Origin of the sequence: Pseudoalteromonas nigrifaciens (genome assembly GCF_002221505.1) — a bacterium.
Taxonomy (GTDB): Bacteria; Pseudomonadota; Gammaproteobacteria; order Enterobacterales; family Alteromonadaceae; genus Pseudoalteromonas; species Pseudoalteromonas nigrifaciens.
On the sequence record NZ_CP011037.1, the window covers coordinates 519,043 to 576,713 of the forward strand.

52 protein-coding genes and 3 pseudogenes (2 of these 55 only partly in view) are annotated in these 57,671 nt (G+C 38.6%); 29 read left to right on the top strand and 26 right to left on the bottom strand.

All coding sequences use genetic code 11. The annotated features are described in order from the left end of the window. From betA to PNIG_RS18870, 5 genes are all read right to left on the bottom strand, one after another. Positions 1-1,335: the 5' portion of a choline dehydrogenase gene (gene betA, locus PNIG_RS18845; protein ID WP_086995844.1), read on the bottom strand. The gene continues 333 nt to the left of window position 1, outside the view; the window shows 1,335 of its 1,668 coding nt (coding positions 1-1,335); its start codon is at positions 1,333-1,335; the stop codon falls past the left edge of the window. A gap of 12 nt (positions 1,336-1,347) precedes the next feature. Further along, positions 1,348-2,811 carry a betaine-aldehyde dehydrogenase gene (gene betB, locus PNIG_RS18850; RefSeq protein WP_089369334.1) on the bottom strand — a complete coding sequence of 488 codons (1,464 nt, stop codon included), beginning with the start codon at positions 2,809-2,811 and terminating at the stop codon, positions 1,348-1,350. Position 2,812: 1 nt separating this feature from the next. Next, positions 2,813-3,388 carry a transcriptional regulator BetI gene (gene betI / locus PNIG_RS18855; protein ID WP_086995886.1) on the bottom strand — a complete coding sequence of 192 codons (576 nt, stop codon included), beginning with the start codon at positions 3,386-3,388 and terminating at the stop codon, positions 2,813-2,815. A 438-nt stretch (positions 3,389-3,826) separates the two neighbouring features. After that, positions 3,827-4,129, bottom strand: coding sequence for a hypothetical protein (locus tag PNIG_RS18865; RefSeq protein ID WP_086995851.1), 303 nt, complete (start codon positions 4,127-4,129; stop codon positions 3,827-3,829). Next, positions 4,129-4,386 carry a DUF3081 domain-containing protein gene (locus PNIG_RS18870; RefSeq protein WP_086995854.1) on the bottom strand — a complete coding sequence of 86 codons (258 nt, stop codon included), beginning with the start codon at positions 4,384-4,386 and terminating at the stop codon, positions 4,129-4,131. Before PNIG_RS18870 ends, PNIG_RS18865 begins: the two co-directional genes overlap by 1 nt. 146 nt (positions 4,387-4,532) lie before the next feature. Here PNIG_RS18870 and PNIG_RS18875 point away from each other — a divergent pair, with 146 nt between their 5' ends. Further along, the gene (locus tag PNIG_RS18875; RefSeq protein ID WP_089369256.1) at positions 4,533-5,813 is read left to right on the top strand and encodes a flavohemoglobin expression-modulating QEGLA motif protein; all 1,281 of its coding nucleotides are present in this window, start codon (positions 4,533-4,535) and stop codon (positions 5,811-5,813) included. A gap of 441 nt (positions 5,814-6,254) precedes the next feature. On the opposite strand, the gene PNIG_RS18880 is transcribed toward PNIG_RS18875, so the two are convergent. From PNIG_RS18880 to PNIG_RS18895, 4 genes are read right to left on the bottom strand one after another with little or no spacing between them, the layout of a single operon-like run. After that, the gene (locus PNIG_RS18880; protein ID WP_086995857.1) at positions 6,255-7,058 is read right to left on the bottom strand and encodes a DUF1338 domain-containing protein; all 804 of its coding nucleotides are present in this window, start codon (positions 7,056-7,058) and stop codon (positions 6,255-6,257) included. A 48-nt stretch (positions 7,059-7,106) separates the two neighbouring features. After that, positions 7,107-8,573: a succinylglutamate-semialdehyde dehydrogenase gene (gene astD / locus PNIG_RS18885; RefSeq protein WP_089369257.1), complete on the bottom strand. Its 1,467-nt coding sequence runs from the start codon at positions 8,571-8,573 to the stop codon at positions 7,107-7,109. Positions 8,574-8,579: 6 nt separating this feature from the next. Further along, positions 8,580-9,614, bottom strand: a complete 1,035-nt coding sequence (astA, locus tag PNIG_RS18890; RefSeq protein WP_011330052.1) for an arginine N-succinyltransferase — start codon at positions 9,612-9,614, stop codon at positions 8,580-8,582. A 49-nt stretch (positions 9,615-9,663) separates the two neighbouring features. Then, on the bottom strand, positions 9,664-10,869 hold the full coding sequence (locus PNIG_RS18895) for an aspartate aminotransferase family protein (protein WP_089369258.1): 1,206 nt from the start codon (positions 10,867-10,869) through the stop codon (positions 9,664-9,666). A gap of 191 nt (positions 10,870-11,060) precedes the next feature. Between PNIG_RS18895 and PNIG_RS18900 the strand changes: the two genes are divergently transcribed. The 3 genes from PNIG_RS18900 to PNIG_RS18910 all read left to right on the top strand — a co-directional run bounded on the left by PNIG_RS18900 (position 11,061) and on the right by PNIG_RS18910 (position 12,814). Next, positions 11,061-11,489 carry an Lrp/AsnC family transcriptional regulator gene (locus tag PNIG_RS18900; protein ID WP_058375026.1) on the top strand — a complete coding sequence of 143 codons (429 nt, stop codon included), beginning with the start codon at positions 11,061-11,063 and terminating at the stop codon, positions 11,487-11,489. Positions 11,490-11,771: 282 nt separating this feature from the next. Continuing rightward, positions 11,772-12,086, top strand: coding sequence for a hypothetical protein (locus PNIG_RS18905; protein WP_244181080.1), 315 nt, complete (start codon positions 11,772-11,774; stop codon positions 12,084-12,086). 299 nt (positions 12,087-12,385) lie between these two features. Further along, positions 12,386-12,814 carry a Replicative DNA helicase gene (locus tag PNIG_RS18910; protein ID WP_089369259.1) on the top strand — a complete coding sequence of 143 codons (429 nt, stop codon included), beginning with the start codon at positions 12,386-12,388 and terminating at the stop codon, positions 12,812-12,814. 79 nt (positions 12,815-12,893) lie between these two features. On the opposite strand, the gene PNIG_RS18915 is transcribed toward PNIG_RS18910, so the two are convergent. Then, positions 12,894-13,814 carry a hypothetical protein gene (locus tag PNIG_RS18915; protein ID WP_089369260.1) on the bottom strand — a complete coding sequence of 307 codons (921 nt, stop codon included), beginning with the start codon at positions 13,812-13,814 and terminating at the stop codon, positions 12,894-12,896. A 224-nt stretch (positions 13,815-14,038) separates the two neighbouring features. Here PNIG_RS18915 and PNIG_RS18920 point away from each other — a divergent pair, with 224 nt between their 5' ends. From PNIG_RS18920 to rluF, 3 genes are all read left to right on the top strand, one after another. Next, positions 14,039-15,253: an EAL and HDOD domain-containing protein gene (locus PNIG_RS18920; RefSeq protein ID WP_089369261.1), complete on the top strand. Its 1,215-nt coding sequence runs from the start codon at positions 14,039-14,041 to the stop codon at positions 15,251-15,253. An 11-nt stretch (positions 15,254-15,264) separates the two neighbouring features. After that, positions 15,265-16,359 (top strand): DUF418 domain-containing protein, encoded by a 1,095-nt coding sequence (locus tag PNIG_RS18925; protein ID WP_089369262.1) that lies wholly within the window; start codon positions 15,265-15,267, stop codon positions 16,357-16,359. A gap of 85 nt (positions 16,360-16,444) precedes the next feature. Beyond that, positions 16,445-17,428, top strand: a complete 984-nt coding sequence (rluF, locus tag PNIG_RS18930; RefSeq protein ID WP_086997498.1) for a 23S rRNA pseudouridine(2604) synthase RluF — start codon at positions 16,445-16,447, stop codon at positions 17,426-17,428. A gap of 71 nt (positions 17,429-17,499) precedes the next feature. Here rluF and PNIG_RS18935 read toward each other — a convergent pair whose 3' ends face one another. From PNIG_RS18935 to PNIG_RS18945, 3 genes are all read right to left on the bottom strand, one after another. Then, positions 17,500-20,034, bottom strand: a complete 2,535-nt coding sequence (locus tag PNIG_RS18935; protein WP_089369263.1) for a putative bifunctional diguanylate cyclase/phosphodiesterase — start codon at positions 20,032-20,034, stop codon at positions 17,500-17,502. 241 nt (positions 20,035-20,275) lie between these two features. After that, on the bottom strand, positions 20,276-23,356 hold the full coding sequence (locus tag PNIG_RS18940) for an efflux RND transporter permease subunit (protein ID WP_089369264.1): 3,081 nt from the start codon (positions 23,354-23,356) through the stop codon (positions 20,276-20,278). Between the two features lie 2 nt (positions 23,357-23,358). Then, entirely contained in the window at positions 23,359-24,441 is a 1,083-nt protein-coding gene (locus PNIG_RS18945) for an efflux RND transporter periplasmic adaptor subunit (RefSeq protein ID WP_089369265.1), read from the bottom strand. 124 nt (positions 24,442-24,565) lie between these two features. Between PNIG_RS18945 and PNIG_RS18950 the strand changes: the two genes are divergently transcribed. Next, complete coding sequence (locus PNIG_RS18950; RefSeq protein WP_011330065.1) at positions 24,566-25,468, top strand: LysR family transcriptional regulator; 903 nt, start codon at positions 24,566-24,568, stop codon at positions 25,466-25,468. Then, positions 25,458-25,763 (top strand): MGMT family protein, encoded by a 306-nt coding sequence (locus PNIG_RS18955; RefSeq protein WP_011330066.1) that lies wholly within the window; start codon positions 25,458-25,460, stop codon positions 25,761-25,763. The genes PNIG_RS18950 and PNIG_RS18955 overlap by 11 nt, the downstream gene beginning before the upstream one ends. A 157-nt stretch (positions 25,764-25,920) precedes the next feature. On the opposite strand, the gene PNIG_RS20230 is transcribed toward PNIG_RS18955, so the two are convergent. Together PNIG_RS20230 and PNIG_RS18960 are read right to left on the bottom strand one after the other, a co-directional pair. Continuing rightward, positions 25,921-26,052, bottom strand: a complete 132-nt coding sequence (locus tag PNIG_RS20230) for a putative transporter small subunit (protein WP_011330067.1) — start codon at positions 26,050-26,052, stop codon at positions 25,921-25,923. Positions 26,053-26,061: 9 nt separating this feature from the next. Next, positions 26,062-27,687, bottom strand: a complete 1,626-nt coding sequence (locus PNIG_RS18960; protein WP_089369266.1) for a sodium:solute symporter family transporter — start codon at positions 27,685-27,687, stop codon at positions 26,062-26,064. 488 nt (positions 27,688-28,175) lie between these two features. On the opposite strand from PNIG_RS18960, the pseudogene PNIG_RS18965 reads away from it, so the two are divergent. After that, positions 28,176-28,595: pseudogene (locus PNIG_RS18965) on the top strand (thioesterase family protein); the annotation flags it as partial. A gap of 218 nt (positions 28,596-28,813) precedes the next feature. Here PNIG_RS18965 and PNIG_RS18970 read toward each other — a convergent pair. Next, entirely contained in the window at positions 28,814-29,443 is a 630-nt protein-coding gene (locus tag PNIG_RS18970; protein ID WP_011330070.1) for a trimeric intracellular cation channel family protein, read from the bottom strand. Between the two features lie 284 nt (positions 29,444-29,727). Further along, positions 29,728-30,357, bottom strand: a complete 630-nt coding sequence (gene trhA / locus PNIG_RS18975) for a PAQR family membrane homeostasis protein TrhA (RefSeq protein WP_089369268.1) — start codon at positions 30,355-30,357, stop codon at positions 29,728-29,730. Positions 30,358-30,526: 169 nt separating this feature from the next. Here trhA and PNIG_RS18980 point away from each other — a divergent pair, with 169 nt between their 5' ends. The 16 genes from PNIG_RS18980 to PNIG_RS19055 all read left to right on the top strand — a co-directional run bounded on the left by PNIG_RS18980 (position 30,527) and on the right by PNIG_RS19055 (position 42,381). Beyond that, complete coding sequence (locus PNIG_RS18980; RefSeq protein WP_011330072.1) at positions 30,527-30,868, top strand: hypothetical protein; 342 nt, start codon at positions 30,527-30,529, stop codon at positions 30,866-30,868. A 216-nt stretch (positions 30,869-31,084) separates the two neighbouring features. Further along, positions 31,085-31,357 (top strand): hypothetical protein, encoded by a 273-nt coding sequence (locus PNIG_RS18985; protein WP_011330073.1) that lies wholly within the window; start codon positions 31,085-31,087, stop codon positions 31,355-31,357. Between the two features lie 219 nt (positions 31,358-31,576). Further along, positions 31,577-32,155, top strand: a complete 579-nt coding sequence (locus PNIG_RS18990; protein WP_011330074.1) for an LON peptidase substrate-binding domain-containing protein — start codon at positions 31,577-31,579, stop codon at positions 32,153-32,155. A 69-nt stretch (positions 32,156-32,224) separates the two neighbouring features. Then, the gene (locus tag PNIG_RS18995) at positions 32,225-32,848 is read left to right on the top strand and encodes a sigma-70 family RNA polymerase sigma factor (protein WP_011330075.1); all 624 of its coding nucleotides are present in this window, start codon (positions 32,225-32,227) and stop codon (positions 32,846-32,848) included. Beyond that, positions 32,841-33,515 carry a ChrR family anti-sigma-E factor gene (locus PNIG_RS19000; protein WP_011330076.1) on the top strand — a complete coding sequence of 225 codons (675 nt, stop codon included), beginning with the start codon at positions 32,841-32,843 and terminating at the stop codon, positions 33,513-33,515. The genes PNIG_RS18995 and PNIG_RS19000 overlap by 8 nt, the downstream gene beginning before the upstream one ends. A gap of 24 nt (positions 33,516-33,539) precedes the next feature. Beyond that, the gene (locus PNIG_RS19005) at positions 33,540-34,493 is read left to right on the top strand and encodes a YbgA family protein (protein WP_011330077.1); all 954 of its coding nucleotides are present in this window, start codon (positions 33,540-33,542) and stop codon (positions 34,491-34,493) included. Further along, positions 34,493-35,899 carry a deoxyribodipyrimidine photo-lyase gene (gene phrB / locus PNIG_RS19010; RefSeq protein ID WP_089369269.1) on the top strand — a complete coding sequence of 469 codons (1,407 nt, stop codon included), beginning with the start codon at positions 34,493-34,495 and terminating at the stop codon, positions 35,897-35,899. Before PNIG_RS19005 ends, phrB begins: the two co-directional genes overlap by 1 nt. Position 35,900: 1 nt before the next feature. Continuing rightward, the gene (locus tag PNIG_RS19015) at positions 35,901-36,329 is read left to right on the top strand and encodes a nuclear transport factor 2 family protein (protein WP_011330079.1); all 429 of its coding nucleotides are present in this window, start codon (positions 35,901-35,903) and stop codon (positions 36,327-36,329) included. Positions 36,330-36,331: 2 nt separating this feature from the next. After that, complete coding sequence (locus PNIG_RS19020; RefSeq protein WP_089369270.1) at positions 36,332-37,042, top strand: SDR family NAD(P)-dependent oxidoreductase; 711 nt, start codon at positions 36,332-36,334, stop codon at positions 37,040-37,042. Next, positions 37,039-38,295 (top strand): NAD(P)/FAD-dependent oxidoreductase, encoded by a 1,257-nt coding sequence (locus tag PNIG_RS19025; protein WP_089369271.1) that lies wholly within the window; start codon positions 37,039-37,041, stop codon positions 38,293-38,295. Before PNIG_RS19020 ends, PNIG_RS19025 begins: the two co-directional genes overlap by 4 nt. Continuing rightward, the gene (locus PNIG_RS19030; RefSeq protein ID WP_089369272.1) at positions 38,288-39,025 is read left to right on the top strand and encodes a DUF1365 domain-containing protein; all 738 of its coding nucleotides are present in this window, start codon (positions 38,288-38,290) and stop codon (positions 39,023-39,025) included. The genes PNIG_RS19025 and PNIG_RS19030 overlap by 8 nt, the downstream gene beginning before the upstream one ends. Before the next feature lie 44 nt (positions 39,026-39,069). Further along, positions 39,070-40,332 (top strand): SAM-dependent methyltransferase, encoded by a 1,263-nt coding sequence (locus PNIG_RS19035; RefSeq protein WP_089369335.1) that lies wholly within the window; start codon positions 39,070-39,072, stop codon positions 40,330-40,332. Next, positions 40,310-40,810, top strand: a complete 501-nt coding sequence (locus PNIG_RS19040; RefSeq protein WP_011330084.1) for a DUF2878 domain-containing protein — start codon at positions 40,310-40,312, stop codon at positions 40,808-40,810. The genes PNIG_RS19035 and PNIG_RS19040 overlap by 23 nt, the downstream gene beginning before the upstream one ends. 53 nt (positions 40,811-40,863) lie before the next feature. Next, a complete protein-coding gene (locus PNIG_RS19045; RefSeq protein ID WP_226898019.1) occupies positions 40,864-41,355 on the top strand; it encodes a chalcone isomerase family protein in 492 nt (163 codons plus the stop codon). A 1-nt stretch (position 41,356) separates the two neighbouring features. Continuing rightward, positions 41,357-41,896, top strand: a complete 540-nt coding sequence (locus PNIG_RS19050; RefSeq protein ID WP_011330086.1) for a DUF3833 domain-containing protein — start codon at positions 41,357-41,359, stop codon at positions 41,894-41,896. A 209-nt stretch (positions 41,897-42,105) separates the two neighbouring features. Further along, entirely contained in the window at positions 42,106-42,381 is a 276-nt protein-coding gene (locus PNIG_RS19055) for an HU family DNA-binding protein (RefSeq protein WP_008166804.1), read from the top strand. 152 nt (positions 42,382-42,533) lie between these two features. Here PNIG_RS19055 and ilvN read toward each other — a convergent pair whose 3' ends face one another. The 8 genes from ilvN to PNIG_RS19095 form a co-directional block, all read right to left on the bottom strand. Beyond that, positions 42,534-43,034 (bottom strand): acetolactate synthase small subunit, encoded by a 501-nt coding sequence (gene ilvN, locus PNIG_RS19060; protein WP_011330087.1) that lies wholly within the window; start codon positions 43,032-43,034, stop codon positions 42,534-42,536. Beyond that, positions 43,034-44,758, bottom strand: coding sequence for an acetolactate synthase 3 large subunit (locus PNIG_RS19065; protein ID WP_011330088.1), 1,725 nt, complete (start codon positions 44,756-44,758; stop codon positions 43,034-43,036). The genes ilvN and PNIG_RS19065 overlap by 1 nt, the downstream gene beginning before the upstream one ends. Before the next feature lie 438 nt (positions 44,759-45,196). Continuing rightward, positions 45,197-46,204 carry an isocitrate dehydrogenase gene (locus PNIG_RS19070; protein WP_011330089.1) on the bottom strand — a complete coding sequence of 336 codons (1,008 nt, stop codon included), beginning with the start codon at positions 46,202-46,204 and terminating at the stop codon, positions 45,197-45,199. 187 nt (positions 46,205-46,391) lie between these two features. Then, entirely contained in the window at positions 46,392-48,074 is a 1,683-nt protein-coding gene (locus PNIG_RS19075) for a hypothetical protein (RefSeq protein ID WP_089369273.1), read from the bottom strand. Between the two features lie 12 nt (positions 48,075-48,086). Then, positions 48,087-48,470 (bottom strand): DUF3192 domain-containing protein, encoded by a 384-nt coding sequence (locus tag PNIG_RS19080; RefSeq protein ID WP_089369274.1) that lies wholly within the window; start codon positions 48,468-48,470, stop codon positions 48,087-48,089. A gap of 69 nt (positions 48,471-48,539) precedes the next feature. Further along, on the bottom strand, positions 48,540-49,313 hold the full coding sequence (xni, locus tag PNIG_RS19085; protein WP_089369275.1) for a flap endonuclease Xni: 774 nt from the start codon (positions 49,311-49,313) through the stop codon (positions 48,540-48,542). An 8-nt stretch (positions 49,314-49,321) separates the two neighbouring features. Further along, positions 49,322-50,665, bottom strand: a complete 1,344-nt coding sequence (gene ppnN / locus PNIG_RS19090) for a nucleotide 5'-monophosphate nucleosidase PpnN (protein ID WP_089369276.1) — start codon at positions 50,663-50,665, stop codon at positions 49,322-49,324. 216 nt (positions 50,666-50,881) lie between these two features. Then, positions 50,882-52,396, bottom strand: coding sequence for a GGDEF domain-containing protein (locus PNIG_RS19095; RefSeq protein WP_089369277.1), 1,515 nt, complete (start codon positions 52,394-52,396; stop codon positions 50,882-50,884). A 225-nt stretch (positions 52,397-52,621) separates the two neighbouring features. Here PNIG_RS19095 and PNIG_RS19100 point away from each other — a divergent pair, with 225 nt between their 5' ends. Together PNIG_RS19100 and PNIG_RS19105 are read left to right on the top strand one after the other, a co-directional pair. Then, the gene (locus PNIG_RS19100; protein WP_089369278.1) at positions 52,622-54,409 is read left to right on the top strand and encodes a M61 family metallopeptidase; all 1,788 of its coding nucleotides are present in this window, start codon (positions 52,622-52,624) and stop codon (positions 54,407-54,409) included. A 165-nt stretch (positions 54,410-54,574) separates the two neighbouring features. Then, positions 54,575-56,234: pseudogene (locus PNIG_RS19105) on the top strand (sensor domain-containing protein); the annotation flags it as partial. Positions 56,235-56,294: 60 nt separating this feature from the next. Here the strand turns inward: PNIG_RS19105 and tnpA are convergent. Then, a pseudogene (gene tnpA, locus PNIG_RS20435) lies at positions 56,295-56,689 on the bottom strand (IS200/IS605 family transposase). A 38-nt stretch (positions 56,690-56,727) separates the two neighbouring features. On the opposite strand from tnpA, the gene PNIG_RS19115 reads away from it, so the two are divergent. Beyond that, positions 56,728-57,671 carry the 5' portion of an RNA-guided endonuclease InsQ/TnpB family protein gene (locus PNIG_RS19115; RefSeq protein WP_089369279.1) on the top strand. It continues 283 nt past the right edge of the window, so the window shows 944 of its 1,227 coding nt (coding positions 1-944); it begins with the start codon at positions 56,728-56,730; its stop codon lies off the right edge, out of view.

Genomic DNA, 57,671 nt, shown 5'->3' on the forward strand with positions numbered 1-57,671 from the left:
CTGAATTTCTTCATCGCGATAATCATCAAAGGCACTTTGCTCAATAATTTCACGAGTTAGGCGTACACAGGCTCTAAAGCCTTCAATGTCATCTTGATGTTGTAGGTAATTAAACACAATTTTAGGTGGTTGCTCAGGATCAGCCGATGCAATAGTAACGCTGCCGCGGCTTTTTGGCTTGTTATGACCTACATGTACTTGAAAGCCATGGCCGTCAAAGGCACTGCGTCCGTCGTAGCGCATTGCGGCAGGTAAAAAATGGTATTGCAAATCCGGCCATTCAACTCCAGGCTTAGAGCGAATAAAAGCACATGATTCAAAGTGATTTGTAGCGCCCAGTCCCTTGCGGGTTAATAACCAACGTGCACCAATTAAACCTTTTGAAATTAACCCTAATTTACCGTTTAAGGTAATAGGTTGTTTGCACTTATATTGAAAGTAAAACTCAAGATGATCTTGTAAGTTTTGCCCTACACCGGGTAAATGGTGTTTTACCTCAATGCCTGCTTTTTTAAGCACCTCGCTATCGCCAATACCCGATAGCTGTAAAATATGTGGCGAGCCAATAGAGCCGGCGCTTAATATCACTTCTTTTGCAGCAACAGCGGTTTTAACTTCGCCATTTACTTTGTATTCAATACCAGTGGCTTTTTTGCCCTCTAAAACAACGCGCTGGGCAAGTGCATCGGTAACAATAGTTAAATTACTACGCGATTTAACAGGGTCTAAATATTCACGCGCGGCTGAGCTACGTACACCGTCTTTTACCGTCATGTGCATTGGCCCAAAGCCTTCTTGCTGCGAGGCATTGTAGTCGTAAGTGTGTGCGTAACCCGCTTCAATGCCCGCTTTAATAAAGGTGCTGTACAAAGGGTTTTTCATTTCGTTACCGTTATTAACGCCCAGCGGGCCTTTACCGCCACGGTACTTATTTTCACCTAAGTAAAAGCTTTCTGCTTTTTGAAAATACGGTAAACAAGACTGATAATCCCAGCCGTTTGCGCCATTGTGTTGCCATTCGTCAAAGTCTTTTGCATGGCCGCGTACATACACCATGCCATTAATAGATGACGAACCACCGAGTACTTTACCGCGCGGACAATGCATTTCTCGGTTGTCTAAATGCGGCTCAGGTTGGGTATGAAACTGCCACGCGTACTTATCGCTATTCATTGGAATAGAAAGCGCGGTAGGCATTTTTATAAAAATGCTTTTATCACTGCCACCCGTTTCTAGTAGTAATACACGGGTGTTTTTATCGGCCGATAAGCGATTTGCTAACACGCAACCTGCAGAGCCTGCGCCCACAATAATATAGTCATACGAATTACTCATAATCAGTATCCTTTAAAATGGGCTTTCTATGTCGGCCATACCAACATAAACAGATTTAGTTTGGGTATAAGTATCGAGGGTTTCTATGCCGTTTTCGCGGCCAATGCCCGATTGCTTGTAACCACCCACTGGCATTTCTGCAGGCGAGTTACCATACGCGTTAATCCAACAAATACCCGCTTGTAGTTGATGAATAACACGGTGTGCACGCTTAATGTCGCTAGTAAATACACCTGCAGCTAGACCAAGGTGAGTGCCGTTTGCACGTTTAATCACATCGTCTTCGTCATCAAATACCAGCACGCTCATTACTGGGCCAAATATTTCTTCTTTGACTATGGTCATGTCATCGTTGCAATCAATAAACACAGTAGGGGCAACAAAATAGCCGTTAGGTGCAGATGCAGGTGAAAGTGTTGTACCACCTGTTAGTAGCGTTGCGCCCTCTGCAATACCTTTATTAACGTAGCTCATTACTAAGTCTTGATGCTTTTTAGAAATTAGCGCGCCAAAGTTAGTATTTAAATCTTGAGGATCGCCGGCAATAATATTTTGTTCAGTACGGGTTTTAAGCTCATCAATAAATTGTTGATATACATTTTTATGAACATAAATACGGGTACAATTAGTACACACTTCGCCTTGAGTATAAAAGTTGCCTAACATTGCAGCACTTACTGCTTGTTCAATATTGGCATCATCAAATACAATTAATGGCGACTTACCACCAAGCTCCATGGTGACATCTTTTAAAGATCCCGCAGCGCTCGCAACTACCTTTTTACCTGTACCCACTTCGCCAGTAAACGACACTTTATCTATATTAGTATGCTGTGTTAGCCATTGGCCTACATCGCCTGCGCCTTGTACTACATTAAATACACCTGCGGGTACGCCAGCTTCTACAAAAATTTCAGCTAGCTTAATTGCGCCAAGTGGTGTTTCTTCCGATGGTTTAAAAATAAACGCATTACCAGCGGCAAGAGCAGGGCCCGATTTCCAACAGGCAATTTGTAGCGGGTAGTTCCACGCACCAATACCAGCGCAAATACCTAAAGGCTCTTTACGGGTATAGTAAAAGTCGCTGCCAACCATTTGTTGTTGGCCAACTTGTGCCGGTGCTAAACCAGCAAAGAATTCAATAACATCAGCGCCTGTTTCAATATCTACACAGTTTGCTTCTTGCATTGGTTTGCCGGTATCAAGTACCTCTACCAGCGCTAGCTCATCATTGCGCTCGCGTAAAATTGCTACGGCCTTGAGTAAAATGCGACTGCGCTCAATAGGCGACATGGCCGACCACTGCGCAAAACCTTGCTTTGCACTTGCAATGGCAGCGTTTTGAATAAACTCGTCAGCAATTTCTACTGCATAAATAACTTCACCCGTAGCAGGGTTAGTTACATCAAATGTTTTGCCGCTTTTATTTGCAAGGAAGTGGCCGTTAATAAAATTTTGATAGACAGGTGTTGTCACGCTAGGCTCCATATTGCTTGATGAGTGAATGCACATAACTTTTTGCTAGCTTTTCACTGTGATTAAACTGATGTTCGTTTGATTTACTAAGTACTGCGCGTAACCATAGGCCGTCGATCATGGCGGCGCTAAGTTCGGCAGCTTGTTTTGCTTGCTCAGTGGGCATTAATTGCTTAAATGAAAATGCTAAATTACTTTGCAAGCGTTTGCTGTTTACATTTTGTAGCCGGTGTAATTCGGCATCGTGCATTGATTGTGCCCAAAAGCTCAACCAAGTTCGTGTAGTGTCTGAGCGCTGTTGCACAAGTGCAAAGTTAGCTTCAATAATAAACATTAAGCGCTGCGTCGCGTTGGTATTTGCTTCAAGCTTGCAAACAAGCTCCTGTTTTAAACTCGTAAGTAAATACCTGACCGTTGCTTCAATTAATCCCTGCTTACCACCAAAGTAATGACTAATAATGCCAGAGGATAATCCCGCATTTTTACTAATACTGTTAATAGTGGTTGCTTGTAAACCGCGCTGTGCAACCGACTCAATTGTTGCGTCAATTAGCTGCTGACGTCTTATAGGTTCCATTCCAACTTTAGGCATATTTATTATTAATTGACCGTTCAATAAACATAAGCTTAAGGTAATAGCTCTAACAATTCAAGGCGCAGGTAAATGATCGGATGCCTAAATGTAGATGAAATATTAACAAAAAAGGTAATCTAGCATACGTAAATAACAAACAATTAATTTAATTTATATTATTTAAAAACAATAGTTTACGCGTTGTTTTATAGTGAGGTAAGTGAGGGTTATTTTTACTAAGAAATAAAATGTAAATAATTTCAAATAATATGCTTAGTACGGTAATCATTAGAGCACTAACGGTATGTGTTGCTGTTTATATAGCCAAAATTGCAATGGATATAATTATAACAACAGGCTGGTTTTATAAAGTTAATGTAAATATAGCAAAGCAAGAAGGGTTAATATATATACAAAGCAGAGGTATTGTTACAGCTTTATTTAAGGCGTTAATATACCTTTGAACAAAAGAGGATAACGCCTAAGACGATTTCCAATGTAGTCATCGGCCATAATTTGTGCGCAAATTTCATCCACGTTATTACATGCTGCAAACACCCAGTCAAATCGCTCAATAGCGAGAAGAAAGCCTTTTTTTAAATGAGTTTGGGTGCGGTAGTAAGCTAGGTTGTGGCGAATAATTTCGAGCTTGTGCGGATTAGCTTCAAGCTCAATAATTACTTGCGTAATAAAGGAAGTATTGAGCTTGCTAGTGGCGCGTTTTTTAAGCCTGGGTGGCAGCATTAGGTTTCATTGGCAATATTGTGTAATTTTTTTAAAAAGTCATCTTTTTGTTTTTCATGTTCGTAATCAAGATGATACGTATTATGAAAACCAAAGCGCAGTTCTACCCCGCTGCCTTGTAAATAAATGGTATAACCGTCTGCGTCTGAATACGCGGTAACGCCTTGATAATGCTTAGCATCATCCTGCATTTCGCCGCGTTGTATTATGCGTTCATACACAGCTAAAATTTGCTTGTTGTCGATTTCATTTTTCATTAATTAATCCTTAACTTTGCAAGTGTATACGTATTAGATATGTGGCCCGATCATCTTAAAAACAATGGTTAAAAAATGATGATATTACTTTGTAATTTGGTTATTTTAAATTATGCTCACAATTCATTATTTGTTGAGCTTACACCATGATAGACAAGGCGTTACTACTTAAAACTCGTGAATTATCAGATCAATTAGTTGCCCTGCAAACACCTATAAGAATACTGGATGCGATTAATTGGGATAAACAAATTAAAGAAGAATTTTTTAGACAAAAATGTCAAAAAAATCCAGTTATCGATCGTGCATATTATCAGCAGCGCGATTTAGGATTTGTGCCCAGCGAACTACGCCAAGCGTTTTCTACTTTGCAGCGTAACATTATTAACCAGTTAGGACAGCTAAACCCAATAGCTCAATATATGGGAAAAATGTGCAGCGAGTATAAAACCGTATTAAGCATGCTGGAATATCGAGGAACGCCTGAATTTCATGACCTATCAGTAGAGCTATTTGGGCACCCTAAAGATTTGTTTCATGCTGGTGAGCCTTCACTTACTGAGCTGGCAAACATGTTAGAGCGGCCGCTTAAAAACTTATTAATTGCCGATATACTGCCAGACGATCCTAAAAATATAGCAGCAAGCGATGCTGTGCGTATTTTATCTGAGCAAGTTAATGCCAGTATGGTAGGGATCAACGTAGAGGTAATGCTAAGCGATGGCATAGTGAGCGATGCAGCAGCTGGGGCTAATAATGTTAAGCTAAATAAAGATGTGAAGTTTTCGCAGCGTGAACTCGATATTCTAGAAGTGCACGAAGGCTGGATACATGTAGGCACGACGCAAAATGGCCTAGCGCAACCTTACTTAACCTGTTTAAGTAAAGGCACGCCAAGCTCAACAGTGACCCAAGAGGGCCTTGCGGTATTAACCGAAATTATTACCTTAAAATCAACACCACGGCGCTTATCTAAATTAGTTAACCGTATTCAAGCGGTAACCAAGGTAATTGATGGTGCTGAATTTGTTGACATTTACCGCGATTATGTAGCGCAAGGATTATCGCAAGATGAAAGCTATACTTTAGCTCAGCGTGTATTTAGGGGCAGTACACCCACAGGTTTGCCGTTTACTAAAGACATTGCCTACATTAAAGGCTTTGTTTTGGTGTACAACTTGATTCGGGTTGCCATACAACTGGGCCGAATTGATCAACTGCCTTTATTATTGGTGGGAAAAATATCGATTGATGACTTTAGGCTGATTACGCAACTGCATAGTTTAGGAGTAATCGAATCGCCTAAGTTTGTACCGCCACACTTTAAAGACTTACGCGGTTTAGCAACTTGGCTCAGTTTTGGGCGCTTTATTGGTGACTTGTCGTTTGAACAATTAGAAAACGATTATAAGCCGCTGTTTTTATAATAACCACAGAGAGCTTGTCTCCCTTAAAGCAAAAAAACGCAGTTGGAATGAGCAACTGCGTTTAAGTATATAGTTACAAGCCAACGTAACTATAGTTGAGGAAAGTTTGCTAGTAATTAGCCAGGTAAAACTTGGCTGTATAGTTGCTGATTTGCCTTGCTACAAACTAGGTCTGTAATCTACTCGGATTGATTATAATCAAGAAACGGCGAAATAATAAAACGTGTTTTTAATTGGTGCAATAGTTAATTTTAAATAACGTGGAATTAATTTAAGTTAATATAAAACAGTAGTTTGGGTTGTTAATTTAAATCATCTTATCGATAAGTGAAATTAATCGAAGCGCCATTACGTTAGTAAATCTCTTCACCAGAGTTGATGTTAAATAGGCATAAAAAAAGCCCTTTACGGGCTTTTTAAAAGTAACTAAATACAGGCTAGTTAGCGCGCATTGGTACTTTCAAAAATTTTATCGGCAGAGGCTGCTACAAACCCGGTGTAAAGCTCGCCATCGGCTTTAGGATAGCGAATAGCAAACTCATAAAAACAGCTAGGAATGCTCATTTCACCATCGCTAAAGCTCACTGAGTACTCATCAGCAAGGGTTGACGATTGCTCAAGTAATACCTCTGGCGAGCCTTTTACTTCGCCGCCTGAGCTGTTAAGTGTAAAGCCTGCATCTTTTAGTGCTTGGTTAACATCTTCAATATTATCAAACTTATCAAGGGTATTAATATTTACCGTAAAGTGATTAGCTCGATAACCCCATGCCGACATCCACGCTGCATATTCGCTCTCGGCAAGAAGTTGTTTATAAGTGTCTGTGCTTACTTGCCAGTGCGTGCCTGAGTATAAAAAGTTATCGGCAGTCACTGCGCTTTCGTCAATTTGGCTTACCATATCATTTACAATTGCTTGTAACTCAGGAGAGCATTTATCGACCAACAACTCAGAAATAAATACTTTTGGCTGTGTTAAATCGCTATGCTCGTAGTGCTTTGCGTATAGTTTTTTAGCTTCAAAGTGATACTCACCGCATTCTTTATAACCTAAAGCTAAAAAGTGTGCTGCCAGCTTTTCTAAGCCCACTTTTTCAATGTTAAAGGTACGCAGAGCAATATGATCGTTAATAATGTCATCTTTTTGCGTTGAACCTAATAGATCATGAATTTTGTCTGCCGATGGCGTTACGTTTAAGTAGTTTTGCCATAGGTTATCAAATAATGTATTTACATCAGTATGCATTTTAAATCCTTAAATTTTGTTATATACCTAACGTTAGTTAAGTTGTATTTATTCAATTATTAAGCCCGGCGCGAGGGTTTGCGGTAAGGTTACTTTGTCTGATTCAACAGAAGCTACCGGGTAGGCGCAATAATCGGCAGCGTAATAGGCGCTTGCTCTGTGATTACCACTTGCGCCAATGCCACCAAATGGTGCAGCGCTAGACGCACCGGTAATGGGGCGATTCCAGTTAACAATGCCAGCACGAATACGCTTTAAAAAATGGCTATAATCGTGTTCGCTATCGGCTAGTAAGCCGGCAGATAAACCAAAGCTGGTGTTATTTGCCTCATTAATGGCGCTGTCAAAATCGCTGTAACGGTATACTTTTATTAATGGCCCAAAATGCTCTTCATCTGGCATATCGCTAACATTAGTTACATCAATAATACCTGGACTGACAAAACCAGTGCCTGGTTTTAATTGCTTAAGTTCAACTAAAACCTCAGCGCCTTTTGCGACAAGTTCATTTTGCGCAGCCACCATACCTAATGCTGCTTTTTCGCTGATCATAGCACCCATAAATGGCTGTTCTGTTGCAAAGCTGTCATCAACTACAATATTGTTAGTGGCGCTAATAAGCTTAGCTAAAATGGCATCGCCATTACTCGACTTTTCAATAAATACACGGCGTGCACACGTACAGCGTTGGCCTGAGGTAATAAAGCCTGATTGAATAATGTCGTGTACTGCGGCGCTAATATCGTTTACGTCTTTAATTATAAGCGGGTTATTGCCGCCCATTTCAAGCGCTAAAATTTTACCCGGATGGCCAGCAAACTGTTTATGTAATAAATGACCCGTATTAGAACTACCGGTAAAAAATAAGCCATCTATGTCTTGGTGAGCGGCCAATGCCTTACCTGTTTCAATTTCGCCTTGTACTAGGTTAATTACACCAGCAGGTAAACCTGCTTTTAACCACAGCGATAAAGTAAATTGTGCTACATGAGGAGTAAGCTCAGAGGGTTTAAATACCACAGTGTTACCCGCTAAAATAGCTGGCACAATATGCCCGTTAGGCAAGTGCCCCGGGAAGTTATAAGGGCCAAAAATAGCCACTACACCGTGCGGTTTATGCCTAATAAATGCTTTAGCACCAGGCATTGGGTTTTCTGTGGTGCCGGTGCGCTCATTATATGCTTTTACCGAAATAGCGACTTTACCTGTCATCGCACCTACTTCAGTACGGGTTTCCCATAAAGGTTTCCCGGTTTCTTGGGCAATAATAACGGCAAACTCTTCGCTGTGTTCTTTTAGTTGTGCAGCAAAGTTTTCTAGTATAGTAATGCGCTGCTCAAGCGGGGTATCGGCCCATTGTAACTGCGCTGCTCTTGCTGCTTTTATTGCGCTATTTACTTGCTCAGTACTGGCGCCATTACCTTGCCAAATTGTTTCGCCATTGCTTGGATTAATTGAGGCAAACGCGGGGCCTTGGCCTGCTTGCCATTGGTTATTTATAAGTTGTGTATTCATATATATTTACAGACGAAAGAATCGTGCTGCATCTCCTTGGCTTAACTTAAGTGCATCAGCCACTGCTTGGCTAATGATTAACGTATGCTTTGCATGATTATAATGCGCGTGTTTAGTAAATGTAGCTCTAAAGTCACTCACACCATGATTACAAATAGCGAGCGTGTCGGAACTGTTTTGTGTTATGTGCTCAAGTTCACCTATGGTAATAGGGCACACTTGAGACTCGCGAATACTGCGAATATTACCTAGCTTAGCTTCTACAGTGGGGCCGGCATCAAATAAGTCAACATAGCCGCGATGCTCAAAACCTTCTTTTTCGAGGAGTTTAAGCGCGGGTTTGGTTTTTTCATGAACATGACCGATCACAGCTTGGGCTTTTTTACTCAGTAAATTTACGTAAATAGGGTACTTAGGCATGAGCTCGCTAATAAACACCTTGTCGCCTAAACCGACTAAATGATCAGCTTGTGGAAACTCAATACTAAAAAAGTGCTCTTGTAGCCATTGCCAAAATGGTGAGTGGCCATGCTCGTCGCTTACACCGCGCATCTCGGCAATGACGGTATCGGCAAAGCGTTCGCTGTGCTGCGCCATAAACAAAAAGCGCGAGCGCGATAAAAAGCGTCCAGTTAAGCCTGTACGGCTGTCTTCACGTAAAAATAAAGTGCATATTTCAGAGCAACCCGTGTAGTCGTTACACATGCTCAAAATATCAACTGTATTATATACATTTAGTGTAGGCGAGTGATGCACTGTTTTACCTAAATGATAATGATATAGCGGCACAGTTAAGCCTACAGCGGCTTCTATTGCGGTTGTGCCAATCACTTTACCTGTTTCACTGTCTTCTAAAACAAATAAATAGCTCTCGTCCAATGGTTTATTAATGTTTTTAGCAAAGCTTTTTTCAGCGCGGTCAATTTTTTCTTTTAGCTGGGTGTCATCCACGGGCAAAGAGGTAAACCCATGCCCAGACTCTATTGCTATTTGCTTAAGCGCATCAAAGTCGTTGGCTGTAATAGGACGTAATACTTGCATTAATTACTTGCTCCAATAGCACGCCCAAAGGCGTGCTGGTTTACTATTATTAACCGTTAACTACATCGCTTACGGCTTTATCAAAGCGCTCTAGGCCTTCTTTAATATCTTCTAGCGGAATTACTAAAGACGGAGTAAAACGAATAACATCCGCACCGGCTACTAAGTTCATTAAACCATTGTTAGCACTGGCTATTAAAAAGTCGCGCGCACGCCCAGCAAACTTGTCGTTTAGTGCTGCACCAATTAATAAACCTTTACCGCGAATTTTACTAAATACATTATATTTTTCGTTAATTGCATTTAAGCCATCACGAAACAGCTGTTCGCGCTCTTTTACGCCGCTAAGTACTTCAGGGGTATTTACTGTATCAAAAGCTGCTTCGGCTACGGCGCAGGCTAATGGATTTCCACCGTATGTAGAGCCATGTGTGCCTACTTTTAAATGCGCTGCGATTGCCGTAGTGGTGATCATGGCACCAATAGGAAAACCGCCACCTAACGCTTTTGCTGTAGTTAAAATATCAGGTACTACGTTTAAGCCCTGATACGCGTATAAATCGCCAGTACGGCCTACACCCGTTTGCACTTCATCAAAAATAAGTAGCGCGTTGTGCTTAGTACATAGCTCGCGTACTTTATGTGCAAAATCGTCAGTAGGTGAAATAATACCGCCTTCACCTTGTAGTGGCTCCATCATTACCGCACAGGTTTTATCGCTAATAAGCGCTTCAAACGCGCTAATGTCGTTAAAATCGCAATGCACAATATCGGCAGGCTTAGGGCCAAAACCATCTGAATAAGCTGCTTGACCACCAACCGTTACGGTAAAAAAGGTACGACCGTGGAAACCTTTATTAAAAGCAATAATTTGCGTTTTTTCAGCGCCGTGTACGTCAAGAGCAAAACGACGCGCTAATTTTAGCGCTGCTTCATTAGCTTCGGCACCTGAGTTGGCAAAGTACACTTTCTCAGCAAATGTAGCATCAACCATTTTTTTAGCTAAACGCAAAGCAGGCTCGTTGGTCATTACGTTTGATAAGTGCCAAATTTTTTCACCTTGCTCTTTTAGTGCACTAACTAAAGCCGGATGACAATGGCCTAAACAGTTAACCGCGATCCCGCCGGCAAAATCAATAAACTCGTTATTATCTTGATCCCATACACGAGAACCTACGCCGCGCACCGGAATAACTGCTGAAGGATTGTAGTTTGGCACCATTACATCGTTAAATAAGTCTCTAGTTACTTGCATTTTCACACCTAAATTATGTGGCTACTTAAAAAAGTGTTGCTAAAACAAAGAAGAACTTAGCCTGTATTCTTCAGTAAACACTGTGTTTTTTGTTATAAGTGTCATTATCGAAGGTTGCGAATGAAATTTGCAGTGCTATTTTGTGAAAAATGATTAGAATAAAAGTCAAATTAACGAAGGGTTTGTGCATTATGATAACTACACAAGACGAAAAGCTATTATCTATTTTAAAAACTAATGCCAGAGCGAGTATTTCAGATTTAGCTAGGCACCTTAATTTATCACGCTCAACTGTACAAAGCCGCATGTTAAAGCTAGAGGAAAGTGGCGTAATTAAAGGTTACAGCGTTGATTACGGCGATGACTTTTTAAATAGTATGGTAGCCGCTCATGTGTCTATTAAAGTAAGGCAAAAACTGACGACAAAAACCAATTTAGAGCTAAAGCAAATTAATGCTATATCGCAGCTTTATGCTATTAGTGGCGAGTTTGACTTAATTGCAGTTGTGCAAGCACAAAACTTAGAACAACTTAGCCACTTACTCGATGATATTGGCAACTTAGATGGTGTAGAACGCACTACTTCATCTGTTATTTTAGAAACCAAATTTAAACGCTAGGTTTGTTGTATAAAAATGTAAACAGGTAGCGATTACGCATTGATATAGCAAGCAATTTATAATAAAGTTATTGCATAGAGTACAAGCTCTAATGTCATGAAAGTGCATACTATTAGCTTGTACTTTGTAAACAAGGACTGTTTAAATAAACTTAGGAAAGTTGAATATTACTCTCCCTTTTTAATTCAATTAATAGCAATCAATTTACAGTACATTGGGTAGTTTATTTCATTAGCCGCACTGCCAAGGAATCAGCAATCTGCTGACATGATAAGGACAATTGTGAAAGTTATTATAACCATCATTGTTTTATTAATAATAACGAGTGGCTATTACCTTAGTGTTCATGCCGCCATTTTTAATGCGAACAAAACTATTGAAGTTAAAGAGTATAGCGATTTATTTTATAAACTAGGCTCAGATTCGACCCCAGACTCAGTGAGCATAGATGAAATTATTGCTGGAGCTTCACAATTTGCACTTTCAATGTGCGATGATGCAGTTTATCAGCAGGTTTTAGGGAAAACGGTTGACTCTTGTAAACTTAAGTTTCATCAATCAAAAGCAAAATGCGCACAGTTTTTTAACGGCGCATAACGCAGCATTTTACGATAAAAAAACACCGGTTAGCTTAGTCGCAGAAAAGTTTATTGACTGTGTAAGCTTGTAATATTTTAATTACTTATCTTTTGCTCGGGTAAATGCGTTAAACTTGTCGCTAATAATTTAGTGACTTTATCGTCATTTAAATAGCTCTCTTAATCAATGGTATTGGTATTAATCTTGATAAAGTGCACTTCATTGCAGCTTATATTTATTAATTTGCTAAAATAAGTTTATTAAAGAGAGAATGATTAATTTACCCACTATTTAGTGGCCGCAAAAGGTAATTAGAAATGATGAACACCAAAGTATACAAAGCAGTACACGACTTAGCTGAAGAGCTAATGGCGGCTGCAAATAAAAACGATACAAAAAAGTTCGAGTCACTTTACGCGCAGCTTAAAGCAATTTGTATTGAAAACGAAAATACCAGCAAAGATCACCCTGTACAATGGGAAACGCTGGCTGATTTTACCGAAGAATTAGAGGAAGCAATTGAAGGCTACGAAAAAGCATTAAAAAAATCGATAGCCATTAACTCTAAAGATCATATGTCGTCGGTTGCATTTTCTATGGCAACTTTGCAGTTAGAATTAGGCCAAAAAGAGGCTGCCATTAAAAACCTTCAAGATGCTAAAATCAGCGCTAATAAAATTTCGGATAAAGAGCTTAAAGCAGAAATACTTGACCTTCTAGAGTCGCTGGTTGAAGAAGAAGGCTAGAGCCTTTTTTATTGATATTTATTTTGCTGAGCTACCTAAGCTCAGCACTTTAAAGTAATACATTAAGCACCATTAACTATTATGGTTTTAAAGGTGCTTTTCTAATGATTTGCTTTTTGGCTTCGTCGAGTTTTATAACGTAAGCATTACCGCCAATACCTTTAAACTCTTCATCGGTAAATACTATGGTGTTGTCGTCGTAAAAAGTAACCGCTTCTTTTTGGGTAACAATGCCTAGGTCTATTCGCGACACGTCACCCGAGAAAAACTTATCCCTTTTAAAATTCTCAAATAACCAAAGGCTAGTTGAGTCTAATAGCACTAGTTTTTTCCGATCAGGGCTCAGTGCAGCAGAGGTTATCCAGCAGAGCTTTTCCATGGTGGTGCAGGTTTTAAATGAGTCGATTAGTTCTGCGTTAAAATTAGCCGCATGATCACCCACTTTATATACATTTGTAATGCCATCAAAGGGTTCAGTACGATTTTTGGTAAATAAATATAAGTGCCTACCTAATGCTACAAACGCCTCTAAGTCATAATTGCGGTTATCTGGAGCAACCGGTGTACCGTCTAACTCGGGGTAGGTAAACTTAATTATTTCAGCTTCGGTGGTATCGGTTTTAATATCAATGGGGTTTTCTATTTTATAAATAGTAAGCCAGCGGCGCTCATTGGTGTTATTACCAAAATCACCTAAAAAAAAGTGACCAAATTTATTTTGGGTCATATCTTCCCAATCTATATTTTTAGCGTTCGTCACTAATATTTCTTTAGCAATTGAGCCATCATCATTGAGTCGGTAAAGTTTAGGCTCGTCGCCGCTATCGTTAATAGCCCATAAGCGTTTATGCTTATCATACTCAATACCAGATACTTCTTTGAGCCTAGGGTCAACAGAAATCATTTTTTTGCTATACAAGGTATAAATAGCAGAGCCTATATATGTGGCACTAAAAATAAACAGAGCAGCAATAGAAAGTAGAATACTTTTTTTCAACATCAAATTAATATATTTCAGAATGTTAATTAATATATCGTTATTATCGCTGATGGTAGAAGAGAACTAAAGACTTATCTCGTAGCGTTTATTAACAGTTGCTTAAAATTGCATATATTTTAAACCAAATAGGTTAATTAACATGATTTTGTCGAAGAAAAGTGACAATTATTGCTGATTACGCTATTAATAGCTAAGTACTGTATAAAAACTAAGAAGTAGGTAATGTGTCTGTATTTGTTGCAAGGCAAGCAATACTAAATCGTCGCCAGAATGTGGTTGCTTATGAGCTATTATTTCGTGATAGTGATAAAAACTATTTCCCGGGAATATCTGATGGTCAAGCAACCGCAAGGTTGATCATGGAAAATCAGCTTAATTTAGGAACCCGCCATATTACATCAGGTAAAAAAGCGCTGATTAATATAGGCCCAGAGTCGTTAAAACTCGATTTATGTGCATTTTTGCCCTGTAAAGATGTGGTAATTGAGTTACTCGAAACCATAGAACCCACAGACGATAACTATGAGCTATGCCGTGATTTATTTCATAGCAATTATAAATTAGCGTTAGATGACTTTGTGTACACCCCACAGTGGGAGCGCTTTTTAAAGCTGGTAAATTTGATTAAGTTTGATATACGCCAAACCCCATTACCGGAAATTGCCCAGATTGTTAAAAGACTAAAAAAACATAAAAGAATAAAAATACTTGCTGAAAAAATAGAAACGCCCGAGGAGTTTGAGCTTGCCTTTAAAATGGGCTTCGATTACTTTCAAGGTTATTTTTTTGCAAAGCCAACCATGCTTAAACAAAACGACATAGACTATAATTACGCGCTGGTAATTGCAATTTATGCAGAAGTTATGAAACCTAATCCAGATATAACTGTAATTTCTGGGTTATTTGAGCTTGATGCTGCGCTGGCATATAAACTATTACGTTTAATTAATAGTGGTGTGTTTCCAATTCAAAGCCAAATATCATCCCTTAAACAAGCATTAGTATACTTAGGTCAGGAGCGGTTAAAAAAGTTTGTAAGTCTGATTGTGACCGCTCATACCGCTAAGTCTAAGCCTGCCGAATTAATGCAAATATGCGTAGTTCGTGCTCGCTTTTGTGAACTAATTGCCGCGCAAATAAGTAAACAGCAAAAAGGTGAAGCTTTTTTAACCGGGCTGTTTTCGTTACTCGATGCCATATTAGATCAACCTATGAGTTTATTAGTTAATAAACTTCCATTTCCAGATGACATTAAAGCAGCGTTACAAGGCGAAAAAAATACCTTACATTATATTCTTGAAACCGTAAAAGCATACGAATCAGGAAGCTGGTGGGCATTAGAGCAGGCAGTTTTATTAATAAATATAGATAGCACATTACTACCAAATATTTATAAACAAGCTGTAAACTGGGCTGATAGCTATAAAAACACCACGTAATCGAATAGGTAATGCGTAATTATAATTTAGACTTCATTCGTGGTATTGCCGTACTTGGCTTGGTGTTTATGAATATATACACCTTTGGAGTATTTGAGCTCGGTTATACGCCACTAACAACCCCACCAAGCAGCGATAGCCTGATTCAAACATTAAACCTAATATTTGTTGAAGGGCGTTTTAGGAGCATATTTAGCATACTGTTTGGGGCTGGGTTGTACATACAATGGCAACGCTACAACTTGGTTTTACCACTTAAAAGCCGCCTATATTGGTTACTAGTTTTTGGTTTATTGCATGGTTTTTTACTTTGGGCCGGTGATATTCTGTTTTTGTATGGGGTGTCGGGGTTGCTTGCTATAAGGTACTTAAGCAGTACCAATGAGCAACTTTTAAAGCACGCTTATGGGTTTATTTTACTCTCGGGTTTGGCTACCGCTTTAGTTATGTATAGCGTACCAGAGACATTAATATACCGTGACTCGCCAGAGTTTAATGCTTTGTATAGCCAATACTTTCAATCATATGGCGATCACTTGTTATCTAACATAACTATGAACGCCTTAATGGTGTTTATGGTGCCTATACTTACCATGTGGGTAACGACAGCGCTAATGTTATTAGGTATATATCTGTATAAGCAACAGGTGTTTGCTAGCGGCTTATCGGCAAAGCAACTCATTTTAGTAATTAGTAGTGCGCTACTATTTACCAGTTTACGGCTAACTACAGAGCAATATAGCAGTGGTGTATTTTATGCGCTGCAAGAATTAATTAACAGTGTGGCAGCATTATGTATGGCGGTTATTTATATTCACATTGCAGTTAAGTTGTGTAGTAACAATGCCAACATAGGAAAATTAATTCAACAAGTAGGGCGTTTAGCATTTAGTTTATATATAAGCCAAACGTTAATGCAACTTGTGTTGTTTAAAGTGTTTTTTAAGCAGTGGGCGCTCAGTTTTAATCGTATTGATTATTGTTTAGTTGCTACCTTACTAATCGTTATTCAGCTTATTATTACCGCCATTTATAGCCGTTATTTTCAACAAGGCCCTTTAGAATACATATGGCGAAAATTAACCTACGCAAAAATCACTGCTTAAACGGCTACAAAGGTTAAATTAAGGGCGAAAAATTATTGTGGGTGGTTTAAACTAGCAGCCTTTAAAATTAAGGTGAATTGCTTCCATGACAGACTTAAAACGATTAAATAAATTTATTAGCGATACTGGCTTTTGTTCGCGACGCGAGGCTGATAAATATATTGAAGACGGTCGTGTTACTGTTAATGGTATTCGCCCGGAAATGGGCGTAAAAGTTTCATCTACTGATGTTGTATTGGTAGATGGCAAAACACTTAAAGCAATCCCTAAACGCGTTTATATTGCCTATAACAAACCCGTTGGTATTACCTGTACTACAGAGCGAAAAATTCAAAGTAATATTGTTAAAGCAGTTAATTACCCCGATAGAATCTTTCCAATAGGGCGCTTAGATCGCCCATCTGAAGGGCTAATATTTTTAACTAACGAAGGCGACATTGTTAATAAAATTTTGCGCGCTGGCAATAATCACGAAAAAGAATATGTAGTTACTGTAGATAAACCATTAAATCGTCAGTTTGTAGCTAAAATGGGTAATGGTGTGCCCATACTCGATACCATCACTAAAAAATGTAAAGTAACCCAAACCGGTGCGCAGCAGTTTACTATTATTTTAACCCAAGGGTTAAATCGTCAAATACGTAGAATGTGTGAATATTTAGGTTACGAAGTGGTCACACTCAAACGCGTACGTATTATGAATGTGACGCTTAAAGGTTTAAAAGTAGGGCAATGGCGTCACTTAACTGAACAAGAAATGGCGATTATAAACAACTCTATCTCTGACTCAGGAAAAACCCAAGAGCATTCAGTATACGATGAAGCAAACGCTTTACAGCAACAAAGCCTGCAAGCTGTAGCTAAGCCGCAAAAAACAAGTGATAAAAAACGTGATTTTCAGGGCGAAAACCCTAAACGTTTTAATCAAGGTGAGCGCACTGAAGAACGTAAAAAAGAGCGTAGTAAAACGCCTTATCAAAAGCGCTCAACCACTTATGTTGGTAAACCTAAAAGTATAAAAGCAAATAAATCATCCGACTCAAAAGGAATATTGAGCCTTAAAAAATAAAGCGATATAATATTAGGTACAGTACAACAACTTAATTAACCAGCGATTTTAATAATTTATTATCAAAATCGCTATTTGTTGCTATGTATATATTCTATAAGTTTATCCAGAGGCATAGGTTTACAGTAATAAAAGCCTTGTATTCTAATGTTGTTAAACTTAGATAAATAACCGATCAGCTCAGGACTTTCTACACCCTCTACTACCACTGTTTTATTTAACTGCGTGCAAATATTAATAATGCCTTCTAGCAATGCTCTTTTTTGCCCAGCTAATTCGGCGCCAATGGTAAATTCACGATCTATTTTTATTATATTTGCCGGCTGACGCGATAAATAAGACAAGCTTGAGTAACCCGTCCCAAAGTCATCAATTGCTACATTAAAACCTTTATTCATTAGCGCTTTAAGCACTTCTTCAATAGCGCCTTTTTCCGACATAATCATTTCGGTCACTTCGATGGTGAGCAACTTAGGCAGTATATTTTTTTCAGAAGTTAACTTATAAAGCTTTTCGGTAAAGTTTCGCTGTTGTATTTGTTGCGGTGAAAAATTAACCGCAACACAAATATTTTGTAATTCAGCTATGGTACTTATATCGTTTAGTACTTGAGTAAGGACTTGTTCGCCCACTTGTAGTATTTGCCCTGTTTGTTCTGCAATAGGAATAAAAACAGCAGGAGAAATGTAACTGCCATTATTTTTCCAGCGAACTAGAGCTTCTACAGCAACAATACACTGAGTAGTTAAGTTATAAATGGGTTGATAATAAACCTCTAATGCCTCATTTTTAATCGCTTTTTGTAGCTCACTTCTAATTGTAACCATAAAATTATGGCTCTCATCCATAAGCTTATGGTAAAAGCAAAATTGATTGCCGCCTAAAGCTTTAGCGTTATCCATTGCTATATCAGCTTGTTGTAGTAGTAATGCAGGGCTAATGACCTCTCCATCAGACATAGCTATGCCAACACTCACAGTAAGGTGGATATCAACCTCACCTAAGTTATATATATCGGCTAGCGATTTTATTACGAGTGTAATTTCATCCGATAGCTGCTGCTTAGATATATTACAGTAATGCAATACAAACTCATCATTGCCAAAACGCGATATGGCGCCTGCCCCAACAGCATTTTTCTTAAGCCTTTTAGCGACTAATTGCAAAACCATGTCACCTAATTTATGGCCTAAACTATTGTTTACTGCGCTAAAGCCATCTAAATTAAAAAACACCATCGCACAATTTACATCGACACAGTTAACTTGCTTAGCCTCTATTTCTGCATTTAATGCATCACGGCGCAGCAGGCCGGTTAACTCGTCGTATTTAGCCATTTTATGTAACACAATAGACTGTTGTCTGAGCAAAAAAGTAGAGTCAGTGGCTAATATCAAAATATAAATAAACGCAAAAGTAAGCCATATGATCATTTGCTCAATTTGTGCCGCTTCTTTAAGCTTTGAATAGTCTTTAATAAAGCTATAAACGTTGTGCTTAATTAATCCTCTTACAACAATTTCGTTAACTATATAGTGCTTACTATAACGGCTTAATAAGCTATTTAAGTCTTGAACATTTTTTTGGTTTTTGTCGATTGCGAAATAAATTTTAGGTGTTAACTCAATAAAAGTATCAAACGAGCTGAGATAATCTATGTATCTGTTTTCAATTAACAAGTTTAAATTTAACAGTGCCAGCACTTGGTATTTTTTACCATTGCTTGCCGTTATTGGAATTGAGAACATAATTATGGGCGTGTCTGTGTCTAATGTTGCTGAGTTAGCCGCAAATCTAACTTCATTTTTAGCGGCTTTTAACCAGTTAGTAATAGGAGTGGTTGAAATTAATCCGTCATTAGTAAATTGCTTAGAATACGTTGTGCCGCTTATGTAATTCAAATCTTCATCGAGAAGAAGCATACTGCTAATAATTTCAAAGTCTTGGGTATAAATTTTTAAGTCTATATTAGCCATTTTTATAAAGTCGTCGGCATTCACTGCTTCTAAACGTGTTTTTATGCGAGTAAGTGATGTGATATGACTTTCGAGGTTTTTATTGAGTATAGTTTCAACAAACTTAATTTTATTTTGTGCATCTACAGCTACATTAGTTACCGTTTTAACCGCGGTAACTTGCCAAAGTGTTATGCCAATAAAAATAGCAAAAAACGTAATTACTTTAGCGGTTATAGAACCTTTAACGGTAGTAATTGGGTTTTTAATTTTTATAATTAAAGCTAAAAAAAACACAAATACCATTACAGCACTAAAAGATGAGATAAAAGGGTTATGGCTGTCCCAAAACCAGCTACTGCTATCGTGTCGCCACAAACTTAGCTCAAAGTTAATAAACAATATAGCGCCGGTAATGAGTAATATAGGTATGAGATATTTAATTTTTTTTGTAGGTAAAACCTTAGGTAAAAAAGCCAATAAAATAGCTAAGCCTAACGCAGTCAAAGAAAGTTGCAGAGAAATAACCGGCATTAAGCTTTGCGTAACAACAACACTTTCTAAAGCCCCCAAAAATGCAACAACAAGAAAAAATTGGATAAAACCTAAATACAATATACTTGCTGCTGATTGAGTTAGGGATAGTCTCATTATTTTCTCATGTCCTTAAAATGATTAACCTTAAAGTTACATTAGCATTATTAAAACAAAATACCAGATATTTAAAATGTTTGTATGTATATAAAATATAAGAAAAACGATGTTTTTGAGCGGCATAATCACAATGGTACTTTATTACTAAGAGTAGGCAGTTATAAGGCAGGTATAAAGTGGTATATAAAATAAACGCAGCTTTAGCTGCGTTTATTAATATACTAAAAGCTTATTTGCTTTATTTAATTCGAGTTTTAAGTGGCTGATATTCAATTTTATATATAATGGTATAAAGCACAGGCACTACAATTAAAGTTAATATGGTAGCAAAACCTAAGCCAAACATAATGGTAACCGCCATTGATTGAAAAAACACATCAAATAATAGTGGGATCATCCCCAATATAGTGGTTATTGCTGCCATAGCAACAGGGCGTACACGGCTTACTCCTGAATCAAATACCGCCTGGTATGGCGCTTTACCTTCAGATAACTCAAGATTTATTTGATCCACTAATACTATGCCATTTTTTATTAACATACCGCTTAAGCTTAGTAATCCTAATAATGCCATAAAGCTAAACGGCGCATTCATGACCAATAGCCCAGCGCTTACCCCAATAATTGCCAGTGGTACAGTAGCCCAAATAACTAAAGGCTGCTTAACAGAATTAAACAGCAATACTGTAATTGCAAACATAGCTAAGTAACCAATCGGCAATGAGCCAAAGATAGCTTTTTTAGCTTTACTCGATGACTCGTATTCGCCACCCCATTGCATTTCGTAACCGCGTGGCAGCTCAATGTTTTCGATATCGGTGCGAATGCGTGCAAATAGTTTAGCCGGCGTTTCGTCACTTAGTACATCATGGTCAGCCATAACGGTAATAGTGCGCTTACGATCGCGGCGCATAATCAAGCTGTCTTCCCATTCAACTACAAACTCATCAACAACTTGAGTAACCGGTATAAACACCCCCAATACTGGGCTGAAAATTTGTAGGTCGTGTACACTTTCTACGTTTAAGCGCTCGTTAGCAGGAGAGCGCGCAATAATAGGCAGTAATTGGGTGCCATCACGATATACACCTACTTGCTTACCCGACAAGTTAGTAAGCAATACTTGATCAAGGTCTGATTTACTAATACCTAAACGACGCGCTTTTTGTTCGTTAAACTGTGGGCGGATCATTTTGGTACGTGCCCGCCAATCATCACGAATATTATGCGAACCTGTATCTTGCGCTATGATATGTTTGGCTTGAGCAGATAGTTTTCTAAGTACAACTGGATCTGGGCCTGAAAAACGCGCTTCTATTTTTGCATCAGTTGAAGGGCCTATTTCCATAGGTTTAACTTTAAGCTGTGCGGCAACCGGATTGTTCTGTGCGAAATCTCGTACTTTTTGCATAACAGTGGCAACTGCTTCACGGTCAGTTACACGAATAATTAATTGCCCGTACGCGGGGTATGATTTTTCAGGAGCATAGGTAAGCATAAAGCGCGGAGCACCTTGGCCTACAGTACTGGTTATTTCAGTAACGAGCGGGTTTTGCTGTAAAAATGCTTCTAACTTTTTAATCCCCTCAAGCGTTGAGCGAATATCAGCGCCTTGTTCTTGCCAATAATCGACATAAAACATTGGCGTATTAGATGCCGGAAAAAATGATTGCTTTACAGCGCCAAAACCAACAACAGCACTACATAACAGTACTAACATTAAAACTAAAGTGCTTTTTCTAAAGCGCATAGCAAGGTTTAAGCTGGCTTTGTAACTGGTGAATATAAAACCTTGATATGGGTCGTCATACTGTTGCTCGCCATCAGCGTTTAATTGCGTTTCTTTAAACATTAGGTTGGCAAAAAATGGTGTGAGGGTAATGGCAGTGATCCAGCTTAATAAAAGCGAAATAAGTAATACCCAAAATAAACTACCGGCAAACTCACCGCTGGCGTCGGAGCTTAAACCAATCGGCGCAAATGCAGTAATCGCAATCACAGTTGCCCCAAGTAATGGCCACTTAGTTTGTTCAACAATATTAATAGAGGCTCTTAGCTTAGTTTGCCCACGTTTGAGGTTAATTAAAATACCTTCGGTAACAACAATGGCATTATCAACAAGCATACCAAGTGCGATTATTAGCGCACCTAACGAAATTCTTTGCAAATCTATAGCAAATAACTTCATAAAAATAAAAGTACCTAAAACGGTAAGCAGTAAAATACCGCCAATTAATAGCCCGCTTTTAACCCCCATAAACAGCAGTAACACTATAATTACAATAGCAATCGCTTCAACTAAGCTAACAATAAAACCGTTTACCGATTTTTCTACTTCGTTTGGTTGGTTATAAACAGCATTAATTTTAATCCCATGTGGCCGCTGGTACTCAAGCGACGCAAGGTGCGCGTCAATGTCGTTACCTATATCAACCACATTAACGCCCGACATAAACGACACGCCAATTAACAATGCTTGTTGTTGGTTGTAACGAATAATATTGTTGGGCACTTCGGCGTACTCGCGATATACCTTAGCTACATCACCTAAATAAATTAGCTCGCTGGCACCCGATTTAGAAATAAGCAGGGTTTCTAACTCTTTTACATCTTTAAACTCGCCAGTAGGATGTAAACGAATAGACTCACTGCCGACCCTAATTTTACCTGCGTTAGAAACCGTATTTTGCGATTGTAATAATTGAAAAATATGACTAGGCGCTATGCCTAATTGAGCAAGTTTTTGCGTAGAAATTTCAACCATTACTTGCGCTTGTTGCTCTCCTGCAATAGTTACTTTACTTACGCCTTTAACCAGTACTAGTTCGCGTTTAAGGTAGTCTACGTAGTCTTTAAGCTCGTCATACGAATAGCCGTCGCCGGTTACTGAATACATTACGCCGTAAACATCAGCAAAGTCATCAATAATTTTACTAGCGTATACACCACTGGGCAAAGATGGGTTGAGGTCGTTAATTTTACGCCGCATTTCATCCCAAATTTGTCTTAACTCTTGTTTTCGGTAGTTACTTTTCATTTCTACGGTAATTTGCGACTTACCATTTGACGAAATAGAGGTAACGTAATCAACGTAAGGTAATTGCTGAATCGCATTTTCGATAGGAAAGGTAACTTCTTCCTCTACTTGCTGTGGCGACGCGCCGGGATACATGGTGATAACCATGGCTTTTTTTAACGTAAATTCAGGGTCTTCTAATTGCCCTAAGTCAAAATAAGAAACACCACCGCCAATAAGTAGCAGTAGGGTAAACATCCAACTAATAACTTTTTTCTCTATAGATAGTTGTGCAAAGCTCATAATTATAGGCCTCGCTCTTTATTCCATGGGCGTACCTGCATGCCTTCTTTTAATGAATGTACACCGGCAGAAACAATTTGCTGTCCTTCTGTAATCCCACTGAGTACTTCAATGCCATCGCGGTGTAATTGGCCCACTTTTACTGCTTGTTTATGTATTTGGCCGGTTTGCTCGTTATATAACCATACATAAGCGTTGTTACTAATAGATTGCTGCGGATCAGAAAACACTGCCTCGTTGGGCAAAATAGTGTAAGCGGTTTGTGATTGCGTTACTTTACTTAAATCGATAAGTACGCGGCCAGTCATACCGGCAAGTAAGTTAAAATCTTCTGGCACTGGCAGCGAGAACACAACTTTATACGTTAATGTGGCGGGATCTGCTTGAGTGTCCCACTCCTTAAGTGTGAGTGTGTATTTTTTATCGTGATAGCCGTCAAAAATAACCGTTGGTTGGTATTGAGTTCCTTTAATAAAGCGCGCCACAATTCTTTCAGGTACTTGAATTTCAACATCCATTAAATCGCGGGTTTCTAAACGCAGTATATTTTGCTTTGCTTGTACACTTTCAAAGTTTTTTACAAACACTTTTGCAACAGTACCCGCAAATGGCGCTCTAAGTTGGCTATATTCCACATTCGTTTGTGCAATTTTAAAGGCCGATTCGGCAACTTGCTTGTTAGCAATAGCCTGATCAAGCTCTGATTGGCTGGTAATGCGTTTTTCGAATAGTTGTTCAATGCGCCCTAATTGTGATTTAGCCAGCTCGTAGCGGGCTTTACGCTCATTATATTGCAGCTGAAAATCTTCAGGGTCTAACTTAGCTAATAGTTGTCCTTTTTTTACATGCTGACCCGCTAATACCGGAAACTCAACCAGCTCACCACTTACTCTAAATGCAAGGTAAGAGCCTTGATTTGCAACTACTTCACCAGGAAAACTGCGAATGTTAACTTGCGAATCGTGACCAATATTAAATAACTTTACCGGGCGTATTGGCTCTTCTTTTACTTGCGGCTCAGGCTCAGAGCAGGCTATTAAACCAAGTAAAGTCGTCGTTACTACACATAGACGTAAGAGGTGCATATTTTCTCCATGAAAATTAAAAGCTAAATAAAGTCAGTGCAGCATACTCCGCAAACATATAAAATAAAATTCATTAAATTTTAAAAACTCAATAAGTTTTACTTATGTTGTTATTGGCAGTGCTATGAAACTCAACCAGCTACAAATATTAGACGCCATTGTACAAAGCGCAAGCTTAAGTGCAGCGGCACTTAAGCTACACAAAACGCAGCCAGCGCTTACGTTAGCAATTAAAAGTTTAGAGACAAAAATAGGCTTTGCGCTACTCGACCGTTCGCAATACCGTTTACAATTAACCGAAAAAGGGCGGATTTTTCATCGCCAAGCTAAGCAACTACTCAATAACAACGAAGAGCTTGCACAACTTGCAAAAGAGCTAGCACTGGGCAATGAAGCGCAATTTAGAATTTGTTATGAACAAATATGCCATGTGCAAAGCTACAATGAGATCATAAGTAATACTTTTAGAGTATTTAATAGCACTGAGTTTAGTTTAACCAGTGGTAAACGTTTTATTTCGTTGGAGCAAGTTAATAATGGCCAAGCAGAGCTTGGCATAGGCCCTTGGTTTGACTTGTTTCATGCTACCGGCGATTTAGAAAGCTTGCCCATAGGCAAGCTCGACATTGGTATTGTTAGCGCAAAAAATATTATACCCAACACACTTAGCTACAGTGAATTACAGTCGTACCCGTGTTTAGCCATGTTTGAAAGCGGCCTGAGTATAGACAGTGATAGGCTGTCTTATTCTAAAGGCCCAGCAATGATGAAAATTGACGATATATCGAGCTTAAAATCGTTTTTATTATCGGGCGCTGGTTGGGCTATGATCAGCTTAGAGCATTGCGCTGAAGAAATTAAATCGGGGTTATTACAAAAAGTCAGCATAACTGATCGCGAGCATGAATTTAGCACGCAAATTCGCGTTTTTAGGCAGCACTCTAGCCATCATGGGCCAGTAGCACGTACTATTTGGCAGCAGTTTACTCAACTTAGCCAGGCGTATTTGAAAAAACATGGAAATTGATAAAGAAACGCTTATTTATACCGTTATTGGTAGTATTCCTAAAGGGCAAGTTGCAAGTTATGGGCAAGTAGCCGCTATTGCGGGGTATCCGCAAAATGCGCGTTTAGTGGGGCGGTTATTAAAGCTAATGCCCAACGACTCAACAATTCCTTGGCATAGAGTAGTAAACAGCCAAGGTAAAATATCGTTTCCTATAGGCAGTAATAAATACCAAGAGCAGCGACAAAAGCTGTTATTAGAAGGCATTGCATTTAAAAATGAGCGAGTGAATATGCGTGTGTACCAATGGCAGTAATATAACAAGTTTAATCTGCCTGCTGTTTACTTAGCCACTTGCTTAATGAGTGCGCTGTTAAAATAGTGCTAGCGTTAAAGTGTTTATAACTAAGTGCTTAACGCAATAAAAAGGGCAAGTTAAATGCTTGCCCTAGTTTGCGTGTAAAGTGCATGCTTTACACTAAGTTTTTGCCTTTTTGTTTCGCATTTTTAAGATCTTTTATAAGTGAGCAAAGTAAAATAACAAATACACCAAAGGCAATCACAGGCCAAATTAATACATAAATAGTAAGTAATGTTGTAGACATAATTTTTCCTTATTTATTGTCACTAAATTCAACAACACGTTGCTTAATTAAAGCAAAATCAAACGCGCTTTTGTTGCTGGTTAAGGTAAGCACTACACAAATAATAGCGCTGGCACCGTAAGCGGTCAGTGAGCTTAGCAATACAATATAGTCGCGTAAAAAACCTAAAGTAAAAAACAGTAGTATTACGGCTGTTATTGCGCCCAAAATTAACCCCGCAGTGCGGCCAAAAAAACCAAAACACATTAAGCCAATAACAACACCGCCGCCTACGCTTGCTATTACCTCAAAAAACAACGCGACAGCGCCAGTTAATTCCAGCCACTCAAAGCGTGCGATAATAAAGAGTAAAAACGCGCCGGTTACCGCGGCAGTAAACGCCAGATTTGTCACCTTATTCCAATATAAGCTAGAAATAACCGGAAACACAATTGCGCCCCACAGTGCGCCAACAAAAATTAGCATTGAGAGAATATCGAGTTTAAGGCTTGCAAATATAACGCCTAACATGGTGGCAACAACCATGGTAAAGCGGCCAACCCAAAGCATTTTTTTAGGATTAGGGTTGTTTTTACTTAAATGTTTACCGTATACGTCGGTCATTATAATTGCCGATAAGGCTGACAAGTCAGAATCGGCGGTGGATGAAAGCGAGCCAATAATCATCACAAATAATACTAATACCATTACAGGTGACAGGTAGGTGGCGGCCATCTGTGGAATGAGGTTATTTAAATCACCGTCTATAGGTTGCACGCCGGCTAGTAACGCCAGTAAACCCAGCATACCTAAGCCTATAACAATAGAGCCATAACCTATGGTTGCTGTAATAAAGCTCGGTTTTATTAAGTCTTCGCGTACAGCAAATAAGCGTTGGGCAATAGTTTGATTACCAATAGCGTATGCAAGAACTGCAACAAAAAAAGGCGCGCCTTGCTCTAAAATGGCAGTAGTAGAGAAAAAGTCAGCTTGTTCTATTGTTAAATTACTCATGCCTTGAGTAAATAAGTCGGGGCCATCGAGCTCAAAAAATAGCATAGGAATAATAACCACAGCGGCGAGCATCATAGCCATTAACTGGCCAAAATCGGTAAAAACCGAGGAGCGAAACCCCGACCAAAAAGTGTATATAAGCACGCCAGAGCCTGCAATTAATACCCCTTCGGTAAAGTTCAGTGGTGATAAAATATCTACCAGCGCACCGGCTGCAGTAAAGTTAACCATTAAACTAATTATACTGCCGACTATGTTTGAGGAGGCTAAAATCATTTGGCTAGCACTGCCATGCCGCGCATGCATAATTTCGGCTAAGGTACGCGCATTTGGCGTAAGCTCTCTAAAGCGCTTACCAAAGGGGTAAATAAATAAAATCATCAGTGCGCCCCAAAAACCGTAATGGATTGCCCCCGATAAACCATATTTGTACCCTGAGCTTGCAGCAGCATAAAACGATGCTGCCCATATCCATGTGGCTGTCATACTCGCTGCAGACATGCTAAATCCAACGGATCCGTTGGAAACCATATAGCCATCGGCATTTTCTTGTTTTTTGCCAATACTTAGCGTGAATAAAAAGGTTAAACCATAAAAAGCAAATAAAACCAGCAGTATAGTGCTGGTACTAAACTGAAACATTTTGACTCCTTCGCCGCGTCACTCGTCATTACAATAGAGGTAATAAGGTGACGGTTATTATTTATTTTACGCAGTTAAAAACGCACGTAAATAATTAGAGGGCTACTAAAAACTTTATAAAATAGCTTAATAAAACTAGTAGCAAAAAATAGCTGATACGATCATCAGTAAAGAATAATGTAAGCAAAAACGCCCACATAAGAAATTAATGTTAACACAAATGGAGGATGTTATGTGATTTAGCTTGGTTTACAGTATTAAATGCTGAAATTGGTGCTGCTCAATATTTAATATAAATCAATTTTCCGCTAACGAATAACAACCAACAGGACAGCTATTTAATGTAATTACACAGCCAGTTTTCAGTGTTTGGTTAATACAGCAATAGCAGCTTAAGCCTTATCGTTACCCTAAAAGGAAGTAAAATGTCGCTCTACCCATTTAAAAAATATTCAGCCACAGTGCCCACCCAGTGAGTTGATTTTAACGGCCATATGAATACAAAATATTATGGTTTAGTTATTTACGATGCGCATATAGATTTTACCGAACATCTGGATTTAGGTGAGCGATACCGTTATGCAAATAACTGCAGCAAAGCATTAGTCGAAAGCCATTGTATTTTTGAAAGGGAGTTGTGCGAAGGCGATGAAATTGAGGTTGTGTCTTGGCTGTTGTACGTTGATGAAAAACGTATTCATACATTTCATGAAATATATTGCACCAATAAAGGGTATCGCGCCGCTGCGGGCGAGCACTTAGATTTGCATATTGATTTAGCAACCAGGCGAGTATCTCCATTTCCAAGTGAGGTGCTAGAGCGTTTAAAGGTAATAGAGCAGCAATTTTGCCAACTACCCAAGCCCGTTAAAGTGGGCAGTACAATTAAAATACCCAGCATAACTTGAACTATGGATAACAAATCTATTTCAAGCAGCTATTTTCGGCGCTAACTACGTTAAAATTACTTGCAATAGGCTAGCTATTGGCGCGTTAATTCGCCTTGTTTTCACTGAAAATCTCTTAATCAGAGTTCATGTTATATATTTCACGTTGATTTTATTTTAGCGGCAGGTAGAGCATAAGCTGCCGCTAAAGCGAAACACAAAGCGGTTAATTTTTAGCGTTATTTATTTTTAACTGTTCTTTTTCTAAATATGTTTGGCTGCCAACCCCAATGCAGCGCGCCCAAACGTAAAAATACGGTAATAAACAAGGAGCCTAAAATACACCATATATAAGACACTCCGAGTAAAAACAACGCTGCATAAGTTAAACCGCCCGACAGACACGCAGTAGAATACAGCTCTTCGCGCATTACTAGCGGAATTTCTCTGCAAATTACATCGCGCATTAGCCCGCCAAATATACCGGTAGTCATACCCATGGTAATGGCAACTATCATGGTAGTGCCTTCAATTAACGACTTTTCAATGCCGACAATGTTAAATATAGCCATGCCTAATACATCAACTAGCAGCATGTAATAATTAGATACGTGCGGTAAATGGCGAATAAACACCACCGCAATAAATATTGCGCCATAGGTGGCGTATAAATAATCGGGCTCTGCAATCCAAAACACTGGCTGATTTAATAATATATCACGCAGTGTACCGCCGCCAAGCGCAGTAACTGAGCCTACAACTACAACACCAAAACCCCCAATGTTTTTTTCGTGGCCTAATAAAGTGCCCGATATAGCAAAAAAGGCCACCCCAATTAAACTCATAAAATGAAAGTATTCAAACGCCATGGTGTGGTTTCCTTACCATAATTAGGAGAGGTAGAATTAATAAACAGTGTAGCGTATTTAAAATTTATTTTTGCTGAACACTCCCCCCACAACAATAGCTTTAATATGAAATTACGTAGGTTGGTTTAGGCGCAGTGAACCCAACGAAAAAAGGCAGCATCAATTAATCTAGGCGTTTTGCATTATAGATTGGCTTAAATAATTGGCTAAACTAAGCATCAATTTAATAAATAAAATAAACCTTATTCACGATTTTATCGGCTTTATCAGAGGACGCTTTCCTTTCAATACACATAACGACTAATACCTACATAGTGACAAACGCAGCCGGCAATAACAAATAAGTGCCAAATGGCGTGGCTAAATTGGGTGTTTTTGGCGCTGTAAAATACTGTGCCTAGGCTGTAAAAAATGCCGCCGGCAAGTAACCAATATAATGCGTTTACATTAATAACTAAGTAAAGCGGATAAATAATGGCGAGTGCAAACCATCCCATAAGTAAGTAGGTGGCAAGGGAGACTTTTTTATTACCATTGTGAACTAAAACTTTATACGCTACGCCAGCAAGTGCCACTGACCAAATAAAGGTGAGGGTTGCCCAAGACCAAATACCTGTTAACGACAGGTGTAAAAAGGGAGTGTAAGTACCGGCAATAAGAATATAAATAGCGCAGTGGTCGCACTTTTTATAAAATGCTCTGAGCCTAGGTTGTACACTGGCGTGATATAAAGTAGATGATAAAAACAAAATAAAGATGCTGGCGCTATAAATCGTTGCACTTATATAGGCTTTAGTGCTACTTGATTGATTAAACAGATCCCACATTACCCAGAAAGCAAATAACACACCTATTGCATGGCTAATTACATTGAGCTGTTCTTCTTTACGCGAATAGGGCGCATTCAATGACATAACTGATCCTACCACTTTTAATTGTTTTCAGTGTACGTGTGTACGCTGAATCTTTCAATTATTATAAGCAAACATAAGGGCAAACTTTCGCTTGCTTTAAAGGCTCATTAATTCAATATGTTTTACTACAAAATAGGCTGAACACTCAACTGTTACTTAAAGGAAAATTATGCAAAAAAGCTTTAAAGCAGCATTACTTAGCGCTTTAATTTACCCAGGTGCTGGGCACTTTGCGTTAAAAAAGCATTTAATAGGCGCTATTTTTGCGGGAGTATTTTCGGTTTTACTACTGTTAACTTTACAAGAGGTGTATGCAATGGCGCAATGCATAGCTAATGACATAGTAAACACAAGGGGCGGTGCTAGCTTTGATGATATTTTGGCTGCAGTAAAGCACCCATCAGCGCACTGTGCAGCATTAGGGCAATACCAGTATATTTACTTAATGTTGGTTATTTGGTTTTTGAGCATAGTAGATGCTTACAGGTTAGGTAGAAAGGCGGTTAAATAAACAGCGGTATTGGCGCATAAATAAAGCGTGTTATATTAACTAAAATTTAGCTGAAAAGTTAAATTAATTAGTTATATTAACCAACGCTGAATTTCATTTTCGGCTACTACTATTTAAATATATTTTATAAACAATGGGTTATATTTTTAATTTAGTGTGGCACATCCCTTGAATATGTAATTGAGTCGAAACAATACACAAACAAGGAAATCCATTATGAAACATTCAATTAAAATCGCTATGGCAAGTTTATTAGTATTAGGTTCGTTGCAAGCAAACGCAACCGAAGTTGACCTTGATGTAACTGATATGCTCACACAAACAATTACCAGCTATATATCGCAAACCACCATAGAGCTTGAAAACTCAATAAAAGACACGCTTACTTTTAATACCGAAACTATGCTTAATAGCTGGTTAAGTGAGCCATTAATTACCGATATTCAAGCTGAAATTAAAACCGAAAATACCGTTAAACCAGTGCAATAATATACGTCAATTATAAGGAATAACCCTATGAGCAGTGAATTTGGATTATTTGCTTTAATGCTGGCGCCGGTTGTAAGTATGATCAGCGCTTATTATTCGGTGCAATTACTTAAAAGTATGGGAGCGTGGTTTAATATTTAACATTGGTTTAATAAAAGCTGATCGACTTAGTTAAAGCGCACGTAAATGAAGGCAGAATGTTTTAAACAAGTAGACTTTATGAAACGTGCGATTTTTCCATTACCCTTATTTATCCTCCCTGACGGTTATACGCGTTTACGCATATTTGAACCTCGCTATTTAAATATGGTTAAAAGCGCATTAAAAGAAAACATTGGATTTGTGCTTTGTAGTTTTGAGCACGACACGCCATTTAATATCAGCGCCCAAGGTTGCCTAATGAACATTATTGACTTTGATCAAGATGATAATGGCATGCTACTTATAGATGTATGTGCTACTCAAAGTGTGCAAATAAACGATGTGTTTCAAGACGAGCAAGAACTGCGCTACGGTTTAATGTCGAACTGTAATACGCCTTATTGGTACACAGAGGCAAACAATAATATTGGCGAGCATAAACGCCTACAAGATACGCTGCGTGAAGTGTTCACTAATAACCCAGAGCTTAGTTCGTTATATAAACAAACCTATTTTGACAAGCTTACTTGGGTTGCTGCTCGATGGCTTGAGCTGTTACCTATATCTATTGAGAAAAAACAGCAACTTGCGTTTGAAACTAACTTTGATAACTTACTAAGTTTCCTCCATACTGTGATTAATAACGAATTTGCCTAATTTAATTTGATCCTTATTTAATTATTGCCCGTATTTACATGTACTAAAGCAATAACGGGATAAATTACTATGGTAAGTCAACAACAATCATTACGTTGTGAACCTAATACAGGTAAGTACACTGCCATGCCAGAAACGCCAAGTAAGGAATTGATGCAAGCATTAATTGATGTTGCACAAAGCCGCGATAAAAAAGCATTTGCTTATTTATTTGAATATTTTTCGCCAAAAATTAAACGTTTTGGTATCAAGCAATTTGGTATTGAAGCTCAAGCAATGGAGTTAGTGCAAGAAACACTAACATCGGTTTGGCGTAAAGCACATTTGTACAATAGTGACAAAGGGGCTGCGACTACTTGGGTTTACACGGTAATGCGAAATGCTTCGTTTGATATGCTGCGCAAAATGAAAAGCAATAAAGAAGAAAACATCAGCGAAGATATTTGGCCGTTATTGAACGAATCGCAAAATACGCATCACGAATACACAGATCATTTAGAAGATAAACAAATTAAACGCTACCTTGAAAAGCTACCAGTAGCTCAGCGGGAAGTAGTAAGAGGTGTTTATTTTCAAGATATGTCGCAAGAACAACTTGCACAACAACTTAATATTCCAGTAGGCACGGTAAAATCACGGTTACGTTTAGCCTTGCAAAAATTACGTAATGAAATGGGAGATCAGCATGATTAAACATCACCCGAGTGATACTTTACTGACACAATATTGCAGTGCATCACTTAGCGCATCGTTAAGTTTAGCTGTGTCTATACACGTAGATATGTGCCCAGTATGCCAAGAAAAAGTAACAAAGCTTGAAGCTGATAATGCAGCTGAAGTGTTTAACGATGCATTACCTTCAGAGGCTAAGGATGATACTAGTGGTTATTTTGAGCAAGAAAGCTCAAGCTTATTTGATTTAATAACCAGCGATACCAGTATTGATGAAGTATACGAAGTTGAACCAATTGCTGTTGAAATAAACCAGCAAAACTATCAACTGCCGCGTGCTTTAACACGTATTTCGCACAGCAAATTTACTCAAGTTGGCAAACTAGCCCGCTCGCGCGTTGCCCTAGATGATGGCCCATTACGTACCAGCTTATTGCACATTGCTGCGGGTGGAGAAATACCAGAGCATACTCATACCGGATTTGAGATTACTTTGTTACTAAACGGCGAGTTTAGCGACGAAGAGGGTAGCTACGTACCGGGTGATTTTATTTGGCAAGATGGCAGCCATCTGCACACACCGGTAACAAAAGAAGGCTGTTTATGCTTTACAGTAGTCAGTAGTGCGCTACATTTTAATAAAGGGCTGAGTAAGTTACTTAACCCAATTGGTAATTTAATTTACTAATATAAACAGTTTATTAGGGATATTATGCAAGCTGATACAATTAAAATAGGCATTAGTGCATGCCTAGCAGGCGAAAAAGTGCGTTTTGACACAGGCCATAAACGCTCAAACTTTTGTATGGATGAGTTTGCAAAGCATGTTGAATATACGCGCTTTTGCCCAGAGGTGGCGGTGGGTTTACCTATTCCAAGGCCAACTATTCGCCAAGTACGAGTAGGCGATACAATAAAAGTGTGTCGCCCTGATGGTTCTGGCGACGTTGGACCACAACTTACTGCTTACGGTATTAAAGTAGCTACCGAACAAGCGAAAGAGTTAAGCGGCTTTGTGTTTTGTGCTAAAAGCCCAAGCTGTGGCATGGAGCGCATTAAAATATACAACGAAGCGGGCACTGGTAACACATCAGAAGGTGTTGGTTTTTTTGCAGAGCAAATAATGAAGCACAATCCATTATTACCGTGCGAAGAAAATGGCCGTTTAAACGACATGCACTTGCGTGAAAACTTTGTAATGCGAGTGTATACGTTTAAAAATTGGCAAAAATTAATACAACAGCCATTGAACGTTCATCGCTTAACCCAGTTTCATGCGCAATATAAATACTTGTTAATGGCGCATAATTACCAAGCTTACCGCGATCTAGGTCATCTGTTAGGTACGTTTTTAGGTGATGACGTAACCGAGCTTGCTGATAAGTACATTTTAGGTTTGATGAATGGACTTAAAAAGCCAGCCTCACGCAAAAATAATTGTAATACCTTAATGCACTTACAGGGCTACTTTAAAAAAGATTTATCGTCAGTCGAAAAACAAGAAATGCGAGAAGCAATTGATGAATACAGCGATGGTTTAGTGCCTCTTTACGTGCCACTTACTTTGCTAAAGCATCATTTAAAAGTGCACCCAAACGAGTATCTTGAAAAACAAGTATTTTTTAATCCTTATCCTAATGAATTAAAACTACGCTACGGTATTTAATGAACACATTATTTTGGTTTAGGCGCGATTTGCGCCTTTTTTCTAATGAGGCGCTAATTCAAGCGCTTAATAATGGCGCTAACCACGCTATTTTTTTTATCTGCGAAAAACAATGGCAGCAGCATCAAGCAGCGCCAATACAAATTGACTTACTTAAACGTCGCATTACTTACCTGCACCAGCAACTTGCTGATCACGGCATTACCTTACACATTATTGATGCGCCAGACTTTGCTGATTGCGAAACTCAACTCATTGATTTTTGTAAGGCTAATAATGTTAAGCATGTAATTGCCAATACCGAGTATGAACTAAACGAAGTAAACCGCGATAAAGCCATTTTAGCAAAGTGCGATGAGCTTTCTATTACGTTTACCTTGTACGAAGGCGATTTAATTGCCCCGGTAGGCAGCGTTAAAAACCAAAGCAACGAAATGTACAAAGTATTTACGCCATTTAAGCGCGCTTGGTTAAAACAGTACATTGAGGTGCATTTTTCTTTGCCGCAGTGGCCTGTAGAGCACGTTAGCGGCGGTGCGCAGTTAAGCAAAAACGAAACAAATTTACTCAAAGGCGATAGCAGCTCTGAAAAATGGCCCGTTGATGATAAAACATTGGCCACTGTGGTCGATAACTTTATTTGCGATAAACTAACAAGTTACGACGATCACCGTGATATTCCCAGTATTAAAGGCACCTCAGGCCTTAGCCCTTATTTAGCGCTAGGTATTATTAGTACTAAGCAATTATTAATAAATATACAGCAGCGCTACCCGGATATTTTAAGCACTTCAAAAAGCAAAACCTTTACTTGGGTTAATGAGCTTATTTGGCGTGAATTTTATCGGCATTTAATTGCGCAATTTCCAAAGCTTTCGCGTGGCGATAATTTTAACGAAAAGTATAACGCGGTAGTTTGGCGTAGCAGCGATGACGAATTTAAAGCATGGTGCGAAGGCCGCACAGGTTACCCGCTTGTTGACGCTGCGATGAGGCAACTCTTGCAAACCGGGTGGATGCATAACCGTTTACGCATGGTGGTTGCTAGCTTTTTAACTAAACACCTACTTATAGATTGGCGCAAAGGCGAGCGTTTTTTTATGCAACATCTTATAGATGGCGATTTGGCCTCTAATAATGGTGGTTGGCAGTGGGCGGCCAGTACCGGGTGTGATGCACAGCCTTACTTTAGAGTTTTTAATCCTATAAGACAAAGTGAACGCTTTGATCCAAACGGCGAATTTATTCGTAAATACATACCAGAGCTTGAAAACGTGCCAGATAAACACATTCACTTTCCACATAGTTATTTAGCTTCATTGGGGCAAAGTGATTCGTGTTATTGGCCAGCAATTGTTGATCATAAAGCGGCGCGAGAGCGTGCCCTAGCAGCATTTAAGGTATGATATGGATAACCAGTTACCAGTAGATAAGTTTGTAGATATATATCAAAAACTTAATAATAGTAACCTCGATTTATTAAGTGAAATTTACTGCGACGATATACAATTTACCGACCCAATGCACAACATTAATGGCATTGTTGAGCTGCGCAAATACTTTGCTAATTTGTATAGCAATGTTACGCATTGCCAGTTTGATATAACTGATTCCTTCAGTGTTGCCAATAATGCCTTTGTGTATTGGAGTATGCATTATGTGCATCCTAAATTAGCCTCAGGAAACACCATTACTGTGCAGGGGCACAGTAAGCTTACATTTAACGGTGACAAAATAATTGAGCACCGCGACTATTTTAACGTAGGCGAGCTACTGTATAAGCATATTCCTTTATTAGGCCGTATTATTAAGCTTATAGATAAAAGGGCGGGCTAATTATGATCACACTTATTACCGGTGCTACCTCAGGTATTGGCGAACAATTAGCAATAAAATATGCCGAGCAAGGCGATACTGTTATTGCTTGCGGTCGTAACAGCGAAAAGTTAGCTGAGCTTGCTAAGCATAACAACATTCAAACCTGCCAATTTGATGCCACAAATTTACAACAAATAAAATCTGCTACCATTGGCTTTGCTCATTTTGATCGGGTCATACTCAATGCTGGTAACTGCGAATACGTTGACGATGCACGAAATTTTGACAGCGCCTTATTTGAGCGAGTCATTAGCGTTAATTTACTGGCTATGGGGTATTGCTTAGAAGCTTTATTACCTAAAATAAATAGTGGTGGCCAGCTGGTGTTAGTCAGCTCAAGTGTAACCTATTTAGCACTACCGCGCTCAGAGGCGTATGGCGCTTCTAAAGCGGGTGTAAGCTACTTGGCTAAAAGCTTAGCAATTGATTTAAATGACGTTGATGTAACCTTAGTGCATCCTGGTTTTGTTAAAACCCCTCTAACTAATAAAAATGACTTTCCTATGCCTATGGCCGTTACAGCGCAAAAAGCGGCAGACTACATGATAAAAGGCATACACAAGCGTCGTAAAGAAGTGCATTTTCCGTATCGTTTTACACTACTATTAAAAGCACTGCGCATATTACCATTGCCGCTGTGGCTCAAAATTGCAAAAGGACTAGCGCGTTGAAAAAAATAGCTATAATTGGCACTGGCGTTTCAGGTTTAACCTGTGGGCATTTATTGCATAAGCACTATGATGTAACGCTATTTGAAAAAAACAATTACATTGGTGGCCACACGGCTACGGTTGATGTGCAAGTTGATGGTATTGAACACGCTATTGATACTGGTTTTATTGTATTTAATAACAGAACCTACCCTTATTTTGAAAAGCTATTAGCGCGTATTGGCGTTGATAAGCAAGAAACAGAAATGAGTTTTAGTGTACATAACGATGCCACAGGTTTTGAATACAACGGCCATACCTTTACGAGTTTATTTGCACAGCGTCGTAATATTTTTAGACCAAAATTTTGGCGTTTACTGTACGACATAGTTAGGTTTAATAAATTATGTAAAACAATACACGAGCAAGGCAGCTATAAAGCCGATCACTCATTAGGTGAGCTACTAAGTGAGCATAATTTTAACGACTTTTTTAAATATCATTATATTTTACCTATGGGCGCTGCTATTTGGTCTACCAGCATTAAAGAAATGCAAAATGTAGGCGTTGAATTTTTTGTTAAATTCTTTTTTAATCATGGCTTATTAGATGTAGTAAACAGGCCGCAATGGTATGTAATACCCGGTGGTTCTCGTCAATATATTAACCCGCTAATTAGAGGCTTTGCCGACAAAATTAAACTCAATACAGATATTAAATCAGTAACTAGAGCTGCCGATAAAGTAACCATAGTGTTTGCTAATGGTGAGCAAAGCGAGTTTGATAAAGTGATATTTGCTTGTCATTCAAATCAGGCGTTAGCGTTATTGGATGATGCCAGCGAGCAAGAAAAGTCAGTGTTGGGCGCTATTCCTTATACCGAAAATTCAGTGGTACTACATACCGATACTAATTTATTACCCGACAGAAAAGCAGCCTGGGCTAGTTGGAATTATTTACTCAATAATAATACCGATAAAGCGGCTGTTGTTACGTATCAAATGAATATACTTCAAGGGTTACAGTCAGATACGCAGTTTTGTGTAACATTGAACCATCTACAAGGAATAGAAAAGAGTAAAATATTACGTGAATTTACTTACCATCACCCAGTATTTAACCAAGAATCGATAGCCGCGCAGCAACAAAAGCACAGCATTGACGGGAAAAATAATAGCTATTTTTGTGGTGCGTATTGGTATAACGGTTTTCACGAAGATGGGGTGCATAGTGGCGTAGACGTTGCCAAACAGCTTGGGGTTGAATTTGACTAGCGCTGTATATTTAGGCGATGTAAAACATCGCCGTTTTGCGGTTAAAAGCCATAGCTTTAGTTACCCTTTGTACATGATGTGGGTTGATTTAAATAACCCACAGCAATTAAACGGTGTGCATAGCCAATTGGGCAGTTCAGGTTTTAAAGCTCTTAAATTTAACCAAGCAGACTATCTAAATAAAGACCCGCAATTAAATACCTTTTCGTTAGTAGCGCGCGCGCGCAAACACCTTGCAAAGCTAGGTGTTAAACAAACCTTTAGCCATGTTTATATGCTGGGGCAATTACGCTGTTTAGGTATTTACTTTAGCCCAGTAAATTTTTATTTTTTTGGCCATAACGATACAAAATTTAGTTACATGATCGCAGAGGTTAGCAACACACCTTGGAATGAACGCCACTATTATTTAGTTCCGTTAGAAAAAAAAGTGAACTTTAAGAAAACCTTTTCCGTATCACCTTTTATGGACTTGGACATGAACTACCACTGGCATATTCGACAAACGCAGGATAAAGCATTAATACAGATTAAAAATATACGCGACGAGCAGGTATTATTCGACGCTACACTAAGGTTAAAACGCCACGAATTAACTGAGCAACAAGTAAGTAGGTTGCTTAAACGTTTTCCGGCGATGACTTGGTCAATTTTTAAGGGTATTTATTATCAAGCATTAAAGTTGTTTATTAAAAGAGTGCCTTTTTTAGGCCACTCAGGTAAGCCATAAAGCAAGTTGTTATGTTGTTTAAGAGTAATAATATAGGTGATTTTATGGAAAAAGCGACGCATTTACGTTGTCAAAATAATCGAAGCTGGCTTACTAATTTATATAAAAAAATAGTATTTAAAGCCTTTTCATCGATTCAAACAGGGCAAATAACGTTAGTTGATAATAACGAACGCATTACTTTTGGCGATTTATCGTCAGCTGCAAAAGTAACGATTACTGTTAATAATAAAGCAATGTACAAAGCATTTTGTTTGTCGGGTAGTGTGGGCGCAGGCGAGTCTTATATTTTAGGACAATGGTCTTGCGATAACTTAACTCAGCTGATCGAAATATTTGCAATTAATCAAAATCAATTAGATGCTTTTGAAAAAAAGTTTTCTTTTTTCAGTAATATTGTCAATCGCTTAAATCACTTAAAAAACAAAAACTCAGAATCGGGTTCGAAAAAAAATATTATTGCTCATTATGATTTAGGGAATGATTTATACGAATCGTTTTTAAGCAAAGAAATGCTCTATTCGTGTGCAGTCTATCCCGAAAAAGAAGCAACCTTAGAGCAAGCTCAACAGTATAAGTTACAACGAATTTGTGAACAAGTTGAACTACAAAAAGGCGACTCGGTAATAGAGATAGGCACCGGATGGGGGGCATTCGCAATTTATGCAGCTACTCATTACGACTGCTATGTTACTACCACGACTATATCTGATGAGCAGCACGACTATGTTGAACAAAAAGTGAAGCAACTTGGGCTTGAACATAAAATAACTTTGCTTAAATTAGACTACCGTTCACTTAAAGGGCAATACGATAAACTGGTTTCAATTGAGATGATTGAAGCGGTAGGGCACGATTACCTACCAAGCTTTTTTACTCAATGTAGTGCGTTATTAAAAGATGATGGCGCTATGCTTATTCAGGCGATTACTATTGGCGATCAGCGTTATAAACATTATTTAAAAAACTCAGATTTTATTCAGCAATATATTTTTCCTGGTGGTTGTTTGCCATCGTTAAATGAAATGAGTGAACAAATTAAAAATAATACCGATATGGTTATTCATACCGTAAACGATATTGGTGCCCATTATGCACGTACACTTGCCGATTGGCGTACGCGCTTTATACAAAGCTGGCCAGACTTAGACAGCTCTAAATTTGATGAGCGCTTTTATCGTTTGTGGTTATTTTACTTTGCTTACTGCGAAGGTGCATTTAGAGCACGTGCAACTAGTACCGTGCATTTAATGGCGCGTAAACCACGTTTTATCAGTACTGATGATGAAATTGCACTCGGTTATTAATTTTGTGTTATTTCAAGCAGTGTGGTTTTTATCCTTACTGCTTGAATCAAGCTCTGTTGTGTTTAGTAGCGCTATTATTGCGTTGATGTTTTATTTATCAAAACAAAAGAAGCACGACGCATTACTGGTTTTAGTGGCTTTGCCCTTGGCTTTATTGAGCGAGTTTATTGCCGTTAAAAGTGGCTTATTAGAGTTTAAAGTATCCCCATTTCCTGTTTGGCTTGCCTTATTGTGGTTTGCATTACTGCTTAGCATAAACACCTCAATGCGCTTTTTAATCTCACTAAAACTTTGGCAAGTATTTATTATTTGCCTTGTGTTTTCCCCTGCAAGTTACTGGGCCGGCGCGCGCTTTGAAGTGCTAAATTTAGGCCTGCCACTATTGGAGTTTTGGCTGGTATACGGTGCTCTTTGGGCTGCTGTATTTACTTTAATTATTTTAGCTAATTTAAAACTTAAATTACTTATTACTCGCTGATCCTCGCCCTTGCCGCTCCCGTATGATTATTCACTTACCTGAAGGGATTTACCATGAACGCTATATTTAAAGTACTGTGTATTTGTTTACTCACAACGAGTTGTGTTGCTGCGGCACAAATTAGCTTAACGAAGGTAGGGGATGCGCGGATGGAGTATTTATTTTGGGATGTATACGACGCTACGTTATTTACTACAACGGGAGAGTATAAGTTAGGCGATAATCCGATTAAATTTAAGCTGACTTATTTGCGTGACTTTGCTGCTAAAGACATAGTAAAAGCGACCAACGAGCAGTGGCAACATTTAGGTAAAAAACAGCTAACAACGCAATATAGCGATAAATTATTAGCGATGTGGCCAAATATAAAAAAAGGCGAGTCGTTAACGCTCGTAACAGACAAGCAAGGGCTTAGTGTTTTTTATCATAATGATAAACACATTGGTGAAATTAATGAGCCTGGCTTTGCCGCTGACTTTTTGGCGATTTGGCTGAGCGAAAATACCTCTGAGCCCGCACTTCGAAAGCAATTATTAGGAAATTAATATGACAATTTTAAATTATGCAAAAGTAACCTTTGCCGCTATATGTGCGCTGTTATTGGTAAGTTGCTCTGCCCCCAATGTCGAACATTACAATAACACCTCTCCAGAATTTGACTTTAAAACGTTTTTTAGCGGAAATTTAAAAGCCTATGGCGTTGTACAAGACTATAAAGGTGAATTAACCCGCAAGCTCGTGGTTGACATGCATGCAAGCTGGGAGGGCAACCAAGGCGTTATAGAAGAAGATTTTATTTATGATGATGGTGAAACTCAAAAACGTATTTGGAAAGTAACACTCAATGATGACAAGAGTTTAACCGGCACTGCAGATGATGTTTTAGGCACAGCTAAAGGGAAAAGTGATGGCAGTGTATTTCATTGGAATTACGATGTTGAACTGCCTTACGATGGCAGCACTTTAACGGTAAACTTTGATGATTGGATGTACTTGGTAACACAAACTCGCTTGATAAACCGTACGTCTATTGTTAAGTTTGGTATCGAAGTTGGGGAAGTTACCTTGGTTATCGAAAAAATATAGCTTATGACTTTGTGGCTTAACTTGCGTTAAAATTGCACTTAAATTAAGTCTTTGTTAACTCAACACGCTGTATTTTACCGATAATTATTTTAATTTTACGCATTTTATAAGATTTTAAGCAAAAAATGCAATTTGCTGTTGCTAACTCTTCAAAAATGCATAAAGATAGGTTTTGCGAAGGCAAAATAATAACGAATAGGAATCAAATAATGAATAAAGCTCAATTAGTTGAAAAAATTGCTACTGATGCAGAAATCTCTAAAGCCGCTGCTACACGCGCTCTTGACGCGTTTACTGGCGCTGTAACTTCTTCTTTAAAAGAAGGTGATTCAGTAGCGTTAGTTGGTTTTGGTACTTTTTCAGTTAAAGAACGTGCAGCACGTACTGGCCGTAACCCACAAACGGGTGCTGAGATCCAAATCGCAGCGGCAACTATCCCAAGCTTTAAAGCAGGTAAAGGTCTTAAAGATCAAGTAAACCTTTAATTGTAGGTTTATCTAATTAAATGAAAAGAGGGCCTTTTAGCCCTTTTTTTTATGCCTAAAATATTTGCCAACCTTGATAACATTATAATTACATTTAATAATTGTAATAAAGTTAATCCACCTTTATTAAGGTGGATTAACTTTTTAGTTATTTATTTGGCTTTTAGGGCTTTATCGCCACGGCCAATGCCAACTGCACCAGAGCGCACTACCTCAATAATGTCGGTTTCGTGGCGTAGCGTATCTAAAAATGATTCAATTTTATCTGTGCTACTCACTAACTGTAGGCTATAACTTAGCCGGCCCATATCTAAAATAGTCCCTTGGAATACATCTGCTACGCGGGTAACCGCTGCGCGTGTTGTTTCGTCTTGGGCAAATACTTTAACCAATAATAGTTCACGCTCAATATGACTCATTTCGGTTAAATCAATAATTTTTAGTACATCAACAAGCTTGTTTACCTGTTTGGTAATTTGCTCTACTACACGGTCATCACCCATAGTGGTAATAGTAATGCGCGATAAAGACTGATCATCCGTTGTGCCAACTGTTAGGCTGTCGATGTTATAAGCACGCTGCGAAAATAATCCTACAATACGCGACAGTGCTCCTGGTTCGTTTTCTAATAATATAGATAAAATACGACGCATTATGCTTTTACTCCTTTACGTAGCCACATCTCATCAATGCCACCAAACTTAATTTGCATTGGGTATACATGTTCTTTTTCGTCTACAAGAATGTCTAAAAATACTAAACGATCGTTAATCGACATGGCTTTGTCGATAGCCGGTTGTAACTCATCTAGGGTGTTTACTTTAATACCTACATGGCCGTAGCTTTCTACTAATTTAACAAAATCAGGCAAAGATTCCATGTAAGATGATGAATGACGCCCGCCATACACCATATCTTGCCATTGGCGTACCATGCCTAAAGAGCGGTTATTTAATGACACGACTTTTACCGCTAAGTTATATTGTAAACACGTAGCTAGCTCTTGAATATTCATTTGAATAGAGCCGTCGCCAGTAATACATACCGATTCTTTATCCGGAAAAGCAAGTTTTACACCCATGGCTGCAGGTAAGCCAAAGCCCATAGTGCCAAGGCCGCCTGAGTTGATCCACTGACGCGGATGTTTAAACGGGTAATACTGGGCTGCAAACATTTGATGTTGGCCAACATCAGAGCTTACATAAGCGTCGCCATTGGTGGCTTTATAAACCGCTTCAATTACGGCTTGCGGTTTAATTGCATCGCCATCGGTGTTATAGCTTAAGCACTTTTGTTCGCGCCAACTGATAATTTGACGCCACCAATCTTCTTGGGCGCTGCGATCAATTTGAATAGGGCTCTTATCAATACCAGCTTGTAGCTGCTCTAGTACGGTTGCAAGACAGCCAACTACCGGAATGTGAGCTTTAATTGTTTTAGAAATAGACGTTGGATCAACATCTACATGCACTATAGTGGCGTTGGGACAAAATTTTTGCACATTATTGGTGACCCGATCATCAAAACGCGCCCCTAATGCTAATATTACATCGGCATTAGCCATGGCTTTATTGGCTTCAAGGGTGCCATGCATACCTAGCATGCCTACAAAGTTTGGATGCACACCTGAAATGCCACCTAGCCCCATAAGGGTATTGGTAATTGGCGCATTTAGTGACTCTACCAAGTGAGTTAATTGCTCAGAAGTGTTTGAAATTACAATTCCGCCGCCAGAGTACACTACCAGTTTTTTTGCTTCTAGTATGGCGGTAACGGCTTTTCGTATTTGTTTTGAGTGGCCTTTAGTGTTTGGGTTGTAAGTTCTTAAATCGGTAGATTTAGGAAATTCATAATCAAACTTTATCTCAGGGTTTAGCATGTCTTTTGGCAGCTCTACTACCACTGGGCCTGGGCGGCCTGTGCTGGCAATATAAAAAGCTTTAGCTAAAATAGTTGGGATATCTTTTGCGCTTCTGCAGTTAAAACTGTGCTTTACTATAGGGCGCGAGCAACCAACGATATCGGTTTCTTGAAAAGCATCATCACCAATCAAGTTGGTAGGTACTTGCCCTGATAGCACGACCATTGGAATGGAGTCCATATAGGCTGTAGCAATGCCGGTAATACAGTTTGTAGCACCAGGGCCTGATGTTGCCAATACTACGCCTACATCGCCAGTAGCACGCGCATAACCATCGGCCATATGTGTGGCGGCTTGCTCATGACGAACTAAAATATGTTCAATGTCGTCTTGCTGGAAAAGCGCATCGTATAAATCTAATACTGACCCCCCGGGGTAGCCAAATATGTATTTAACCTTTAATTCTTTTAATGCCTGAACAACTAGTTCAGAACCATTATATTGTTGTTTGCTCATCCTCATTCCTCTGCCGTTATTTTTATGCATAAAAAAACCCCCGCATGGGGCGGGGGTTTTTAAAAAGCAGTATCACCTTTCAATACATCCCCGCTGGGCTTATAACTAAGACCAGTACGAGCACGACTAATAGGCGAATTGTAGTATTCATAATTAATTACTCTATTACAAAGCGTTAATACTGCTTTAAACTAAAATTGTGTATGTGGTTATTTTTAAGGGTTTTGAGGGAGTATGTCAACTGTGAAATGGCTTTTCTGCATTATTTTTTCTCATCATGCTATTTTTGTGCTGGAGTTAGTTGTTTTTTGAGGTTTTAAAGTAAGTGGGGGGAGGTTTTATGCAGGTTTGCAATTTTGAATATTAAAAAGCCAGCAATTGCTGGCTTTTTATATCAGTACGCTTACAAGTACTTATGTATGTACTTTATACTTTATATTACAAACGGTCGATAACAGCTTGAGTAAAGTCTGTTGTACCGTGGCTGCCGCCTAAATCGCGAGTAGTACGATCGCCTGACTTAATCACATCAGCAACTGCACTTCTAATGCGCTCTGCGGTGTCGCCCATATTTAAATGCTCAAGCATTTGAATAGACGCTAAAATTACAGAAGTAGGGTTAGCTAGGTTTTTACCTGCAATATCAGGCGCACTGCCGTGTACTGCTTCAAAAATTGCAGTATCTTCGCCAATGTTAGCACCTGGTGCCATGCCTAAGCCGCCAACTAAACCAGCACATAGGTCTGATAAAATATCACCAAATAAGTTTGTGGTTACTATTACGTCAAACTCTTCTGGCGTCATTACTAGTTTCATACAGGTTGCATCAACAATCATTTCGGTTGATTCAATTTCTGGGAAACGTTCTGCAACTTCACGCGCTACTTTTAAAAACAGGCCTGAAGTAGATTTTAAAATATTTGCTTTATGTACCGCTGTTACTTTTTTACGGCCTTCACGTACTGCTAGCTCGTAAGCAAACGTTACGATTTTTTCTGCGCCTTCGCGAGTAATAACAGATTTTGCTTCTGCTTCGTTACCATCTTCACTTACAATTTGACCAGCGCCAGAGTACATACCTTGGGTGTTTTCACGAATAGTGATGATATCAATATCATCATAACGTGCTTTTGTGCCTACAAACGATTTAACAGGACGTACGTTTGCGTACAAACCAAATTGCTTACGTAGTGTTACGTTTATAGAAGTAAAGCCTTCACCAACTGGCGTTGTTAAAGGACCTTTTAAGGTGATTTTGTTTTTAGCGATAGTATCGATTGTGTCTTGCGGAAGTAACTCACCTGTTTTTTCAAGTGCAGCTAGGCCAGCATCAACAAATTCATAATCAAAATCGCATCCTGCGGCTTTTAGTATTTCAAGTGCTGAGTCGATAATGCTAGGGCCGATGCCGTCGCCTTTGATCACTGTTATGGTTTGTTTGGCCATTAACTTATCCTTTAAAGAGTTTGATTTGCACATAAATTGTGGCTCCGAGGGAGCAACTGCTTGTTAGAAAATTTATGTGAACGAGCTTGAGAGTTCAAGGGCGCATTTATACCAATTATTAAGTCATTTTGCCAGTTTATACTATTAATACTGGGTATAACCGCTGTTTATAGTTAAAATAAGTAGCTTAAATACTATCAAACAAAGCTAATGTTTGAAGTTTGTCATAAAAATCGGCTTGATTGTCCCAGCCCTGGGCTATTAATTGCTGCTTAAGTGTTTGCTGTTGCCAAGGTGTTAATGCTGTTTTTGGCTTAAACACGCTTTGCGCCACGACTTTAAATGCTACCCATAACTTACTTTGCTCAGTGAGTTCGTTTTTAGCTACTTGTTCGGCATCTAATAATGCAAAGGTCCATGGGTTATCACTTAAAAGCGCTGATAACTGCTGATTTAAATGCTTACTATCCATGTTTTCTATGCCAAAAAATGCGCACATAGGTGTATCGGATGATTTATTGGGGGCGTGCGCTATAGGCGTCTTTCTTGAAAGTTGCGTACTACAATGTATTAATAAGTAATGCGCGTAAGCATATAAAGGTAAACAAATATGCTCAAACTGATATTGCTTATTGTTATAGACCAATAGCCTCATTATATCGACCATACATTTGAGTCGATTAACTAAAAAAGCATGTAAAGGATGCGGAATAGCAAAAACTAGTTGCTCAAACACCACGCGCTGTATAATAGCAGGGGCATTATTGTAGCCAACCATAGACAAACTATGCGTTAAATTTTTAGCGGCTTGATGCTCTTTGTTATATGGTTTAACTGCTTGGCATAAGCTTTTAATAACATTAGGGTGTGGGGCTAATAAAGTATTTATATTGTTAAAGCTATACTCTTGTTGCAGTTTAATAAGCCCAATTAGATCATATAATGTGCTTTGGGTACTGGGAGTTGCGGCTTTTATATTTACATATTCAGTATCCCACACTTTATAAAGTATACGTTTATCAGCGCATAGCCATTGTACTGCGTTATCGTTAAGCGTTGCTTTTACCCTGTACCAAACTATTTTGTTCTTTAAGCTTTTAATAAGTATGTGGCGCTGCTCGGCGTCGGTTGCTAAATAAATCATTGCTTGTTCGGCATATAAAACTCGGCTCCCGGGGAGCAAAGGACCAATATGCGCAATTAATGATTTTAAGAGCCGCTGAGCAAATAAATTTGGGGTTCGCAAATATAAGTCGCCTATCGCTTTATAAAAATTTATTTGCTGATTTGCTGCATTACACGTGAGGTTAACTGCCAAAATATTAGCTAACGCCACAATTATTGTGCCGCCATCGTATAACATTATTTTAGGGGTGCTTACTAAAGCGTGTTTATATTTACTCAGTTTAGCTAATACTTGAGTAATACTATGGGCAGGTTGCTTTGCGGTTAGTAATACGCGCGCTGCAAGTTTGTGGCGTAATTGCCATATTTGGCTTTCGGTACTGGTAAACGCTATTTGTTTGGACAGTTTATTAAGTTGAGCGCCTACGCACAAGTGCTCAATTAATGACGCACTAATATACAGCTCACTTAGTTCGTCATCGTAATTTTGGCTTACGCACAGTGCGGTTGTTAAAATACATTGGTTAATTACAAGGTTGGTAGCAAAGTCGTACTGAGTTTTATAAAGCATAAGTTGCGCTTGTAGAGCACTCGGATTTTGCTTATAAAGGGTTCGGTATTGCTCTGCAAGTTTGCACACTAGCGGATAAAAGGTAGGCCATTGTTTTTTATTATTGTATGAAGCTAAAAATAGCTGCGTATGCTCAAGCAACCTTTTTAGCTTTATTGATACAGGCTCATCCATTATGCCGTTTCCCTAACCTGGTTTTAGATATTGATCGTAAGCACTGGGACCCCATAAAATGAGCTGCCCGTTTTTAAATAATAAGCCGGTACATTCATCTATAGTAGTAATGCCGTCAGATGTTTTATGCTGGGTACGATAAAAAACAATTTGCCATACTTGCTCCTCATCACGCTTAGCAAAGGTAAGATCTGGGCTACCTAAATATTCGAGTACACTATTGAGGGTTGCAGTGTCTTCTATTTTTAGCTTTTCGATATAGCGTTTATTATAGGCTTCTCTGTCTTGCCAAATCATAGCTTGTGGATCATCTTTATAAAAAACGATCACTAACGTGGCTATTAGCGCATACAGCCCTAAACCTAAAATTAAATATCTAAAAAACTTTTTGAACATTACTTACTCTACTAACCATCACTACTAATAGTATACGTATTGTCGTACGGCAGTGCTATTAACTTGCGACTAATTAAGCCTTAACTGCTTTAAACTAAAGCCTAAGTTTATATCGGTGCGTAAACTAACCAGTTGCTTTGAAATAACATACATATCCATATTTTCAGTTAGCTTTTTACGTAAGCTGGCATTAAGAGCATCGTCATTGAGTGCATCCTCGACAGAGCTATAGTTATTAACTAGTAGCTGCGCCGATTTAGTGCCTATGCCTTTTACGCCCGGAATATCATTGGTTTTATCGCCAGCAAATGCCCAAAACTCTACTAGTTTTTTTTGCTCAACGCCAAAGCGTTGCTTAATACTATCTTGATCTAAATAATGTTTTTTAAAATAATCATACACAGCTATATGCTCATTTAAAAAAGGTAAAAAGCCTTTATCAGTTGAGACAATCACACTGCTGATGTTGTTATGTGATGCCTTATTTGCAAGGGTTGCAATAATATCATCAGCTTCATCGTTTATTGGTTCAAACACTACAATACCGGTTTCTTCAATGGCGGCTTTAAATTGCACTAATGCATCTTTAAGTATTTGTGGCATAGGAGCACGGGAGTGTTTGTAATCTTTATAAAAATGATAGCGCCAACTTTTATCGCCATCAAATACGGCAATGGCATGGGTTGCTTTAGTGCTGCTTAAAAGTTTTGAGCAGGCATGCGCTACACGTGAGCAGCTTGCTTTAAGCATTTGCTCATCACTGTGATGTTTTTGATTCGCGTCTACCGCGTAAATGCGCCTAATTAAATTAAGCGCATCAATAAGTAATAAATGGGGTTTCAATACAGAACTCACGCCTTGATTGTGTAGCAGGGGACATATTTACTGCCGGGCAGTTTCATTCTTCCCTCGTCAACATAAGCTTGTAATAACTTATCCATTGCTTTCATTAAACTAGGCTCGCCACTTAGAATATAAGGCCCATGTTGTTTAATTGCTTTTACGCCTTCTTCTTTAACATTACCGGCAACAATGCCCGAAAATGCGCGGCGTAAATTTGCAGCTAATAACTGTTTTGGTTGTTCTAGGTGCAAGTCTAGGTTCGCCATTTGTTCATGTGATGGTATAAACGGCTGTTGAAATTCATTTTCTATTTTTAATGTCCAGTTAAAATAGTATGCATCGCCTTGGCTTTTACGATAGTCGCGAACATTAGCCATGGTCGACTTTAATTTTTGCGCCACTAATTGTGGGTTATCTATAATAACTTCAAATTTGCTGAGTGCTTCTACACCCAGTGTCATTTCAATAAAGTGGCACAGCTCTTTAAAGTAGGCTTCACTTTGTTTGGGTCCTGTTAAAATAACCGGTAGGCACTGCTTGTCATTTTCTGGGTGTAATAATATCCCTAATAAATAAAGAAACTCTTCAGCAGTACCAGCGCCACCAGGAAAAATAATAATAGCGTGAGCTGTGCGTATAAAGGCTTCTAAACGTTTTTCTATGTCGGGTAAAATGACTAATTCATTTACAATTGGGTTAGGCGGCTCTGCTGCAATAATGCTGGGCTCGGTTAATCCTAAATAACGATTGTTTTTAATGCGCTGCTTAGCGTGGCCAATAGTAGCGCCTTTCATTGGGCCTTTCATAGCGCCAGGGCCACAGCCGGTACAAATGTTTAAGCCGCGCAGGCCCAGCTCATAGCCTACTTGTTTGGTATATTTATACTCAACTTCACTAATCGAATGCCCACCCCAACATACAATCATGCTTGGTTCGCTGTTTACTTTTAGTGCATCGGCATTTCTGAGCATATCAAAAACCATGTGGGTAATGGCTTTTTGTTCTTTAAGATCTTTTTCGTATTTTTGACATATAAATAAAATATCGCGGATCACAGAAAATATATGTTCGTGAATACCGGTAATAATTTCACCATCAACAAATGCGGTATCAGGTGCGTTAATTAGTTCTATTTTTATGCCGCGCTCACGGCTAACTAAACGAATATCAAAGTCTTGGTATTTATCGTAGATGTCGCTACTTTCATCTGTATGGCTGCCTACGTTGAGGACGGCAAGCGCGCAGTTTCTAAATAATCGATAGCGTTCACTAGCAGAAGATTGCTCTAATAAATCAACTTCTAATTGCGACAGTAAATCTAAAACCCCAGTTGGGTTTAACTGTATTAACATCGGCATTCTCCTTGCTGTTTAATACCAATTGGGTGCAAGTGTTGATTGTTCTAGCAGGTTAAGCTCATTAAGGGCACTTGAACTTATATAAGTAATATATAAGGCGCCGTACTTTTTTAGAGCGGTTGCTATAATTAACGACTCATTTAATACAATTGGCATAAAATGTAAAAAACTAGCTAGTTATAAAACTCAAAAAAATTGAGCTAAATAACATTATTTACGTATACACAGACGATCCCGACCTGCGTTTTTGGCTTCATATAAAGCATCGTCTGCTCTATCAAATGCCTTTAATAATGTGTCACCTTGTTTAAACTGAGTTGCACCAAGTGACACTGTAATTTCTATTTGCTTATCTTTAAACTTAAACGGGATCTTTTTTATATTCTTTTTAAGTTTTTCGAGTTGTGGAATGGCATGCTCTAAAGAGGTGCCTGGCATTAAGAGTACAAATTCTTCGCCGCCATAACGCGCTATAAAGTCTGTTTTTTCTATCGATTTTTGCAAGGCTTTAGCAATAACTTGTAGCGTAATATCTCCAGCCGTATGACCAAACCTGTCGTTTATTGACTTAAAATAATCTACGTCTATTACCGCTAGAGTAACATCGGATGCTTGCACATTAAATAAGTGCATTTCGTGATTATAGCGCTCATCGAAGGCGGCTCTATTTGGCAGTTTAGTTAGGCTATCGAGCAGGCTTTTAAAACGTTGATCGTTAAGGCGCTTTTTATATTTAGTGAGTTTATTTTCTAAGCTGCCAATACGATTATTTATTTCATCAAAGCTGGTTATAAGTATTTTTCGATCTTTGCGTTCAAGTTCTTCTTTGGCAATAAAATCTTCACCGAGGGACTTTAATTCATGATCAACTAATTTTCTTAACGATGAAATTGAGGTGGTACTCTTGGTTTGCTCATTAAGATTATTAATTTTAGTTTTAATACGTTTATTTAATGCGTCAAACTCAATCCCCATAGATTCGGAATGTTTACTAGTCGAAAAAATCGAATGGTGTAACTCTTCTAAGGTTTTATTTAAAGACACTAAAAAACTTTGCGCAGATTGGCGCTCGTTATTAATATTTTTTACAATAATACTAATAATTTCAATTGCGGCAGCGAGTAAGTCATCTACTGTATTACTTTGTAAAATGGCAGTTATTATTGATTGAATTTGCTCTGCAGCTTCATCTTCAAGTACCAGCTGGTGGGCAAGTTCTAATAACTTTTTAGCAATTACTGGAGTGTCGGTATGTTGCTCTGCGGGTATTGCATTAAATTTAGTCTGTAACGCTTGGTTATAAATAGTAATTAATTGATTTAATAGCGGTATAAAACCATGGGTTGACTGAACGTTATTAAGCTCATTATCTAACAAGTTACGCAGCGCTCTGCGTGTGTCGTCAGGTAAGCCATTGGTTTTTTGTAATTGCTTGCCAGCATTTTTTACACTTGTGCGTAAATCTCGCTGATGGGCGAGTTGGGTGGCTTCTTGGCTTTTTAAAAGTACTAAAATATCATTAATTAACGGCGATAAGTGCTCAAAGCTAACCCCTTTATTAAGCGCGCTTCTAAATTTAGCTAGACGATTATCTAATTCAATATCAAGACCCTTACAGCTTAAAGACAATTTAGCTGCAAAATTTGACAGAGTGTCTACTTGAGTTTTCCTTGCGCTCTCAATTACTATTCGTTGCTCAATAGCTTGTTTGAGTTTTTTGTCCATAGAATTAGATTTATCAGGCACCTAAACATACCGCCATTGTGTTAATTAGTATCAGTTAAGTTTACAACAAATTTATATTAAGTGTAGTTATCTCATTAAAAACTTTGCATTTTAATAAGATATTGTCAATAAACGTATCTAAAAGTCTATTTATCGCTTTTAATTCACTTTTAAATAGCGCCTTGTTAGTCTTCTTTACACACTAAGTTATCTTTATGAGCCATTATGAAAAAGCTATTAGCGCTGTCTATTTTAGCCGCATGTTCTGCCCCTACGTTTGCTGATGTAAATTATTCATTAAACATTTCTCAGCCACAGCATCACTTAGGTAATGTTACGGTAGAGTTTCCTAAAACGGCACAAGCGCATTTAGACATTAAATTACCTGCATGGCGCACTGGGCGTTACGAAATATTAAATTTAGCCAATGGGGTGCGTTACTTTGATGCAAAAGACAGTGCGGGTAACACCCTAAAGTGGGAAAAAATTGATCACAGCACTTGGCGTGTACACTTAAATAAGCCAACTAAAGTGAACTTAGAATATCAAGTATACGCAAATGAGCTTGGCAAACGTGCGCGTCATATTGATGACAGCCATGCATTTATTGATGCATCAGGCTTTTTTATGTTTAGTGACTCATTTCGACAAGAGCCCGTTACGGTTAATTTAGAGATGCCTAAACAGTGGCGATCTGTTTCTGGAATGAAAAATAACAAAGGTAAAAATACATTTAAGGCGGCAGATTATGACGTACTTGTAGATTCACCAATCGAGACAGGTATTAACCAATTACACACCTTTAAAGTTGATGGCCGTGAATACGATTTAGTTATATGGGGCGATGGTAATTATGATGTAGAGCTCATGCTAACGGATCTAAAAAAGTTAGTGGCTACTGGCAATGTTATTTGGGATGGCTACCCGTATGAACGTTATGTATTTATGGTGCATGCAACATCGGGAGCGGGTGGTGCTACTGAGCATTTAAATTCGACTATTATTCAGCGTCCGCGAGACCGATTTGCTAAACGCGAAGATTACTTAGCCTTTATAAGCACTGCGGCGCATGAATTTATTCATACTTGGAACGTTAAAGCATACCGCCCAGCGGGCCTTACACCTTACGATTACACCAATATGAATTACTCTAAATTACTTTGGATAGCAGAGGGCTCAACCAGCTATTTCGAAGATCATTTATTAGTGCGTTCAGGCATTCAAAGCACTGATGAGTTTTTTAACCTACTGAGTAAAACAATTAATCGTCATTTACAAACACCTGGTCGCGAAGTACAAAGCGCCAGCGAAACCAGCTTTGATAAGTGGATAAACCAAGGCGGGGACCACGCGCGTAATTACTCTACTAACATTTATTCAGAAGGCTCATTGTTATCACTTGCTTTAGATATTGATTTACTAGAAAAAAGCCAAGGTAAAATAAGTTATCGCGATGTACACAAGGCACTTTATAAGCAACATAAATTACCTGCAGGTTTTACTTCTTTAGATGTACTCAATATTTTAAAAGACCTAACCGGGCGTGATTACAACACTTGGTGGCAAACTAATGTCGACTCGCCAGTTTCACTAAATTTTGACGAGTTACTCAATAAAGTAGGTTTAACATTTGAGCGTCCAGAAAAAGCGAAAGCCTTAGCTAGTATAGATGCTGTGGCAAAAAATACCGGCCAACTCCTTACGCTTTCGCATGTTAAACGCGGTGGCAGTGCATGGCAGGCAGGCTTAACAACAGATGATAAAATTGTTGCTATTAATAAGCATCACGTTGGTAAGGATTTAACCAGCAGCCTAGAAATGTATAAAGTAGGGGATAAAATTACAATTGATTATATTCGCCGCGATGCACTTGCTAGCACCAGTTTAGTTTTATCAGAAGATTTTGATAAACCTAAAAAGGTGATTGCTAATAAGCAAGCATCGAGTGAACAAAAGGCGTTGTTTAAAGCATGGATAGGTGTTGAGCATCCTAATAACGCTAAAAAAGATTAACATTAATGAGTTAAAAACTAATAACTAAAAGGAGCAACGGCTCCTTTTTATTTTTACACTCTTATATTGCCGCATTACCTAAAAGCATTTATTCGCTCCTTTAAGTGTTAATTTAATTATTTCGTTCTATTATAAATATTAAGTATTATTTATTAATTGATCAGAATGAAATCTAAAAATAATATACATACTTTAGCTCACCAATATGTTGTTAATGACCCATTACATCAATTATTTGATGCTGTGAATGCTATTTCTGTACAGGGGTATGATGAACAACGCCGTGTTATTTATTGGAATAAAGGCAGCGAAGTGCTTTATGGTTATACGAATGTTGAAGCAACAGGTAAAAAGCTTGAAGATTTAATTATACCAAGTGATTTACGAGAGGCCGTGGTTGCTGGCCACGGAAATTGGATTAATAATGGCATAGAAATTCCTGCAGCAGAGCTAACTCTTCGTGATAAAAATAATAATGATGTTTCGGTGTTTTCAAGCCATGTAATGTTTATAAATCAATATGGCATTAAACAAATGTATTGATATTGACTTAACCGATGTTAAACAGGCGCAAGAACAGGCTATGTTCAGAGAGAAAATGTTGGAAACAATATTTGAGGCTATTCCTGATCTATTTTTTGTAATGCAAGAAGATGGCAAAATCCTTGATTATCAAGCCAGTAGCAGTAGTAGCAGTAATCTTTATGCTTTACCTCAGCAATTTATTGGTAGCAGTATGTTTGATTTATTACCAGACGATGTTAGCAGTAAGTTTAGAAAGAATATTTCCCAAGCCTTAAGCCAAAAACAGATGGTGAGCTTTCAATATGAATTAACCATGCCATTGGGAGTTGTGTACTTTGAGGCAAGAATTAACCATGTTTCTCAATATCAGCAAGTTATGGTTATTATTCGAGATATTACCGAGCAGCACAAGGCAGAAGAGCTGATCCGTAAACAAGCTTATTATGATAATTTAACCTCATTACCTAACCGCTTTTTAGCACTTGACCGACTATCGCATATGCTTTTTGAAGCACAAAGAAACAAGGGGCATGTGGCTGTACTTTTTATTGATTTAGATAACTTTAAAAAAGTAAATGACTCGTTTGGCCATGAACTAGGCGATAAGCTACTGGTTAAATCAGCTGCAAGATTACAGCAAGTCATTCGCAAAGAAGACACCATAGGGCGTTTAGGAGGAGATGAATTTATTGTACTATTGCGGGGTATTAATAGTCATTATAACGCAATATGTATTGCAGAAAAGCTACTGAAAAGTTTTACCTCGCCATTTAAAATTGAAGGGAGAGAACTTGTACTCACTATGAGTATTGGGGTTGCTATGTACCCCGAAAATGGCGATACAGCGTCTGATCTTTTACGCAATGCAGATACGGCAATGTATCAAGCAAAAGCCTTGGGACGTAACAGTTACTCGTTTTTTACTCCACAAATGAACGTAGTAATTCAGCGTCGCCTTGCGATAGAGGAGCAGATGCAAGGTGCGTTACAGCGTAATGAATTTGAACTATATTACCAACCGCAGTTAGATGTTAAAAATAAACATGTTACCGGCGCGGAAGCTTTGCTACGTTGGTATAACCCAGTGCTGGGGAATATACCGCCCGATGAATTTATTCCAATAGCCGAGCATAATGGGTTGATTATCCCCATTGGGAAGTTTGTTATTAAGCAAGCCTTACAGCTTTTAAAAAAATGGCAAAATCAGTGCCTTAATAAAGGGCAACACCATAAATATACTATGGCTGTTAATTTATCCCCAAGTCAATTTAGAGACACAGCGCTACTTAGTTTTATCGAAATTTTCCGAGAAAACCCATTGATCGACGCGAAGCGGTTTCGATGGGATGAATCGGAATAGTTAGCCCTGCTCTTGAATGTATTTTTGAATTGTATCAGCAGCCGCATTCCCAACAGAGCAAACAAAATATCCGTCAGACCAAAATGTTTTTTAACCCAGAATTGCTTTTTAAACCATTTAAATCTCGACCATAGACTTTGCGTTGTAGATTGTTTAATTTTCCTAACGTAACTCGCAACGCTGATATTGGGAGAGATCGTTAGCAATATGTGTATATGATCTTTGTCCACCTCGATCTCTTCGATATTAAATTCTGAGCGCTCTGCAATTTCAGTGATTTTTTGTTTTACAAAATCACCTACATCACCTTTTAACAATTGTTTTCTATATTTAACCACAAGTATTAAATGTAGCGCTATTAAATATTTACATTGAGATTTAGTGTCATATTCCATCTTGACAACTCATTTCCATACAGTAGTCTATACAGTATATGAAAAAGACGCTTAGATACAACTACAGGCTAAATCCTACGCCAGAGCAAGAAGCTAAACTCGTTGAGTTTGGCGCGACAGCGCGTGGCATTTGGAACTTATTGTTGTCTGAGAACATGCGTCGATACGAGCACGATAAAACGTTTTTGTTTTACAAAGACATGGCCTCACTACTTAAAGATATCAAGACGTTCGAAGAGTTTAACTGGATCAAAGCATTCGATTCTGCGGCAGCTCAACAAGTTGCCCGCGACCTGGAATTAGCGCTCAAGAATGTTTTTACTAAAGGTCGCTTGCAACGCTTTCCAAAGCACAAGATCTCATATAAAAAGAAAAAACGTCACAACGATAGTTTTCGAGCGGTCAATAACTCGCACTGTATCCGCATTGAAAATGGCGCTATCAGTATCCCAAAGGTAGGCAAGATACCCATTATCTTGCATCGCAAACTAGCAAGTAAAATCAAGACTGTAACTATCCAGTATCACCACGGAAAATGGGGATGCAGCATCACTCAGGAAGTTGAGTGCAAAACAGCTAAACAAGTTTTAAAAACAATCACAGGTTTTGACATTAACTCAAAGCAAACTGTTGTTGGCTCAGATGGTTTTGTGGTCGATAACCCCAAGTTTTTAAAGCAGTCAAAAACAAAGTTAAATCAATTGCAACGCCAGCTTGCACGCCGAACTAAAGGTTCAAATCGCTGGCAAAAAACCAAACAACGCATCAACAAATTACACGGCAAAATCTCACGGCAAAGGCTCGACTTTGCACACAAAATTTCACGCCAGATAACCAATGAAAATGACATTTTAGTGTTCGAAGATTTAAACGTAAAAGGGATGCAAAAGTTCAATGGCAGCATGGTTGCCGACAATGTGATGGGCTTAATTACTCAGCTTTCAAAATACAAAACTGAGCTTGAAGGTAAACTCTATCACGA

Excerpts from the sequence above, each read along its gene's own strand:
- PNIG_RS19020 (WP_089369270.1), top strand. The coding sequence starts at position 36,332 with ATGATCACACTTATTACCGGTGCTACCTCAGGTATTGGCGAACAATTA.
- PNIG_RS18865 (WP_086995851.1), bottom strand. The coding sequence starts at position 4,129 with ATGCTGCCACCCAGGCTTAAAAAACGCGCCACTAGCAAGCTCAATACT.
- PNIG_RS19065 (WP_011330088.1), bottom strand. The coding sequence starts at position 44,758 with ATGAGCAAACAACAATATAATGGTTCTGAACTAGTTGTTCAGGCATTA.
- PNIG_RS19015 (WP_011330079.1), top strand. The coding sequence starts at position 35,901 with ATGGATAACCAGTTACCAGTAGATAAGTTTGTAGATATATATCAAAAA.
- astA (WP_011330052.1), bottom strand. The coding sequence starts at position 9,614 with ATGCAAGTATTACGTCCTATTACAGCCAACGACTTTGATGCGCTTAAG.
- PNIG_RS18875 (WP_089369256.1), top strand. The coding sequence starts at position 4,533 with ATGATAGACAAGGCGTTACTACTTAAAACTCGTGAATTATCAGATCAA.
- PNIG_RS19040 (WP_011330084.1), top strand. The coding sequence starts at position 40,310 with ATGAAATTGCACTCGGTTATTAATTTTGTGTTATTTCAAGCAGTGTGG.
- PNIG_RS18935 (WP_089369263.1), bottom strand. The coding sequence starts at position 20,034 with ATGAGACTATCCCTAACTCAATCAGCAGCAAGTATATTGTATTTAGGT.
- PNIG_RS18915 (WP_089369260.1), bottom strand. The coding sequence starts at position 13,814 with ATGTTGAAAAAAAGTATTCTACTTTCTATTGCTGCTCTGTTTATTTTT.
- PNIG_RS19035 (WP_089369335.1), top strand. The coding sequence starts at position 39,070 with ATGGAAAAAGCGACGCATTTACGTTGTCAAAATAATCGAAGCTGGCTT.
- PNIG_RS18880 (WP_086995857.1), bottom strand. The coding sequence starts at position 7,058 with ATGCATACTGATGTAAATACATTATTTGATAACCTATGGCAAAACTAC.
- ppnN (WP_089369276.1), bottom strand. The coding sequence starts at position 50,665 with ATGTTAATACAGTTAAACCCAACTGGGGTTTTAGATTTACTGTCGCAA.
- PNIG_RS19050 (WP_011330086.1), top strand. The coding sequence starts at position 41,357 with ATGACAATTTTAAATTATGCAAAAGTAACCTTTGCCGCTATATGTGCG.
- PNIG_RS19005 (WP_011330077.1), top strand. The coding sequence starts at position 33,540 with ATGCAAGCTGATACAATTAAAATAGGCATTAGTGCATGCCTAGCAGGC.
- trhA (WP_089369268.1), bottom strand. The coding sequence starts at position 30,357 with ATGTCATTGAATGCGCCCTATTCGCGTAAAGAAGAACAGCTCAATGTA.
- PNIG_RS18910 (WP_089369259.1), top strand. The coding sequence starts at position 12,386 with ATGATGAACACCAAAGTATACAAAGCAGTACACGACTTAGCTGAAGAG.
- PNIG_RS19055 (WP_008166804.1), top strand. The coding sequence starts at position 42,106 with ATGAATAAAGCTCAATTAGTTGAAAAAATTGCTACTGATGCAGAAATC.
- PNIG_RS18950 (WP_011330065.1), top strand. The coding sequence starts at position 24,566 with ATGAAACTCAACCAGCTACAAATATTAGACGCCATTGTACAAAGCGCA.
- PNIG_RS18870 (WP_086995854.1), bottom strand. The coding sequence starts at position 4,386 with ATGAAAAATGAAATCGACAACAAGCAAATTTTAGCTGTGTATGAACGC.
- PNIG_RS18970 (WP_011330070.1), bottom strand. The coding sequence starts at position 29,443 with ATGGCGTTTGAATACTTTCATTTTATGAGTTTAATTGGGGTGGCCTTT.
- PNIG_RS19075 (WP_089369273.1), bottom strand. The coding sequence starts at position 48,074 with ATGGATGAGCCTGTATCAATAAAGCTAAAAAGGTTGCTTGAGCATACG.
- PNIG_RS18960 (WP_089369266.1), bottom strand. The coding sequence starts at position 27,687 with ATGTTTCAGTTTAGTACCAGCACTATACTGCTGGTTTTATTTGCTTTT.
- PNIG_RS19070 (WP_011330089.1), bottom strand. The coding sequence starts at position 46,204 with ATGGCCAAACAAACCATAACAGTGATCAAAGGCGACGGCATCGGCCCT.
- PNIG_RS18955 (WP_011330066.1), top strand. The coding sequence starts at position 25,458 with ATGGAAATTGATAAAGAAACGCTTATTTATACCGTTATTGGTAGTATT.
- PNIG_RS19045 (WP_226898019.1), top strand. The coding sequence starts at position 40,864 with ATGAACGCTATATTTAAAGTACTGTGTATTTGTTTACTCACAACGAGT.
- PNIG_RS18990 (WP_011330074.1), top strand. The coding sequence starts at position 31,577 with ATGAAACGTGCGATTTTTCCATTACCCTTATTTATCCTCCCTGACGGT.
- PNIG_RS18985 (WP_011330073.1), top strand. The coding sequence starts at position 31,085 with ATGAAACATTCAATTAAAATCGCTATGGCAAGTTTATTAGTATTAGGT.
- PNIG_RS19080 (WP_089369274.1), bottom strand. The coding sequence starts at position 48,470 with ATGTTCAAAAAGTTTTTTAGATATTTAATTTTAGGTTTAGGGCTGTAT.
- PNIG_RS18980 (WP_011330072.1), top strand. The coding sequence starts at position 30,527 with ATGCAAAAAAGCTTTAAAGCAGCATTACTTAGCGCTTTAATTTACCCA.
- PNIG_RS19095 (WP_089369277.1), bottom strand. The coding sequence starts at position 52,396 with ATGGACAAAAAACTCAAACAAGCTATTGAGCAACGAATAGTAATTGAG.
- phrB (WP_089369269.1), top strand. The coding sequence starts at position 34,493 with ATGAACACATTATTTTGGTTTAGGCGCGATTTGCGCCTTTTTTCTAAT.
- PNIG_RS18995 (WP_011330075.1), top strand. The coding sequence starts at position 32,225 with ATGGTAAGTCAACAACAATCATTACGTTGTGAACCTAATACAGGTAAG.
- rluF (WP_086997498.1), top strand. The coding sequence starts at position 16,445 with ATGACAGACTTAAAACGATTAAATAAATTTATTAGCGATACTGGCTTT.
- PNIG_RS18940 (WP_089369264.1), bottom strand. The coding sequence starts at position 23,356 with ATGAGCTTTGCACAACTATCTATAGAGAAAAAAGTTATTAGTTGGATG.
- PNIG_RS19100 (WP_089369278.1), top strand. The coding sequence starts at position 52,622 with ATGAAAAAGCTATTAGCGCTGTCTATTTTAGCCGCATGTTCTGCCCCT.
- astD (WP_089369257.1), bottom strand. The coding sequence starts at position 8,573 with ATGAATACACAACTTATAAATAACCAATGGCAAGCAGGCCAAGGCCCC.
- PNIG_RS18925 (WP_089369262.1), top strand. The coding sequence starts at position 15,265 with ATGCGTAATTATAATTTAGACTTCATTCGTGGTATTGCCGTACTTGGC.
- ilvN (WP_011330087.1), bottom strand. The coding sequence starts at position 43,034 with ATGCGTCGTATTTTATCTATATTATTAGAAAACGAACCAGGAGCACTG.
- PNIG_RS18945 (WP_089369265.1), bottom strand. The coding sequence starts at position 24,441 with ATGCACCTCTTACGTCTATGTGTAGTAACGACGACTTTACTTGGTTTA.
- PNIG_RS18900 (WP_058375026.1), top strand. The coding sequence starts at position 11,061 with ATGATAACTACACAAGACGAAAAGCTATTATCTATTTTAAAAACTAAT.
- betI (WP_086995886.1), bottom strand. The coding sequence starts at position 3,388 with ATGGAACCTATAAGACGTCAGCAGCTAATTGACGCAACAATTGAGTCG.
- PNIG_RS20230 (WP_011330067.1), bottom strand. The coding sequence starts at position 26,052 with ATGTCTACAACATTACTTACTATTTATGTATTAATTTGGCCTGTGATT.
- PNIG_RS19000 (WP_011330076.1), top strand. The coding sequence starts at position 32,841 with ATGATTAAACATCACCCGAGTGATACTTTACTGACACAATATTGCAGT.
- PNIG_RS18895 (WP_089369258.1), bottom strand. The coding sequence starts at position 10,869 with ATGCAAGTAACTAGAGACTTATTTAACGATGTAATGGTGCCAAACTAC.